Genomic DNA, 56,968 nt, shown 5'->3' with positions numbered 1-56,968 from the left:
CACGGTGAACAGCGCAAACTGCCCGTTTGGTCCCCGGATCGGGATGGAATATCCCTGATTGCCGATCCCGTGGGCCATTGCATCGCTCAGAAACGCGCGGGCGGCTTTGCTTGACCAATCCAGACGTTTCCAGTCCACCGGGTGGAACCGCTGGTAACACCCGCTGACCACCGGGTCGATGCGCAGATAGCCCTTTTCAAGATACCGCGCGACCCATTTGGGATCATACGTCCCACAGCCATATTGAGTGCCATTGCTGGAAACCCAATGATACACCATGTCATCAACGCCATAGTAATCGCGCAGCCATTCGATGACGTTCTGCAATTCCTCAAGATGGTCCGCGCGCTCCAAGCGAGCGATCACATCGTCCAACTGAGGCACTTTCTCCAAGAAGCCCACGGCCCATCCCTTTACCGCGCGAGCCGAGCTCTGCCTGTGCTACCAATTGCGTATCGTCAAGCTTGGCAGCCAGTGCATCCAGATCGTTTGCAACCGCAAACGTCTTGAGGTCGGTCAACACATCAATGATCCAGTCATGTCCCATTTCACCGTCGCCTCCAGATAGTTAACAAAACGTTAACACAACTCTAACATGTGGCAATATTTCGGCAAATTCCCTGATTCCAACTCCCCAGTTTTGGTGAGGATGAAATCACCACCACACTGAAATCGCAGGAAAGCCCGCCAAAACAAAAACCCGCAGGCCAGGTGGCCCACGGGTTTCAAATACACGGCAAAGGTAATCAGAGTGTTACGATCGCGCTGCCAGCGCATCTTCGAATGTGCGCAGCCCGGTCTTGGGCGATTGCACAAGCACAGCCATGTTGCCGGGTTTGTGTTCATTACGCAGCATCTTCGTGTGGGCCTGTGGGATCTCGTTCCACGGGAAAACCTCCGACATGCACGGATCAAGCCGACGCTCGACCATCAGTTGGTTGGCAGACGCCGCCTGCTTTAGATGCGCAAAATGCGACCCCTGAAGGCGCTTCTGGTTCATCCACATATACCGCACGTCAAACGTACAATTGAACCCGGTGGTGCCCGCACAGATCACAACCATGCCGCCCTTTTTGCAGACAAGAGTCGAAACCGGAAAGGTCGATTCGCCCGGATGTTCAAACACCATGTCGACACTCACACCTTTGCCAGTAATCTCCCAGATCGCCTTGCCAAACTTACGCGCTTCTTTGAGCCAGTCATTATATTCGGGCGTGTTCACCGTGGGCATCTGTCCCCAGCAGTTGAAATCCTTACGATTGATGACACCTTTGGCGCCCATCGACATGACAAAGTCACGCTTGTCCTCGTCGGAAATCACCCCAATCGCGTTCGCACCCGCCGTATTCGCCAGCTGGATCGCATAAGACCCCAAGCCGCCCGACGCACCCCAAACCAGAACATTCTGACCGGGCTTAAGCTCATGCGGCGCATGGCCAAACAGCATTCGGTAGGCCGTGGCAAGCGTCAGTGTGTAGCACGCGCTTTCTTCCCATGTCAGGTGCTTGGGACGCGGCATCAACTGTTGCGACTGAACGCGGGTGAATTGCGAAAACGCACCATCATGGGTCTCGTAGCCCCAGATGCGCTGGGACGGAGACATCATCGGGTCGCCGCCATTGCACTCCTCATCATCACCATCGTCTTGGTTGCAATGCACGACAACCTCGTCGCCGACCTTCCAACGTTTGACCTTGTCACCCACCTTCCAAACGATCCCGGCGGCATCGGACCCCACAATGTGATATGGCTGCTTGTGGAAATCGAACACGCTGACTGGTTCACCCAAACAGGCCCAGACACCATTATAGTTCACGCCCGCCGCCATCACGAGGACCAGCACTTCATTGCTGTCAATCTCCCATGTGTCGACAACTTCGACCTCAAACGCCTTTTCAGGCTCACCATGACGTTCCCGGCGGATCGACCAAGCGTACATCTGCTTAGGAACATATCCCATCGGCGGCATTTCACCTATTTCATACAAGTCTTTTTCAGGCGCGTCGTAGTCCGCAATGCCGGTCTGCTGATCCAGAGCCATGAGAGTCTCCTTAGGTCGAATACTATCTGTGCCGCGATGCAGAATCGCCGCGTCCGGGTTTGAGATACGGCTCGTATTGAAATTATGCAACAAGATTTGCGCTAATTTTGTAACTTTATGACCGAGCAATTGCAGAAAAATCCTCGCAGGTGCAGAAAATTCCTACATCAAATGCTTGATCGAATTTGCATAAAACACGGCCAGATCCGCCTTGTGATCCACAATTTCAATCAACCCCGCCTGCTCTGTCGCAATCCCTCGTTCAATCAGGGTGCGCAGGCCATATTCAATCGCGTAATCCGCATCGTTCCGCGGCAGATGGACTTGCGCCGCTGCCAGCTTATTGGTCTCTGACTTGAACGCATCGCAAAGCGCGCCCTGCGTCATGGGTCCATCCCGCAAGAGCACGAACGCCACCAACGGCACAGGTAAAACCGGCACCGCAAGGGCAATTCGGTCCATGATCGTTTCAGAAATCACCTCGACCGAGCCATCCGAGGGGTCCACATCACTCAGCACCAATGGTTCCCCAAAACTGACCGCAGCATAGCCAAACCGATGGAATTTTCCGGTCAAGCGCAACCAAAACTGACGCAGAATAGCCCGAAACACGACGCTGATCTTGGCGCGAAACTTGCGGTTTCCTGCCTTTTGCGCCCGCAAGAGGATCGTATCCTCCAACACCCGGTCATAATTCAGCGCGACAGGCACAAAGACCACATCGCGCTTGGCACTCGCGGCCCCTTCCAGAACGTATTTCAGAATACCGATCTTTGCCCGTCCAAGACTGCCATCAAGGCTCAGCCCACCTTCGGGAAACACCGCTTGTGTAACCCCGGCGCCAGTGGCCTGCTGAACATACTTTGCCAGAACCTTGCGATACAAATCGCTGCGTGACCTGCGCCTGATGAAATACGCCCCCATGGCCCGGATCAGGCGGGACAGCGGCCAAACACGCGCCCATTCGCCCACGGCATATGACAGCGCCGACCGATCCGCAGCGAGATAGGTCACCAGCACATAATCCATGTTGGACTTGTGATTCATCACAAAGACCACTGTCGCCTCGGGGTCAACATCCGCAAGTCCGGCATCCTGATGCACCATCCGCACCCGGTAAAGCGACGTGCTCAACAGTCGTGCGGCCCGGATCGCAAAGCCGAAATAGGCCCAAGCCGAAAACGACGGAACGATTTCACGCGCATAGCGGCGCGCCCGCTCAAACGCCACATCCTCGCGCACGCCCTCTGATTTGGCATGGTCGACAATCGCCTGAGTCACATCGGGATCATAGACAATCCGCTGGATCATGTCCTGACGCCGAAGCAGCTTGAAAGGTTGGATCGGGCGCTCCAGCCGTGCGTTCAACCGCGACACCGCCCGTTCCATACGACGCCGGAAAAACCAGCGCACGGACGGAAATAGGAAATGCGACGCAAAGGTCACACCGGCAAAAAGCAGGATCAGAATAAAAGCCCAAAGCGGAAGCGTCACCTGCGTGGTCATTTAACCACTCTCGCAACGAAGCGCGACCGGGTAAACAACCGATATCGACACCGAGCCAAATTCAAAGAATGTCAGAAATGAGAACTGATTTCGCCGTGAGCAGCAATATTGCAGCAGCACTTTTTCAACCGTCCCTCTGCGCCATCTCTTTGGCTTTTCCTACGCCACACGCATGGAGTAAGATATCATCCGAGAAACCGCGTGACGCCGCAGCGCAGCGAATTGACAGAGACATAAAGTTTCGCCTATCAATATCAAAACGTAACAAGATTACTCGGCGAATCTCGCCATTGACGGAGCCGACATGACCGAGACACAGACACCGACCCGTGACCGCCCTTGGCTGATCCGTACTTACGCAGGTCACTCCACCGCGCAGGCGTCCAATGCGCTTTATAGGTCAAATCTGTCCAAAGGTCAGACCGGCCTTTCGGTCGCCTTCGATCTGCCCACGCAAACGGGCTATGACAGTGATCACATCCTTGCGCGCGGCGAAGTCGGTAAGGTGGGTGTGCCTGTCAGCCATCTGGGCGATATGCGCACCCTGTTCGACCAGATCCCACTGGAACAGATGAACACGTCCATGACGATCAACGCGACCGCCCCGTGGCTGCTGGCACTCTATGTTGCCGTGGCCGAAGAACAGGGTGCAGATGTCAGCAAACTGCAAGGCACAGTGCAGAACGACCTGATCAAGGAATACCTGTCGCGCGGCACCTATATCTGCCCACCGAAACCATCTCTCAAGATGATCGGGGACGTGGCCGAATATTGCTACACCCATATCCCCAAATGGAACCCGATGAACGTGTGTTCCTACCACCTGCAAGAGGCGGGCGCGACACCGGAACAGGAACTGTCCTTTGCGCTAGCCACCGCCATTGCCGTTCTGGACGAATTAAAACCACGCGTCCCAGCCGAGGATTTCCCGGCGCTTTGCGGTCGCATCTCGTTCTTCGTGAACGCAGGCATCCGGTTCGTGACCGAGATGTGCAAGATGCGCGCTTTTGTTGACCTTTGGGACGAAATTCTTGAAACCCGCTATGGCGTCACAGACCCCAAATTCCGCCGTTTCCGCTATGGCGTGCAGGTCAACTCCCTTGGCTTGACAGAACAGCAGCCCGAAAACAACGTCTACCGCATCCTGATCGAGATGCTGGCCGTGACCCTCTCCAAGAATGCCCGCGCCCGTGCGGTGCAATTGCCTGCCTGGAACGAAGCGCTTGGCCTGCCACGCCCCTGGGATCAGCAATGGTCCATGCGGATGCAACAGATCCTGGCCTACGAGACAGACCTTCTGGAATTCGACGACCTGTTCGACGGTAACCCGGCAGTGGATCGCAAGGTTGAGCAGCTCAAGGAAGGCGCGCGCGCCGAATTGGCCAATCTCGACTCAATGGGCGGGGCCATTGGCGCAATCGACTACATGAAGGGCCGTCTGGTTGATTCAAACGCCGACCGCCTGAACAAGATTGAACGCAACGAAACCATCGTGGTTGGCGTCAACAAATGGGTCGAAGGCGAACCGTCACCGCTCCAAACCGAAGACGGCGGCATTATGGTGGTTGATCCAGCGGTAGAACAAGAACAGATCAATCGCCTGAATGCTTGGCGCGCAGAACGCGACGCCGACACAGTGCAAAAGGCGCTTTCTGATCTGCGCGCTGCGGCAAAGGACGGTGCAAACGTCATGCCCGCCTCGATCGCATGCGCCAAGGCGGGTGTCACCACCGGCGAATGGGCTGGCGAAATGCGCACGGCTTTCGGCGAATACCGTGGCCCGACCGGCGTGTCGAAATCAGTGTCTAACAAAACCGAAGGTCTGGACGACATCCGCGAAGCCGTGAACGCGGTCAGCGACAAGCTGGGCCGCCGCCTCAAGTTCCTTGTCGGCAAACCGGGACTCGACGGGCATTCCAACGGGGCCGAACAGATCGCCTTCCGCGCGCGCGATTGCGGCATGGAGATCGACTACGAAGGCATCCGCCTGACCCCCGATCAGATCGTTGCAGCGGCGCAGGAAAACGAAGTCCATGTTGTCGGCCTGTCGATCCTGTCAGGAAGCCACATCCCGCTGGTCGAAGACATGATGACCAAGATGCGCGATGCGGGCCTTGGCCATATCCCGGTGATCGTTGGTGGCATCATCCCGGACGACGACGCAAAACGCCTCAGCGCGATGGGCGTGGCCAAGGTCTATACGCCCAAGGATTTCGAATTGAATGCGATCATGATGGACATCGTCACCCTGGCCGATCCCAAAGCGGTCGCAGCAGAATAGGTCAGAGACCGCCCGCCGAGACCGTCAAAACCAGCGATTGTGCAAACGGGCTTCCCGGTGCGCTGACATCCGTTGCGACAAGCACCGCCTCAGAGGTCAGCGACGCCGCCTCGATGAACGCATCAACGACCAGAGTCACTGATGTGCCATTGTCGCCCTCGACACGCGCCAAAGCGTCAATCGCACCTGTAAGGTCCGCCTTTGCAAACTGCGCCTGCCAAACGGGCACAGTTTGCAAAACGGCCTCGACTGACCTCAGGTCGCCCTCTGCAAAGGACGCGTCTTGGGTCAAAACCATGAGACGCAGGTTGTTGATGCGGCAATTGTATTCCTCAAGCACCATCAACGTGCGCCCAGCACCGAAATCCAGCAAATACCGCCGCATCGGCTCCGCGCCGAACTGCGACGTCCCCATGCTCGAAATCACCTGCGCGTCGGGCACAGCCGTCACAAGCGCATCGTGCAAATCAGTCAGTGGCACGTCACACGCCAAAGCCTGCGACGCCACCAGCGACAACGCCGCTGCAATTCTCAAGCAGGCCATTTGAATTCAAGCGGCACAGCGTAAGGAATGATCTCAAGATGCCAACACTGGTTGGAGATATTCGTTTCGTCGACAAACTTGGCGATATAGCCATCGGCAACCGCCTTTTTGATCGCGTTTGTAATCGCACCGGCATTATACGTCGCCGGTGACGCAGCAGCGGTTGATCCCATACCAATATCAATGATGTTCCGCGCGGCATATTCGGTCGGCGAACAGATGTGCCGCGAAATGCGCCGTCCTTGCAGCGCCAACTCTTCACCACGCGCCTTCATCGCCCGTTTGCACTCTGCCTCGGGCTTTGTGCGGTTCGCTTCAAACACCTTGATGATCTCATCGCCCGTAGACCCATAAAGCTCGTATTGCTCAAGCACGTCCTGATTGTTGGTCCACGACTTGGAGCAATACGTATACATCGTATCAATCTGAATATCGAGAGATCGGATCGTGCTGGTGATCACGCCGGTCTTCACTCCGGCGTTTTGCATCACCATCTCGATGACCGCGAACGAATAGTCATGAACGATGCGCCGCCAGTCTGCCAAATCCGACTTATAGACAACCGTCGACTTTATCGGCGTGCTTGTAGACCCGAAGTCTCCGCCCAGATACGAGAACCCCGTGTCGCCACCCGGTGCGGCGCTATTGGCAGGACCATTCAGCGCCTGCAACGTGCGCCCGTTGGGGTCAACCCGCCCGTCGGGGATGGGCACCCCCAGAACGCGGCGCTGATACGCTGTGATCGCGGCGATCGTGTTGCGCCCGTTCAATCCGTCTTCCACAAGTCTTGGCGTTGGAGTGATCTTGTGCAGATGCGCGTTTATCATCATCTGAACAGTCAGGACATCAGCCTTGCGGTTCGCTCCGCCCTGTCCAACAGAGCCAGAAATCACTTTCATTGATACACTCCTTCAATAATATTTATAAATCAGCTTAAACTATGCCTTTAACTTGGTCGAAAATTTCCACGTCAGTCAACAATTTCATTTCAAAAAGCATCGTCTCGGACTGATGTGACCGAAGATGGAAAAAGGATTTGTAATGCTTCGTTTTGCCCCGCTTCTGCTGATCTGCGCACTCCCAACCGGCGTGTTTGCTCAATCCCAGCTTGACCAATTTGAAACCATTTCCGAAGACATGAATGTGGCCATGTTCGACGCCATGATCCGCATGATCGAAGACATGGGAGGAGATCCAGAACCATTGCGCGCTGCGGTGCCTGACAGCGATTGGGACGACGATTACCGCCAAGCCGGTGCCTGCATGCTCAATAAACTCATTGATGCGTCCAGCGTCCCGGAGGTCCGCGAAATGTTAGACGCGATGGAAGCGTATATCCCGGAAATGGAAGGTAAAAGCGTTGAAGAAATTTCAGAAGACATCGATTTTCTTCCAGAAGGCATTACAGAAAGCTTTTCGATCTCCGTGAATTCCGAATGTGGCATGACTGATTTGTTGCTGGATCGCATGAGTGAAACTGGGTTTACGGCAGCGATGATGCGGGCAATGGAAGGAATGTGACGCATTCCATTTCTCACAACAACTCTGCCTTGCACAATGATCGCTTATAGATTGCGAAATGCATCCGTGTAATTGACTTGCAAGAAAAGAGGAGTATTCCCAATGCCATGCAAATTATGTCTCGGAGGGACTAATGACATTCGATTTAGACAATATGTCCAAAGATGAGCTGAAAAAGCTTATCAAAGATGCTGAAAAATCGTTGAAAACGATCCAGACTCGTCGTCTGACCGAAGCCAAGAAAGCAGCCGAATCGGCGGCAAAGGAATACGGCTTTTCGCTGGACGAACTTCTCAGCGGCCCCCCGAAAAAGGGCTCCAAGAGCGAACCAAAGTTTCGCAACCCGGCCAACCCGGAACAAACCTGGACCGGAAAAGGCCGTAAACCGAATTGGGTCAATGACGCCCTTTCCGCTGGGAAGACCATGGACGACCTGAAGATCTGACATGACAGTCCATATCGGAGCCAAACCAGGCGAGATCGCGGAAACCGTTCTTTTGCCTGGTGATCCCTACCGCGCGAAATGGGCGGCGGAAACCCTTCTTGAAAACCCGCAGCTTGTGAACGATGTGCGCGGAATGCTTGGGTTTACCGGCACTTGGAAAGGGAACCGCGTCACCCTTCAAGGCTCCGGTATGGGCATGCCATCCCTGTCGATCTACGCCAATGAACTGATCCGTGACTATGGGGCAAAAACCCTGATCCGGATTGGATCATGCGGCGGGATGCAACCCAATGTCGGCATTCGGGATGTAATCCTCGCAATGACCGCCTCCACCTTGTCGAGCCCGTCTTCGGGCATTTTCAAGGAATTGAATTTCGCGCCCTGCGCAGATTGGGGACTATTGCGTGCAGCCGCTGACGCCGCCGCGGCGAAAGGCACCAAAACCCATATCGGCGGGATTTATTCGTCAGACGTGTTCTACGATGAACGTCCCGATCTTAACGAACAGATGACACGGCACGGAATTCTTGGCGTCGAAATGGAAGCAGCGGAGCTTTACAATCTTGCGGCCCGCTATTCCGTGCGCGCACTTGCCGTTTTGACGGTGTCAGACCATTTGCAGACCGGCGAAGCGCTTCCCTCAGCAGACCGCGAGCGCAGCTTCGGTGAAATGGTTGAAATCGCGTTAACAGCGGCATTTGCCCCAACGCAAAAATGAATTGCATGGCGCGGAAAAATATTCCGCGCCATGCGCTACATTTCCAAATGCCGCCACATTGTTCTGGCACACATTTGCGTATGCCAGATTGGGTCACCTCCATTTATGTTTTGCTGACAAGCCGGGTGCCCATCCCGCGCATGTTGTTCCTGTTCAGCGTGGTCACCTTGTCGCTCTTCACCCTGACGTCGCATCACTACAGCACGCTCGATCAAGTCGGGTTGGTTCTTCCCGTCATGTGCGCGCTGTTTGGCCATGTGGCCGTGATTGCCGTCAAACTCCCTGACTCGCTTCAGATGTTCGACCGCATTGGAATCACCAATGCAGGCGACAAAATTATTCTGATCAGTCTGGCCACTTATGCTGGGGTGATGTCCCTGCCATCGCTCGACGCCGCACAAACCGCGCTGAGCCTTGGAATAGCCATCTATCTCGGCCTGTTCGTGCTGGTGGTCTATATGCTTCGCGGTGGCGACAAGATCGGATGGTTTGCGCGCGACTGGGATGTGGGCCAACGCAACGCCGCGAATTGGCATATTGCCCGGCTGGTGGCCTTGATCCTGCTGAACGAAACTGCCGCTCGGTACGGCTCCGCCTTCGATTGGGTGCTGGCCATCACACTCGGCCCCATCGCCCTGCACTACCTGATGCATTGGACGATCGTTGTCACGCATCCACACGACAAGGCGACACCCTCGGACTAGGCACTGCGACCGTGGCTGCGGTCATAGCCGTTGACAGACGGCGGCATCCATCCGGCAAGAGAACCCTCAGCTGGGGCCAACACCTCGACCCGCAAAGGATGGCACACCGCAACATCACTGGTGTGCTCTGCCGAACAATCGCCTCCCGGACAGGCCGACAAGGCCCCCAGCAAATCAATTTCGGCAAAGAACGTCAGATGATCGCCCGGCCGCACCGGGCTCGCCTTCATGAAATACTGGCCCGTATCGCGCGTGAACCCGGTGCACATGAACACGTTCAGAACATCATGCACATGCGGTTCCGCCTCGGCCAAGGACAAACCCGTCGCCTCCGCCAATGCCCGCGTCAGGTTGGAATGGCAGCAATGATGATACTGCACACCTGATAGCAAATTGCCCGTATAGGGATCACACCGCGTCCCGATCACGTCATGCATCGACCCGCCATAGGCGTCGATCCCGTACCAGCCCAACGTGTCCTCCACGATGGTCGCCATCGGCCGCAGCGTTGGGAAAGATGACCAAAGCCGCTCGCCTGTCGTCACATGCGTGCCGTGCAGCGCGCGGGTCTTGCCGGAATAGAACCGTTCCGACAAATCCCCAGCGTTCCACAGATTAAGGTCCCCAACCTGCGGCCCGTCAACGCTCATGATCCGAAAGAACGATCCGGCGGGCACCCGAAACGCACAGGCCTCGCGCGGTGCGGCCACCGCCACATCCACCACCAAAGCCCCCGCCAGGGCCTGCGCATAAAGCCCAAGGTCTGGGATCGGCAAACTGTCGTTCGGATAGCAGATCACCGGCGCAACAGCGCGGCGGGCATCGGCATCATCAGGGGCAGGGATCATGGGCAAGGTCCTTTCATCCAGAAGGCCAAAGGACCGCAGAGTGAGCACAGGCGCAAGCCCGTTCCCTCTTCTCTTTTTCGAAAATATGCAAAACCGAACGCGCACCACAAAGCGCGCGCTCGGAGAGGACGTGTCAGATCGCAATCACATCGAGCGGCGGGAAACCGTTAAACCCAACCGACGCATAGGTCGACGTATACGCACCGCAATTGCGGATAATGATCCGGTCGCCGGATTGCAGGCCCAGCGGCAATTGCACAGGCTGCTTTTCATAAAGCACATCCGCACTGTCACAGGACGGCCCCGCAAGGATACACGTCCCGGTCGGCTCGTGGTCACGCTCGGTGATGAACTGGTAACGGATCGCCTCGTCCATGGTTTCGGCCAGACCCGAAAACTTGCCGATATCCAGATACACCCAACGATGCAAATCACTGTCAGACTTGCGCGAGACCAGCAGCACCTCGGCGGCAATGGCACCCGCTTCGGCCACCAGACCGCGACCCGGCTCTGCCATGATCTCGGGGATATCGCCGAATTTATCGTGCAACTGGCGCATCACGGCACTGGCGTAGGTCTGCGGCGCGTCAAGCTCTTGACCGTAGAACGCCGGGAAACCGCCACCGATATTAAGCAGCGTCAGGTCAAACCCATCCGCCTTGAGCCCGTGCCAAACCTCGGCCACCTGATCAAGCGTCTCTGCCCACATCTCGGCGCGGCGTGTCTGCGATCCAACATGGAACGACAGACCCACAGGCTTGAGGCCCAGATCAACCGCCAACCGGAACAGCGACGGCGTCTTGTCCAACGCGCAGCCAAACTTGCGCGACAACGGCCAATCGGCCTGCAATGACCCAACGATCAGGCGGATATACACCTCTGCACCCGGTGCGTGCTGCGCCAGCTTGTGCAACTCTTCCTCGGAATCGGCCGCGAAATGGGTAATTCCAATCCCATGCGCCCAAGCAATGTCCGACGGACGTTTGATGGTGTTGCCAAAGGAAATCCGCGACGCATCCGCACCTGCGTCCAAACACATCTCGATCTCGGGGCGCGAGGCGGCGTCGAAGTTGCTGCCAAGCCCGACCAGCGTGCGCAGGATCTCGGGGGCGGGGTTTGCCTTGACCGCATAGTGGATGCGGGCGCGGCCCAAACCCTGTGCCAGTGCCGCATATTGGCGCGCAACGGCATGGGTGTCGATCACAAGCGTCGGACGCTCAAATCGGTGGCTGAGGATAAAGGACTCAGCACGAGACACAGATGTTTCTTCACAGGCGAAAAGCCCGTTTACGTATGCGTTCATTGGTCATCTCCAACAGACCCGGCCATTCCGATTACTCGGCGCAGACCGCTCAGTTCCAGGGGAGACGTTACCGTCGCTACGTAAACCGCGTGGGTGCATTCTTCTGCTTGCCCACCTCGCCAGAGGCGCGTGCGTTGGCGTCTATATTCGCGCATATGGAGTCGAATTTGAGTCGGCGCAATAGAAATTATTTGTCCGACTCACATTTTTTTCGATCCACCGTTTTCGGGCCGCAGGCAATCCAAAGGTGCCACGCCTGACGCGGTTTGCGCCCCGCAGAATGCACACCGCCATTGCCCCGGCGCAGTCTGCCGCCACCGACACGCGCGCGTCAACGTCGTCGACTTGCGCCGCCAATATGCATAGGCCAGCACACCGATCAAAAGAAGGATCCACAAGATAGGCATGGGCGTGGTGTAGTCAGGGTTTAGTCCGCGATGCAAGCAGACACCAAACGGCGTTCACGCGCACGCCAGCCAACCAGCGCCGCCGCTACGCACCGCGGTCGGACAAATTGGCATCCTCGGCCAGCTGTTCAAAAATCTTGATGTAATCCTCTGAACTTGCCCGATCCAGCGCCCCATCCGCGACTTCGGCGGCTGACCAAATCCGCGATTTCGCCGGATCATGGAACATCGTCCAATCCCCGAACATCCGCGACCGAACAAACCCGGATGCCCGCATCGTTACCTCAAGATGCCGGTCATCCCGTTGGATACGGGCAAAGGTGTTCTGCAACATACCATCAGGCCCTTCGAGCAATTGCAGATACACATCCTGCCGACAGATCAGCGCTCCAGACACACCGTCCCGCGCGTTACAGCGCCGGGCATCCACAAGGACCCCGTTCAGCATGGCATCATCAAAGCCAAAAGGCCGCGAAGAATAGACAATCTGTTGGATGGCGGGAATATCGGTCACTCCTGTGAATACCGCGCCGAACGGCGACACATGATGTGACATTGTCCAACGGCATGGCCGATATCTTAGCGCAAAACGCGCGCCACGTCGCTTATGAAATGAACCCAAGGTCTGGCGCGCGCGGGGACGGCGCGCCAGACGGGTCTGTGGTCGGGTTTAACCCGACATCACACGTGGCGTTCGACCATCATCTTCTTGATCTCTGCAATCGCCTTGGCCGGGTTCAGACCCTTGGGGCAGGTCTTGGCGCAGTTCATGATCGTGTGGCAGCGATAGAGCTTGAACGGATCTTCCAACTCGTCCAACCGTTCACCGGTTGCCTCATCGCGGCTGTCGATGATCCAGCGATACGCATGCAACAACGCGGCTGGTCCAAGGTAACGATCACCGTTCCACCAATAGGATGGGCAGGACGTTGTGCAACACGCGCACATCACACATTCGTACAGACCGTCCAGCTTTTTGCGATCATCGACGGACTGCTTCCACTCCTTGGCGGGGCGGTTCGTCTTGGTCTCAAGCCACGGCATGATCGACGCATGCTGCGCATAGAAATGCGTCAGATCGGGGATCAGGTCTTTGACCACCGGCATGTGCGGCAGCGGATAGATCTTCACATCGCCCTTCACCTCGTCCAGCCCGTAAATGCAGGCCAGCGTGTTGATGCCGTCGATGTTCATCGCACACGACCCGCAGATCCCTTCGCGGCAGGACCGGCGGAAGGTCAGCGTCGGGTCAATATCACTCTTGATCTTGATCAGAGCGTCCAGAACCATCGGGCCGCATTTGTCCATGTCCACGAAATACGTGTCCACTTGCGGGTTCTTTCCGTCATCCGGGTTCCAGCGGTAGATGCTGAACTTACGCACATTGGTGGCACCTTCCGGCTTGGGCCAGGTTTTGCCCGTGCGGATGGTCGAATTCTTGGGGAGCGTCAGTTGAACCATGTCTCTCTCCTTAGCGAAGCAAAGCTGGCAGGCCTTCAGCCGCCAGACAAGTCAGTGTCTCTGGTTGCGAGACGATATCTGTCACGATCTGCACCGTGTTTTGGGTTGGGCCTGTCACACTATCCAAAGCCAGCGCCCGAATTTGCGCAGCGTTCGCAGTGTCGATCACACAATTCAACGCCGGTTCAAGCGGCACACCGGGAAATCTGTCAACCAGCACCGGCGTGATCGCCGACCGCGCCGCATCGCGCGCGATCTGATCCTGTTGCTGAGCCGAACAGCCAGCAAGAACCAGACACGCTGCGATCACGACCCGCATCAGAAGGTCCGTTCTTTCGGTTTGATCTTCTCAAGCGAAATGCCACCCTCGGCCTCGGTGGACAAAGGCGCTGTCACCACGGGACGATAGGTCAGGTCGGTTTTGTTGCCATCAATCCGGGCGATCGTATGGACACGCCATTTGTCATCATCACGCGTCGTGAAATCCTCATGCGCATGCGCGCCGCGGCTTTCCTTGCGGGCTTCGGCCCCGGCAATCGTCGCCAAAGCGTTGGGCATCAGGTTGGTCAGCTCAAGCGTTTCCATAAGGTCGCTGTTCCAGACAAGGCTGCGATCCGTAACCTTGATATCGTCCAGCTTGCCCGCGATGACGGTCATCTTATCCAGACCCTCTTTCATCGTCTTGGCAGTCCGGAACACCGCAGCATCGGCCTGCATCGTCTTTTGCATCTCAAGCCGCAACTCTGCTGTGCCGATTGCGCCGCTCGCATGGCGCAGACCGTCAAAGCGATCGAACGCCTTGTCCACCGACACCGCGTTGGTCGACGGAACCGCGCCGTCGCGGTCCACAACCTTGCCCGCTCGAATGGCAGCGGCGCGGCCAAACACCACGAGGTCAATGAGCGAGTTCGACCCAAGACGGTTCGCGCCATGCACAGATGCACAACCCGCCTCGCCCACAGCCATCAGGCCGGGCACAACGGCGTTGGGATCGTCCTTGGACGGGTTCAGAACCTCACCCCAATAATTCGTCGGGATACCGCCCATGTTGTAATGCACCGTCGGCAGCACCGGGATCGGTTCCTTGGTCACATCAACACCGGCAAAGATCTTGGCCGACTCAGAGATACCCGGCAGACGTTCGGCCAAAGCCTCTTTCGGCAGGTGCGACAGGTTGAGGTGGATGTGATCCCCCTCTTCGCCCACACCGCGCCCTTCGCGGATTTCCATCGTCATCGAACGCGACACATAATCGCGCGGCGCAAGGTCTTTGTAGTTCGGCGCATAGCGCTCCATGAAGCGTTCGCCTTCGGAGTTGGTGAGATACCCCCCCTCCCCGCGCGCGCCTTCGGTGATCAGACAGCCCGAGCCATAGATGCCGGTCGGGTGGAACTGCACGAACTCCATATCCTGAAGCGGCAAACCCGCGCGCGCCACCATACCGCCACCGTCGCCGGTGCAGGTGTGGGCAGACGTTGCGCTGAAATACGCGCGGCCATAACCGCCTGTCGCCAGCACGACCATCTTGGCGTTGAAGATGTGCATCGTGCCGTCGTCCAGCTTCCAGCAGACAACACCGGTGCAAACCCCATCAGTCATGATCAGATCAATGGCGAAATATTCGATATAGAATTCCGCATTGTTCTTGAGCGACTGACCATACAGCGTGTGCAAGATAGCGTGACCAGTCCGGTCCGCCGCCGCACAGGTGCGCTGAACGGGCGGGCCTTCGCCGAACTCTGTTGTGTGACCACCAAAGGGACGCTGATAAATCTTGCCTTCTTCCGTGCGCGAGAACGGTACGCCGTAATGCTCAAGCTCGTAAACCGCCTTGGGCGCTTCACGGGCAAGGTATTCCATCGCATCCGTGTCACCCAGCCAGTCCGACCCTTTGACCGTGTCATACATATGCCACTGCCAATGGTCCGGGCCCATGTTCGACAGCGACGCCGCGATCCCGCCTTGTGCCGCCACGGTGTGCGACCGGGTCGGGAACACCTTGGTCACACATGCGGTGCGCAAGCCTTGTTCCGCCATGCCAAGCGTGGCGCGCAATCCTGCGCCGCCCGCGCCAACGACCACGACGTCATAGTCATGCGTCTCGTATTCGTATGCAGCCATAATCTGTTTAGCTCCGATAACTCAAAGTGCCAGCTTGGCGATTGCGAACACACCAACGGCTGCCGCGCCGTAGCTGATGCAAGTCATGCCAAGGATGAGGATTTTTTCCCAGATACCGTGCACGTAGTCTTCGATCAGCACTTGGAAACCTTCATTGAAGTGCTTGAAGCCCACGATCACCGTCAACGCGGCGATGATCGCCGGGAACGGGCGCGCGTAATAGGCCTGCACCTCTTCGAACGACGATCCCAGAATGCCACCAAAGGTGAACACGAAGAACGGGATCAGGATCAACAACGCGACCGACGATTTTTTCATCGACCAGAAATGCGCTGTTCCGGATTTTGCTGCGCCCCAGCCGATGGCGCGTTTACGATCAGTCAAGAAAGCCATGTTGTGCGCCTCACCAAAGAACAACGACAGAGAAGACAGTGAGAACACCAGAACCGATGACAACCATCCAGCCCAGCATCTCGGCCTTGTCGATTTCAAGCATCTTGGCATTGTCCCAGATCAGGTGACGAATACCCGCGAGCGAATGATACCAAAGCGCCCAAAGCGACAGGAACATCACCAGATCGCCAAACCAGCTTGTCACAAAACCGTTGGCAAATGCGAAATACTCCGGCCCGGACGACGCCGCGAGCAACCACCAGACAATCATCAAAGACGCGACGATCAGGGCATTGCCCGTGATCCGCGTCAGAATTGACGTGATCGACGTAAGCTGGGGTCGATAAACTTGCAGGTGTGGTGACAGGGGACGATTGCCCCGATTGACGTCAGCCATGATCTGAGTCCTTTCCGGTTCCTGCGTGCCTTTCTATTGCTTTTCAAAGCTGTGTCACGTCGACCAAAGGCGACTAGGCGCGGTTTTTTGGCGCAACCAGCCAGAAAATTAGCCTTTGTGATCACACGTTCAAATGCCGTGATCACAAATCACGCCTCGAAAAAACTTATGGTTTTACTAGGTTTTAACAATTAGCTCTGACCGGGCGATTCTGTGTCAAATAGCCGTCGCTTCCCCTGTCCAAACAGGCTCAGTTCCCCAATGCGCGGTACAAAACGCGCAGATGGTCCTCAAATTCTTCGCACATCGTGATTGTCTGATCCGACGGGTCATAAAACGCGTTTGCCTCACCGCAGGGCGCGGCAAACACCTCGATCACACTCGGAAATCCAAAATCCGCATTGAGCGCCGCAACCTCGCCCGAGATGATCTGTGCAGTCATTGTAGACGCGTCTTCTGCTGAAAAGAGCATCGACTCGCCGCCTTCGGCCAATTCGTCGAAAACAGCGCCCCAACTGTCCGCCGCCAGTTCGTATTCCTCAACACAATACTCTGCGCGTTCCTCGGGCAGTTCCATATCTTCGGCAAAATCGTCCCGCGTTTCGGGATCACCGCCATAGAAGATGCAGACCGTGTTATAAAACCGTTGTTCGTCCGGCCCATGCACACCCCAATAGGCGACAGGCTCTCCCGCGTTGACAACCGCTTCGGCCCAGAACCCATTGGCCACGTCATAGGCCATTTCAAGGGCCGACTCAGGCTCGAACAAATGGTCAATCAACAGGATCGACGCGACATCCGCCGCATCCTCTTCCTGCCCAAACACCGGCATCTGCATCACGTCGATCAGGGCGTGCCCCAACTCGTGATAGAAAATCCCAAGGATATTCGCTTCGACAAAGGCGTTCTCTGCCTCGTCGGCACAAACGCCACCGGACAAACCCGTGGCAAACAGGGCAAGCGCGTATCTCACACAGGCATCAAAGCCCAGTAATCAAGATCAAGCAAGACGTGGGGCAGGTACTTTCCATCCTCACCCTTCAACTCAAACGACCCGCCGTCTTTCACCGCAACCAACCGCAACCGCACGGCCCCTACGCCGGGCGCACCGGTTTCGGCTTTGTCCAGAACTTCTGACCACGCGCGAACGGTATCACCGCTGAAACACGGGTTCGCATGCGCCCCGCCGTTCAGTCCGACGATCATCTGCGCGTTGGCAAGCCCGTTGAACGACAGCGCCCGCGCCATGCTGATGACATGCCCACCATAGATCAGCCGTTGTCCATCAGGGCGGAATGTGGCGTCGAAATGCACCTTGGCGGTGTTCTGCCACAGCCGCGTGGCCATCATGTGTTCGGCTTCCTCGATCGTCACACCATCCACATGGTCAATGACTTCACCGATGGCGTAGTCACCCCAGCGATGTGGCTCACCGGCGAGATCGAAATCATAGGTGCTGAAATCCAAACCCTTTGGAATCACAAGTGCCCCCGCGGGGACAACCGACTTTAGCTCGGGCACAACCGTGTCTTGCGCAGGCGCATCAATGTCCCGTTTGCGCACCATGACCCAGCGCACATATTCCATGACCAATTCGTCATGCTGGTTAAGTCCGCGTGTTCGTACCCAGACCACACCGGTCTTGCCATTTGAGTTCTGCTTGAGCCCGATCACCTCGGATTCCGACCGCAACGTGTCCCCCGGCCAAACGGGTGTCACCCAACGCCCCTCGGCATAGCCCAGATTGGCCACCGCGTTCAGCGACACGTCAGGCACGGTTTTGCCAAAAATCACATGAAAGGCGATCATGTCGTCCAGCGGGCTGAACGGCAGACCACAGGCCTGCGCGAACTGATCCGATGAATACAACGCGTGCCGCGCCGGATAGAGCGCATGATACAGCGCCCGTTCGCCCATCTTGACCGTACGAGGCACGGCGTGGCGGATCACCTGACCAACAGAGTAATCTTCGAAAAAGCGGCCTGCATTGGTTTTCGTCATGGATCGTCCTGTCCGTAGGGTGGGCGTCGGGTGGGCAATACTGCCCACCACTCTGTTTGTTATTGCTTATTGCTCGCCCAGTTTCATGTCCGGGCTGTAAGGCGCGTCGATGTCCTTGGTCACCGCCTGCCCGCACCGCATCACACCATTGGCATGGTCAAACGCGTAAGTCGGATCGCCATAAAGCTCCCAGCCCTTGCTCAAGGCCAACGACACTTTGTGGCAAAAGGCCGATGTGTCGTCTTCGGTCAAAAGTCGATAAATCTTCATCGCTTACCCCCCGAACGGCGAAACACCGAGCCATGCATGGATGCCCGTCATGACGGCATAAGCCACAAGCGTGATCACAACGAGCACGACATCCTTCTTGGCCTCACCCGGTTGCGGACGGTCCCAAACCGGCACCGCGCGGTTGATCAAGATCACCTCAAGCACCGCCCAGCCAAGCATCCCGCCAAACAAAATGATCGACGCCACATCGCCATTCACCAACAGGTGCGCGACAGCCCAGATCTTGACTGCCGCAAGCTGCGGATGCCGCATCTTGCCGCGCAGTCGGCCCGTTGTGGCGCTCATGCCAAAGACAAAAACCGCCACCAGCATCAACAAATTGTTGATATGCGTCAGGAAGCTGGGCGGATACCAGACGCCAATAAACGCCGCCCCGCGATAGCCCCATATCATGAGGCCAAGGCTGACAACCAACGCGACGGTGACAACAATCTTCCCGGTGTCCCCCATCGCGGCACGTTGTTCGGGCGCGACACGTTTAAAGACATGGGCGCCCACCCAAATCAACACTCCGACAACAAGAAGACCCATCATGGCTTACCCCGCTTGAATGGTTTCGATTGCCTCTGCTTTTGCCAGTATTTCACGCGCCGTGGCAACGTGAAGGTTTTCAACGATCTTGCCATCAACCACGGCAACCCCCTGACCGCCTGCTTCCGCCTCTTCAAACGCGGCGATCTGGCGGCGGGCCAGGTCGATCTCTTCGGGGGCGGGCGCAAAAGCAGTGTTGGCGATATCCACCTGCGCGGGATGGATCAACGTCTTGCCGTCAAAGCCCATATCCCGGCCCTGCACACATTCTGCGCGCAGCCCCTCGTCGTCCTTGAACGCGTTATACACGCCGTCCACGATCACCAGCCCCTCGGCCTTGGCCGCCAAAAGACAGATCGACAGCGATGTCAGCATCGGCAAACGATCCGCACGGAACCGGGTCTGCAAGTCCTTGGCAAGGTCATTGGTGCCCATCACCATGCCAGCCAGCTTGGGATGTGCCGCAATTTCAGCCGCGTTCAGCATGGCGCGCGGGGTTTCCATCATCGCCCAGATCGGCAGATCGCCAGTGATCGCCCCAAGCGCATCCAGTTGCGCGGCGCTTTCGACCTTGGGCAACAGCACCGCATCGCAGTCCATCTGCGCGACCGCCTCGGCATCCGCACGGCCCCATTCAGTGTCCAGCCCGTTGATCCGCACAATCCGCACCCGCGCGCCATAGCCCCCCGTGGCCAAAGCCCCTGTCAGGGTCGCCCGCGCGGCTGGCTTTTCATCCACCGCCACCGCATCTTCAAGATCAAAGATGATCGCATCAACAGGCAGCGTGCGGGCCTTCTCCAACGCCCGGTCTTTCGACCCGGGGATGTAAAGAACCGAACGATAAGGGCGGCTGCGCATGTCCATAGCGGTCTCCTGAGCGAGTCTGTCTGGCTTGACGTAATAATGTTGCGCCAGAGAGCTACATTCTTTTGCGAAAACTGCAAGCTTGTTCTGCCGCAGCGCAGAAAAAAGCTGTCCATGCCCTGCATCGCACGCCGCGTTAACCAAATCTAAGGGCACAGGCCGGACGCTTTGCCAATCTCACAGCCTAAAAGGGGTAAGGCGATGAAACAGCATTTCTGGACAATGACGGCTCTGGCCATAGGCGCGCTCATGGCATCAGCCACCCTGTCACAGGCGCAACAAAACTGCGCGCCGCGTGATCTGGTGATGGAACGTCTGGCCAGCGCCTATGGCGAAACCCGGCAATCCATCGGCCTTGGCCAGAACAACACGATGGTCGAAGTTTTCGCCTCCACCGACACCGGCACCTGGACCATCACAGTCACCACAGCCGCAGGTGTGACCTGCCTTGTCGCCAGCGGTCAGGCGTTCGAGGTTCTGGCCGAAACCCTGCCTATCCCAGCCGAAGACGCCTAGGTCAGGGCGTCCCAGATCAGCTTGGTTCCGGTCACCATGAGCAACACATAGGTCAGGCCAAAGAAATACCGTTCGGGCACGACATGATGCGCCCGAACGCCAAGATACGTCCCCAAAATCGCAAACGGCGCCAGCGCAAGGTTCAAGGTCAGGGTCTCAAGCGTGAAAAAGCCCATCGCGGCATAGATCCCCGCCTTGAGCACATTCATCGCCCAGAACACGATCACTGTTGTGGCCTGAAACGCGGTCTTGCTTAACTTCCGACCCAGCAAATACACCGCAGCGACCGGCCCCCCGGCATGGCTGACAAAGCTGGTGAACCCCAGCGCGACACCAGCAGAGACCCCGGCAGTTGGCGACATCGGGCGTTCCCCGATCCGCACCCATCCAGCCGCCTGCACCAATTGCCACACCACAAACCCGACCGAGATCCCGCCGATCAATAGACGGATCACGTCGTCATCCGCCCAGCCAAAGAACAACGCACCCAGAATCGTGCCGGGCACCCCGCCCCACAGCAAAAGCCGCGTCTCGGGCCAGCTCCACTTTTTCCAATAGGCCGGAAGACTCGCCGCATCGATCAACATCAGCAGCGGCAACATGATGCCCAATGCGATGGCCGGTTCGACCACAAGCGCCAGAATCGACGCGCTCGCAAAGGCAGCACCGGACCCAAACCCACCCTTTGACACCCCCGCAAACAGCACGGCAGGCACGCCAATCGCAAAAACTGTCCAGCTCAGAGCGTCCATAAAAGACTCACTTTCCCACGGGATTTCATTGACATATCCGGCAACCGCACGGTCCGCCACCCGCGACGTGCGTCTCAGCCGCACTTGCGAAAACGCATCAGGCGGACTAGCACAGCGCAAATTCAAAACGGACCGGAGACAAATTCCATGGCCAGACCCAAGATTGCCCTTATCGGCGCGGGACAGATCGGTGGCACACTTGCCCACCTCGTGGCACTCAAAGAACTGGGTGACGTTGTGCTTTTCGACATCGCCGAAGGCACCCCCGAAGGCAAGGCGCTCGACATCGCTGAATCCGGCCCATCCGAAGGCTTTGATGCGCGTCTCAAGGGCACGCAGGATTATGCCGACATCGCAGGGGCAGACGTCTGCATCGTCACCGCCGGTGTGCCGCGCAAGCCGGGCATGAGCCGCGATGACCTGCTGGGCATCAACCTCAAAGTGATGAAATCCGTGGGCGAAGGCATCGCCGCCAACGCACCGGACGCGTTTGTGATCTGCATCACCAACCCGCTTGACGCGATGGTGTGGGCGCTTCAGCAATTCTCCGGCCTGCCGACACACAAGGTCTGTGGCATGGCCGGTGTTCTGGACAGTGCGCGCTTCCGCCACTTCCTGAGCCTGGAATTCGACGTATCCATGAAAGACGTCACCGCCTTCGTTCTGGGCGGTCACGGCGACACGATGGTGCCGCTCACACGCTATTCCACCGTTGCCGGTATCCCACTGCCCGATCTGGTCAAGATGGGCTGGACCACGCAGGACAAACTGGACGCTATCGTTCAGCGCACCCGTGACGGCGGTGCCGAAATCGTTGGCCTGCTGAAAACCGGCTCGGCCTTCTACGCGCCCGCAACGTCGGCGATCGAGATGGCCGAAGCATACCTCAAAGACCAAAAGCGCCTGCTGCCCTGCGCGGCCTATTGCGACGGCGAATTTGGCCTCAACGGCTTTTACGTCGGGGTGCCGACCATCATCGGTGCAGGTGGCATCGAAAAGGTTGTGAACATCGACTTGCACAAAGACGAACAAGTCATGTTCGACAATTCGGTCAATGCCGTCAAAGGCCTTGTTGAGGCCTGCAAAGGCATCGACGACAGCCTGACCTAAGACCGGGTCTAGAACTACAGTTTAGAAAGGGCGGCCCATGGGCCGCCTTTTTGCATTACAGCGTGTCCAGAAATTCCAGTGGATCGACCAGATTGAAATTCTGGAAATATCCCCCGATCCCGCCATCGAAATCCGACAGCTCTTCGTCCATGAACTCTTTGACCAGCGCGTCGTACTTCTTGGACAAAACGGTGCTGCGCGGGTTCAGGTTGCGGATCAGAACCAACCCCGTCGGGGCGGCTGACAACACGTCGATCTGAAGATCGGGGCGATATTGCTGCAAGATCAGCAGCGTCTTCCACACATCACCCGTCCACTGACCATCATGGAACTCGCGTTCGGCCATGTAATCCGTCGTCGGGCAGCAATCATGCAGCGCGATCACCCCGTCTGGTGACATCAGCTTTTCCGCCTCGATGAAATCACGCAGCAGAAATTCAAACAGATGCATGCCGTCCAGAAACGCAAAATCAATCTTGATCTTGTTTTGTTTGACAAACCCCTCGGCAAAGAAATCATCGCTGGTTTGCTGGAAGAAATGCATCTTGCGACCCGTCGCATTCACCACCGGAAAGCTGATCTGAAACTTCGGATCCACCGCAATCGTGTTGCATTTGGCCAAGGACAGGCTCTTGCCGGTGAAGGTGCCGACCTCAAGATACCAATCGGGTTGCAGCTTTTCATGCAATCGGTTGAGAACCCGGAAATACCGCAACCCGTCAATGACAGGGATCGGAAGCGCGTCTGCAACATCTTTCATGGCTTTTTTCTCCAGTTTGCTGCGCCGCAAGTCTCTCAGAAATTGCGGTCGTTCAGAGTCCGTCATGAACCCCTGATGTTTCGGTCGGCCCAAGGCCCGTGAGGCGTCAAAGTCTTTCTGGTCGGGACAGCGCCACGCCTCAGTTGCGCGCAGCACACCGTGCCCGATGAACAGGTCTTGAAGTTTCTTGAAATCCAGCGCAACAAGCGCGGTGTTGTCCGCCCGGTCCTGCGGCCAGATCACATCGTCAATCGCATCAATCCGGTGGATGGCTGCGTTGGTAAAACTGCTCAGATGGTTGGCGATCAGCGGTGGAAACTCGGTCCGGCGCTGCAACACATAAACGGACGCCGTATCACGGATCGAAAATGGCAGAATATGAAGCGCCGACCCATCCGCCGCTATGACCGTATCCGCATGGCGGTACATCGCAAGCTGCTGCGCAAGCGTCAGGGTTTCCGGCGCGACAATATCAAACCCCGCCCGCGCCAAATTATCCTCAAGGATGTCTTCGCACAGATGCCGCCCCGCCGTACCTGACAGCCTGTCACGGGTGATGTAGATCTTGCGCCCGAACTCGGACGCGCCCGGCGTCGGCATCCGCCCCTTGATCCAGTCCACATAAACCTGCGGAGCGGCGCACCAGATCACTTCGCTGAACAGGTCCGGCGCGGTATAAAGCGTCTCGACATGCGCCGGTCTGCGCAGGATTTTGTAGTCGTTCTCGATTCCTAGTGTCGCCAGCAGGGTTTCCAGAAACCGGTGTTCGCCCGAATCATACATCATCGACACGAACAACAGCTTTACCGATTTCGGCACATGCTCGATCGCCCAAAGCATCCCGAGGCTGCGGGTGATGATATGCCCAAACTGCGCTGACAAAATTCCGCAGAACAACCATTCGCCGTGCAGCGTTCCGGCATCCGCCAGCGCCGCGTCTCGAACCTCTTTGGTCGCAAGGCTGGCACGGTGGATGGTGCGCATCTCGGTATTGCAAAGCGGGGCGCCCGCCGCATCAAACGCACCCGCATGAAACCGCGGACCTGTGCGCACGCCACGACGAAAGGGCACGACAAACGCGTCCCTATGCCCTTCGATATGCTCGAAAGGCAGGCTTGCCATGCCAACCGGAGACCCAGTCTCCGGGCACGCCTCAAAAGCGCGGGGTCTGGTGTTCATTCTACTGCGTCGTCCTCATGTGCCACGATTTGGGTGCGTCAGGCGCGTGTGGCATCGCTGTAACGGTACGCGGTTCCGTGATTCCGCGTCAACTCAGATGCAAATCAAAAGAATCGGGTGTGTCTGACCTGCACGACAAATCCAACGCGCTCCTGCGATTCACTTTTGTGATCACAGCTAAAAAACGTGTGATCACAAATGTCGCTTTTTCGCCGATTTGCCCGCCCTGCGTCAAAAAAGCCTTTATTCCGCGACGGTATACCACCGTATATCGCCAGCAATCGCAGCAAAAGACGGGACAGTTGACCGATGAACATCCACGAGTATCAGGCGAAAGCCCTGCTACGCAGCTACGGCGCCCCGGTGTCGGACGGCCGCGTGGTTCTCAAGGCCGAAGAGGCCAAGACCAAGGCAGGCGAAATGGACGGACCTCTTTGGGTGGTCAAGGCACAGATCCACGCAGGTGGCCGGGGCAAGGGCAAGTTCAAAGAAGACAGCGCTGGCGAAGCCGGTGGTGTGCGTCTTGCCAAATCGGTTGAAGAAGCCGCGGAAGAAGCCAAGAAGATGCTGGGCCGCACCCTTGTGACCAAGCAGACGGGCGACGCCGGCAAGCAGGTCAACCGCATCTATATCGAAGACGGCTCGGGCATCCAGACCGAGATGTATCTTGCCCTTCTCGTGGATCGCCAGACATCCCGTGTGTCCTTCGTGGCCTCCACCGAAGGCGGCATGGACATCGAGGAAGTCGCAGAATCCACGCCCGAGAAGATCCTCAGCTTCTCAGTCGATCCCGCCACCGGCTACCAAGCTTTCCATGGCCGCCGCATCGCGTTCAATCTGGGACTCGAAGGCAAGCAGATCAAACAATGCGTCGCGCTCATGGGCACGCTCTACAAGCTTTTCGTCGACAAAGACATGGAGATGCTGGAAATCAACCCGCTGATCGTGTCCGACGAAGGCGATCTGAAATGCCTCGATGCCAAGATGAGCTTTGACGGCAACGCCATGTACCGCCACCCCGAACTTGCGGAGCTGCGCGACGAGACCGAAGAAGACCCCAAAGAGCTTGAGGCGTCCAAGTACGACCTCAACTACATCGCTCTGGACGGTGAGATCGGCTGCATGGTCAACGGCGCGGGCCTTGCCATGGCGACGATGGACATCATCAAGCTCTACGGTGCCGAGCCTGCCAACTTCCTCGACGTGGGCGGCGGCGCGACCAAGGAAAAGGTGACCGAAGCATTCAAGATCATCACGTCTGACCCGCAGGTCAAAGGCATCCTCGTCAACATCTTCGGCGGCATCATGCGCTGCGATGTGATCGCCGAGGGCGTGATCGCGGCCGTCAAAGAGGTCGGCCTCAAGGTGCCGCTGGTTGTGCGTCTCGAAGGCACAAACGTCGAACAGGGCAAGGAGATCATCAAAAACTCCGGCCTCGACGTGATCGCCGCCGACGACCTCAAGGATGGTGCCGAAAAGATCGTGAAAGCCGTCAAAGGATAATTCGTAGGGTGCGTGATCTCACGCACCTTCCCGGAAAGATCGGTGTGTGAAATCACGCACCCTACATAGGAGAACGCCACATGGCCGTCCTCATCGACGAAAACACCAAAGTGATCTGCCAGGGCCTCACCGGCTCGCAAGGCACATTCCACACCGAACAGGCCATCGCCTATGGCACCAAGATGGTCGGCGGTGTGACACCGGGCAAGGGCGGGATGACCCATCTCGACCTTCCGGTCTTCAACTCGGTCCACGAGGCCCGGCACGTCACCGGCGCGAACGCCTCGGTGATCTACGTCCCGCCACCCTTCGCTGCCGACTCGATCCTCGAGGCGATTGACGCCGAGATGGAAGTCATCGTCTGCATCACCGAAGGCATCCCGGTGCTCGACATGATGAAGGTCAAGCGCGCGCTAGAGGATTCCAAGTCCCGCCTCATCGGCCCGAACTGCCCCGGTGTCATCACGCCCGACGCCTGCAAGATCGGCATCATGCCCGGCCACATCCACCGTCGCGGCTCTGTCGGGGTTGTGTCCCGCTCCGGCACGCTTACCTATGAGGCCGTGAAACAGACAACAGACGTAGGCCTTGGTCAGTCCACCTGTGTGGGCATCGGCGGAGACCCCATCAAAGGGACCGAGCATATCGACGTGCTCGAATGGTTCCTTGCGGATGACGAAACGCAAAGCATCATCATGATCGGTGAAATCGGTGGTTCCGCCGAGGAAGAAGCCGCGCAGTTCCTAGCCGATGAAAAGAAGCGTGGCCGCTGGAAACCCACCGCAGGTTTCATCGCAGGCCGCACAGCCCCTCCGGGCCGCCGGATGGGCCACGCAGGCGCCATTGTCGCCGGTGGCAAAGGCGGTGCCGAGGACAAGATCGAAGCGATGAAATCCGCAGGCATCGTCGTGGCCGAAAGCCCCGCCAGCCTTGGCGAAGCGGTTCTTGCCGCGATTGGCTAACTGCGTAGCGGGCCGATGCCCGGCCTACGCCAAACACCATGTAAGCCGGGCACATGCCCGGCTTGCCCACACACAAAGCCGCACGATAGCGGATCGCGTGACCCGCTTTCCTGCTGCTTGATCAGACCGGTCGGGAGGACCACAACACATGACGGATCAAAGCCCCAACGATCAATTCCATGCCTCCAGCTTCATGCAGGGGCACAACGCGGCCTATCTGGAACAGATGTACGCGCGGTATGCCAACGATCCCAATGCGGTCGATGAGGCGTGGCAGGCGTTTTTCAAGCAACTGGGCGACGACGATATCAGCGTCAAACGCGAAGCATCGGGCCCCAGCTGGGCGCGCGCCGATTGGCCGCCGCAGCCCAATGACGATCTGACAGCCGCGCTGGACGGACAGTGGCCGGCCCCACCGGTCGAGGCAAAAGCCGCTGGCGACAAGATCAAGGCCAAGGCGCAGGAAAAAGGCGTCGAGGTCACAGACGACGCCATCCAACGCGCCGTGCTGGACTCTATCCGCGCGCTCATGATCATCCGCGCCTACCGCATCCGGGGGCACCTTGCCGCTGATCTTGACCCGCTGGGCATGCGCGAAAAGACCGCGCACCCGGAACTGGACCCCAAATCCTACGGCTTTACCGAAGCCGACATGGACCGGCCGATCTTTATCGACAACGTTCTGGGCCTCCAGATCGCCTCCATGCGCGAAATCCTTGATATCGTGCGCCGCACCTATTGCGGCACTTTTGCCCTGCAATACATGCACATCTCGGACCCCGAACAATCCGCGTGGCTCAAGGAACGGATCGAAGGCTACGGCAAAGAGGTCGCGTTCACGCGCGAGGGCCGCAAGGCGATCCTGAACAAGATGGTCGAAGCCGAAGGCTTTGAGAAATTCCTGCACGTCAAATACATGGGCACCAAGCGGTTTGGCCTTGATGGCGGCGAAAGCCTGATCCCGGCGATGGAGCAGATCATCAAGCGCGGCGGCAACCTTGGCGTCAAAGAGATCGTTGTGGGCATGCCCCACCGGGGCCGTTTGTCGGTTCTGGCCAACGTGATGCAGAAACCCTACCGCGCGATCTTCAACGAGTTTCAGGGCGGCAGCTTCAAACCCGAGGATGTCGATGGCTCGGGCGACGTGAAATATCACCTCGGGGCTTCCAGCGACCGTGAATTTGACGGCAATTCCGTGCACCTGTCACTGACCGCCAACCCGTCGCACCTCGAAGCGGTGAACCCGGTTGTGCTGGGCAAGGTTCGCGCCAAGCAAGACCACCATGGTGACACATCGCGCCGGTCGGTCATGCCGATCCTGCTGCACGGTGATGCGGCGTTTGCCGGTCAGGGTGTTGTGGCCGAATGTTTTGCGCTGTCGGGTCTGCGCGGTCACCGGACCGGCGGCACCATCCATATCGTTGTGAACAACCAGATCGGCTTTACCACCGCCCCGCACTTTTCGCGCTCCTCGCCCTATCCGACGGACAACGCGCTGGTCGTCGAAGCACCGATCTTCCACGTCAACGGCGACGACCCCGAAGCGGTTGTGCACGCCGCAAAGGTCGCCACCGAGTTCCGCCAGAAATTCGGCAAGGACGTGGTTCTGGACATCTTCTGTTATCGCCGCTTCGGCCATAACGAAGGCGATGAACCGATGTTCACCAACCCTGTGATGTATAAAAAGATCAAAGGCCACAAGACCACGCTGTCGCTCTATACCGAACGGCTGGTCAAGGACGGCCTGATCCCCGAAGGCGAAATCGAAGACATGAAGGCCGCCTTTCAGGCGCGCCTGAACGAAGAATTCGAAGCCGGCAAGGAATACCGCCCCAACAAGGCCGACTGGCTGGATGGGCGCTGGTCGCATCTCGATCGGCAGAAACAGGGCAAGTACCAGCGCGGCAAAACCTCGGTTCAGCCGGACACGCTGTCCGAGGTCGGTACCGCGCTCACCCGCGCGCCTGATGGGTTCCCGCTCCACAAGACCGTTGGCCGCCTGTTGGAAACCCGCGCAGCCATGCTCGAAACCGGCGAAGGCTTCGACTGGGCAACAGCCGAGGCACTGGCCTTTGGATCGCTCTTGACCGAAGGCTACGGCGTCCGCCTTTCGGGTCAGGACAGCACCCGTGGCACGTTCAGCCAGCGCCATTCCGGCCTGATCAACCAAGACACCGAGGAACGCTACTACCCGCTCAACAACATCCGCGACGGGCAAGCCCGGTTCGAGGTGATCGATTCCGCCCTGTCGGAATACGCGGTGCTTGGGTTTGAATACGGCTACTCCTTGGCCGAACCAAACGCGCTCACCCTGTGGGAAGCGCAGTTCGGCGATTTCGCCAATGGCGCACAGATCATGTTCGACCAGTTCGTCAGCTCGGGCGAAAGCAAATGGTTGCGCATGTCAGGCCTTGTCTGCCTGCTGCCGCACGGGTTTGAAGGTCAGGGGCCGGAACATTCATCCGCACGTCTGGAACGCTTCTTGCAGCAATGTGGTCAGGACAACTGGATCGTGGCCAATTGCACGACGCCCGCCAACTATTTCCATATCCTGCGCCGCCAGCTGCACCGGTCCTTCCGCAAGCCGCTGATCCTGATGACCCCGAAATCCCTGCTCCGCCACAAGCTGGCTGTGTCCAAGGCCGAGGAATTCACCACCGGGTCCAGCTTCCACCGGGTTCTGTGGGACGATGCGCAATATGGCAACTCGGACACCAAACTGGTCAGCGACGACAAGATCAAGCGCGTCGTGATGTGTTCCGGCAAGGTTTATTATGACCTGCTTGAAGAACGCGATGCCCGCGGAATCGACGACATCTACATCCTGCGTTTTGAGCAGTTCTACCCGTTCCCGGCGATCTCTGCCGTCAAGGAACTCGAACGCTTCCCGCAGGCCGACATGATCTGGTGTCAGGAAGAACCCAAGAACCAAGGGGCCTGGACGTTCATGGAACCGAACCTTGAATGGGTTCTGGGCCGTATCAAAGCCCAGCACCCGCGCCCGCGCTATGTCGGTCGCGCCACATCGGCCTCGCCTGCAACAGGTCTGGCCAGCCAACACAAAGCACAGCAAGCAGCACTCGTTGACGAAGCGCTGACGATCGAAGGGAAGTAAGACATGACAACCGAAGTGCGTGTGCCCACTCTGGGCGAATCCGTGACCGAGGCCACGGTCGCCACATGGTTCAAAAAGCCGGGTGACACCGTTGCCGTGGACGAAATGCTGTGCGAGCTTGAAACCGACAAGGTTACCGTCGAAGTGCCGTCACCCGTCGCAGGCACGCTTGCCGATATCGTCGCAGGTGAAGGCGAAACCGTGGGCGTGGATGCGCTTCTGGCCAATATCACCGAAGGCGGTGCAGCTGCCACAAGCCCGGCCAAAGCCGCGTCCGAGCCGACCGCGACAGCCCCCGCCAAGCAAGAGGGCGGCGCGTCTGTTGATGTCATGGTGCCCACGCTTGGTGAATCCGTGTCCGAGGCCACCGTGTCCACATGGTTCAAAAAGGTCGGTGACACCGTCGCGCAGGACGAAATGCTCTGCGAACTTGAGACCGACAAAGTGTCCGTCGAAGTCCCTGCACCCAGCGCGGGCGTACTGTCGGAAATCGTCGCCGCCGAAGGCAGCACCGTGGCCGCCGGTGGCAAGCTTGGTGTGATCGGGGGCAGCGCCGCTTCCGCCGATACAGCGCCCAGCGCCGTGGCCGGTGAGACGCAATACACCACGCCCCCCGCAGGCAATGCAGGCCCCGGCAAGGATGTGGAAAACGCGCCCTCCGCCAATAAGGCAATGGCCGAAGCGGGCCTGTCTGCCGCGCAGGTCCAGGGCTCTGGCCGCGACGGGCGCATCATGAAAGACGATGTCGCCAAAGCGGTCGCCGCAGCCTCCTCTGCCCCGGCACCAGCGGCCACACCCGCCGCCCCGCGCGGCCCGGTCAGCGCCGATGACGCCGCCCGCGAAGAACGGGTCAAGATGACCCGCCTGCGCCAGACAATCGCCCGCCGCCTCAAGGACGCCCAGAACGCCGCTGCGATCCTGACCACCTATAACGAGGTGGACATGACCGAAACGATGGCTCTGCGGTCGGAATACAAGGACCTGTTCGAAAAGAAACACGGCGTGCGCCTTGGCTTCATGTCCTTCTTCACCAAGGCCTGCTGCCATGCGTTGAAAGAAGTGCCGGAAGTGAACGCCGAGATCGACGGCACCGACATCGTCTACAAGAACTTCGTCCATATGGGCGTCGCTGCGGGCACGCCGCAGGGTCTTGTGGTTCCGGTGATCCGCGACGCCGACAAGATGAGCTTTGCCGAGATCGAGAAAGCGATTGCCGAAAAAGGCCGCCGCGCCCGGGATGGCAAGCTGTCCATGGCCGAAATGCAGGGCGGCACCTTCACCATCTCGAACGGCGGCGTCTACGGCTCGCTCATGTCCTCACCTATTTTGAATCCGCCACAATCGGGCATCCTCGGCATGCACAAAATCCAGGACCGCCCTATGGCCATCAACGGCCAGGTCGTGATCCGCCCGATGATGTACCTCGCGCTCAGCTACGACCACCGCATCGTCGACGGCAAAGGCGCTGTGACCTTCCTCGTGCGCGTCAAAGAGGCGCTCGAAGATCCGCGTCGGTTGTTGATGGATTTGTAAAAAGGACGGTGCGTGTGAACACACACCCTACCATCTTGTAGGGTGCGTGATTTCACGCACCACTTTGGAGTGAGCATGACCCCCGAACTCACCGCCCTCACCCTCGCGGCCTTGCTGCAAGTCCTGCAATTCGTGGCCTACTCCGTCGCCGCCAACCGACAGGTCGGCACGAAAACCGCGATGGGGCCGCGTGACGAGCAGATCCACCTCACCGGCACTGCGGGCCGCCTGCAACGGGCCATGAACAACCATTTCGAGGGGCTGATCCTCTTCTCCATTGCCATCATGGTGATCACCTATTCCGGCCAGAACGACGACAAGACGGCCCTCGCCTGCGCCGCATATCTGATCGCACGCACCCTCTACGTGCCCGCCTATGTCTTCGGCTGGGTGCCGTGGCGGTCCCTGATCTGGGCGGTTGGTTTCATCGCCACGCTCTACCTGCTACTCACTGCTCTGATGTAGCTTCATCTTGCCCATAAACTCCGGGGGAGTCGCCGAACGGCGACGGGGGCAGCGCCCCCTCTCCCCACCCAATACAAAGGACACCGCAAAATGGCACAATACGACGTCATCATCATCGGTTCCGGCCCCGGCGGCTATGTCGCCGCGATCCGCTGCGCGCAGCTGGGCCTGAAAACCGCCTGCGTCGAAGGCCGCGACACGTTGGGGGGCACCTGCCTGAACGTTGGCTGCATCCCCTCCAAGGCGCTGCTGCATGCCACCCATATGCTGCACGAGGCCGAGCACAACTTTGCCAGCATGGGCCTGAAGGGCAAAAGCCCGTCGGTCGACTGGAAACAGATGCTGACCTACAAGGACGACGTGATCGGCCAGAACACCAAGGGCATCGAATTCCTGTTCAAAAAGAACAAGATCGACTGGCTCAAGGGCTGGGGGTCAATCCCCGAGGCCGGCAAGGTCAAGGTCGGTGACGACGTGCACGAGGCCAAGAACATCATCGTCGCCTCAGGCTCCGAAGCCAGCAGCCTGCCGGGCATCGAGATCGACGAAAAAGTCGTGGTCACCTCGACCGGCGCGCTTGAATTGGGAAAAATCCCGAAAAAGATGGTTGTGATCGGCGCTGGCGTGATCGGGCTTGAGCTGGGGTCGGTCTATTCCCGTCTGGGCACCGAAGTGCATGTTGTCGAATTCCTCGATACGATCACACCGGGCATGGACGGCGAAGTGCAAAAGACCTTCCAGAAACTGTTGCAGAAACAGGGCCTGACCTTCACCATGGGGGCCGCCGTGCAGGGCGTTGAGGCGACCAAGAGCAAAGCCAAGGTCACCTACAAACTGCGCAAGGATGACAGCGAACACAGTATGGACGCGGATGTGGTTCTGGTCGCCACCGGGCGTCGCCCCTATACTGACGGTCTGGGCCTTGATGCACTGGGGATCGAGATGTCGCAGCGCGGCCAGATCAAGACCAACGATCACTGGCAGACCAATGTCAAAGGCATCTACGCCATCGGCGATTGCATCGACGGACCGATGTTGGCCCACAAGGCCGAAGACGAAGGCATGGCCTGCGCCGAGGTTATCGCGGGCAAACATGGCCATGTGAATTACGGTGTCATTCCGGGCGTGATCTACACCCACCCGGAAGTCGCCAATGTCGGCCAGACCGAAGAACAGCTCAAGGATGCGGGGCGCACCTACAAAGTGGGCAAGTTCAGCTTTATGGGCAATGGCCGCGCCAAGGCGAATTTCGCCGCTGACGGGTTCGTCAAAATCCTTGCCGACAAGGACACGGATCGCATTTTGGGCGCACATATCATTGGCCCCATGGCCGGTGACCTGATCCACGAGATCTGCGTTGCGATGGAGTTCGGCGCCTCTGCCGAAGATCTGGCGCTTACCTGCCACGCCCACCCGACCTATTCCGAGGCGGTGCGCGAAGCGGCCCTCGCCTGTGGCGACGGCGCTATTCACATGTGATCAGGCCCGACAACGGGGGGAGCCTTTTCAAAAGGCTTCCCTGATGCGGAAACACACCCGCGTCTCAAGGCTCTTGCAAGAGCCTTTTTTCTTGTCTGAAGAAAGCGGCGCCGCCCCTTGGGCGTGACGTTTCTTTTGGGCATCGGGGGTGTCCGCCCGGACCTGTGCCCCGTTTGGGGCCTTGTGAAACCGGTCTCTCATAGTCGGGTGCGCACAGGCACCATCCAAAAGAAAACTCTGTCAGAACGCGGTGTGGGAGTGACCCTCTCCGCTCGTTGCGCAACGTTCGGGCACATTGGTCCAGCGGCGTTAAGGTTTCCCAAACGCACCGCGCGCAGATTACCAAAGCTTGGGGATCGCGCGCGCTTCGTAATGGGTGTCATAATCCGCCCCGCCCATCTGCCCGTCTGTCATGTCGGCCAGAATCTCGCCCACGGTTGGCAGGCCCTCAGGCACAGGCGCACCCTCCCAAAGCCCGGACCGCATCAGCGCCTTGGCGCATTGGGTGTAGGCTTCGGTCACGTGGGTCACGATTACGGTCGCGGGATGCATGGATTTGCGTTCGAACGACGCGCGCAGGTCCGCATCATCGGTCACAAAAGCACGCCCGTTGACCCGCACCGTGGTTTTCGTGCCCGGGATCATGAACAGAAACGCAATGCGCGGGTCACCGATCAGGTCGCGCAGCGCATCCAGCCGGTTGTTGCCCTGCCAGTCGGGCAACAAGATCGTCTGCGGATCGGCCACCCGGACCACAGGGTCGATATCTCCGCGCGGCGTGCCATGGGTGCCGTTTGGCCCAGCCGTTGAGATCACGCAAAAGCGCGCGGCTTCGATCCAGCGGCGATAGGCCGGTGTCAGATGATCCGCGACCTTGCTCAGAGAGGCCGGAACCGGCGCGTCATAGAGGGCCTCAAGCGCGTCAATCGTCTCAATCCGGCGCATGGAACCCCGCCTCTTGGTTCAATCGGGCGGATGCGGTTTCGATCCGCGTTTCCAGCAGTTTGAGGAATTGGTCGCGCGGCAGTCCCGGCTGAATCGGCTCAAGAAATTCGACCACGGCCGTGCCCGGCTTGCGGTAAATGCCACGCTTGGGCCAGAAAAGACCAACATTCGCAGCCACCGGCACACAGGGCTGGCCCAATTGTTCATACAGGACCGCAGTGCCCACTTTGTAGGGCGCTTTGACACCAGGCGCGATGCGGGTGCCTTGCGGGTAGATGATCAACTGACCGGGCGTTGCAGTGCCTTTGTGCACCGCCTCGACCATCTGTTTGATCGCCGCGCCGCGCTTGCCGCGATCCACCGGGATACAGCCGATGCGCAGCCCGTATTGCCCGACGACGGGTGCGTACATCAGGATACGTTTCATGATAAACTTGCCCGCCGGCAGCGCCGAGAACACAAGAAACACGTCCAGAAAACTTTGATGCTTGGAGGCAACCAGACATTCCGTTGTGGGTGGCGTGCCCCGGATTTCGGTCTTGAGCCCAATCATCCAGGGCGCGGCCCAGCGGACGAAATGGCACACGCTCATGCAGCCCGCGCGCGCACCTTTTGGCGACACCAGCGCCCACGGGAAAAAGACCAGCCCGACGATGGCAATACACAGATAGACTGCGATGACGAACAGCAGCGACCGGACCCACTGAATTGCGTATGCCATCAGGCCAATTCCTCCAACACGCGGCCAGCAGCAAAGCGCGTGGCGACAAAAGCAACCAAGCCCGACAGCGGCGGGATCAGCGCAACCCAAAGCCACCCCCAACCCTGAATGCTGAAATCGGTCAGGAACCCGGCAGTGTCCCCACCACTGGGCACCAGAAACAGCGCAACAATGCCCGCGCCGGTGCCAAAGGCCGACCCGATCAGCGCGCGCAGGGCAAAACGGCGAACAAAGGCGCTGGCGATATAGGTGTCCTTGGCCCCGACAAGACGCAGCACGGCGATCACCTGTGCATTGGCCGCCAACGCCGCATTGGCCGCTAGCGTGACCATTGCCGCCGTCGCGGTGGCAATCAGCAGGATCGACGCCCAGCCCAGCAATCGCAGGCGGGACGCCGCGTCAATCAACGGCCGCCGCCAGCGCGCGTGATCGTCCAGAACCGCAGCCGGGGCTTCGGCAGCAAGGCGCAGGCGCAAACCCGACGCATCATAGCCGTCTTCGGTTTCGACGATGTCGATCAACTGCGGCAGCGGCAGATCTTCGATCGGCAGGTCAGAGCCGAACCACGGCGCCAAGAGCGCGCGTTGTTCCTCGATCGTAAGGGCGCGGGCATCGACGATGCCGGGCGTGGTGCGCAGCACACGCAATGCCGCTTCGGTCTGGGTCGCCACTTCGCCCGCCGGGGCCGAAATGCGCAGCGTTGACGATTGTGCCAATTCGGTTCCCCAGCGGTCCGCCACCCGTCCCGCCGCCAGCGACAGCGCCAGCGCAAACACCGCCAGAAACGCCATGGCAAAGGCGCTGAACAGCGTCAGGCGCGCTGTGAACCCGGTCGGCGGCACCACGCGGTCGGCTTTTTCGTCAAATTGCAGCATCTTGGCGGTCGAACGCAGGTCGAAGATCACAAATCCGCCCCCGCCATTTGCAAGCGCCGGTTCGAGATCCGCAAAACCCGCGTCTGCACCTGCGCCTTGGCGGCACGGATCAGGCCGAGATCATGGGTCGCAATCAGGATCGTTTTGCCCATCCGGTTCAATTCCACCAACAGGGTCAGCAACCGCTGCGACATTTCCCAGTCGATATTCCCGGTGGGTTCATCGGCCAGGATCACATCCGGCGACATGATCACCGCACGGGCCAACGCGGCGCGCTGGCGTTCGCCGCCGGACAGTTCGGGCGGCAAGGCATCGGCCCGCGCCGTCAGCCCCACCCAGCCCAAAAGCTCTCTGAGGTTGGCATCGGCCGCCGACGCATCCTGCCCCGACACGGCAAGCGGCAGCGCCACGTTTTCCGTCACCGGAAGATGATCAAGAAACTGGCAATCCTGATGCACAACACCGATCTTTCGGCGCAGCACCGCAACGTCATCACGCCCCAGCCCGCGCACATCGCGGTCAAACAATCGCACATGCCCCGCCGTCGCCTGAAGCGCGCCGTAGCAGAGTTTGAGGAACGTGGTTTTGCCTGACCCGGACGGTCCGGTGAGAAAGTGAAATGACCCCGGAGCCACTTTGAGCGTCATGTCCGTGAGCAATTCGCCACCGCCATAACTGTAGGCCACATTTTCCAACTCGATCACAGCGGTCTTGTCCCTACCCATGGTTCGGGGTTGTTGTGCCTGAGCATCGTGGTGGTTTCAATGCAAGCGACGCCTCAGAATAGGGTTTAACAAGCGGAAACGCGCGCTTATGGTGCAATTAAACGAGGAACACCGGGATTGGCCGCAAAATCAAGGTCATCCGAACAGGGGCTACAGGCAATATGCGGCTGTCATGTCCAAGCTGCGGGGCACAATACGAAGTCCCCGATGATGTCATTCCCGAAGACGGTCGGGATGTGCAGTGCTCCAATTGCGGGGTCACTTGGTTTCAGGCGCGCGACCCTGACCTGAGCCCAGACGCCTTGGCGGCCGAGGCCGCTGCCCCTAAAGATGCAGTCTGGCATCCCGAGGTCGAAAGCGATGTGGACACCCGTCCATCGGTCAATCAAGACGCTGATCCCGGAAACACGCCACCGCCTGCCCCACCGAAACGGCGTGGGTTAGACCCATCCGTCGCCGACATTCTGCGCGAAGAAGCCGAGCTTGAAAAGCGCGCGCGCGGCTCCGAGGCAGGCCTGCTGGAAGAACAACCCGATCTGGGCTTGCAGGAACCCGAGGACGAGGCCGCTAAGCGCGCGCGCCAGGCACAGGACCGCATGCGCAAACTGCGGGGCGAAGACCCCGAGGCAGCCGCCGCCGTCGCAGCGGCATCCGCTGTCACGGACCGCCCGAAATCGCGCCGTGACATGCTGCCCGACGTGGAAGAGATCAACCAGACGCTGCGCGCCTCAACCGAACGGCGCGAGATCCGCTCTGCGCAGGCCGATCTGGAAGATGACGAAGACACGCCCGGGGGCTTTGGGCGCGGATTCATCTTTGCGCTGCTGATCTTTGCGATTGCCGCCGCGCTCTATGTCTTTGCGCCGCAGCTTTCAGACAGCATTCCACAGCTCACCGCACCGCTGGACGGCTATGTTGCACTTGTGGACCAAGCCCGCGTTTGGCTGGACACACAGATCGCAGCAGTCATGGGCCTGATCAACGGCACCCCGGCGGATGCGCCTGCGCCGGACGGCTCCTGACTGATCTGACGCCTCCGCGTGCCACCTGATGTGGACCTATCTGTGAAAGGCGTCTGGCCCTAACGCCAACCCTGTGATCTGATCAAGATATAGCAGCCCGCGCGCCGCGTGCGCCGGTCCTTATTGATTCTCAGATGGAGGTGACGACCATGGACGGTAGATTGTCCCAAAACGATATCAGCCACGTGGTCGAAGCCGACCGCGCCCATGTGTGGCACCACCTGATCCAGCACAAGCCGTTCGAGACCAATGATCCCCGGATCATCGTCGAAGGCAAGGGCATGCGCGTCTGGGACCAGAAGGGCAAGGAACACCTTGATGCCGTGTCCGGCGGTGTCTGGACAGTGAACGTGGGCTACGGGCGCGAAAGCATCGCCAAGGCGGTTTATGACCAGTTGCTCAAGCTTAACTATTTTGCGGGCTCTGCCGGGTCGATCCCCGGTGCGCTGTTCTCGGAAAAGCTGATCTCGAAGATGCCGGGTATGACCCGCGTGTATTATTGCAATTCCGGGTCCGAGGCGAACGAGAAAGCCTTCAAGATGGTCCGCCAGATCGCGCACAAGCGTTACGGCGGCAACAAGCACAAGATCCTCTACCGCGACCGCGATTACCACGGCACGACAATCGCTTGCCTGTCAGCTGGTGGTCAGGACGAACGCAATGCACAATACGGACCGTTCACACCGGGTTTCGTACGTGTGCCGCATTGCCTTGAATACCGCGCTGCCGATCAGGGGGCCCCGACCGAGAACTACGGTGAATGGGCCGCTGACCAGATCGAACAGGTGATCCTGCGCGAAGGCCCCGACACCGTGGGTGCGCTGTGTCTTGAGCCGGTGACGGCTGGTGGCGGCGTCATCACACCGCCGCAGGGATACTGGGACCGCGTGCAGGAAATCTGCCGCAAATACGATATCCTGCTGCATATCGACGAAGTCGTCTGCGGCGTGGGCCGCACCGGAACGTGGTTCGGCTATCAGCACTACGGCGTGCAGCCCGACATGGTGACCATGGCCAAGGGTGTGGCCTCGGGTTATGCCGCGATTGCCTGTCTGGTGACGACAGAAGACGTCTTCTCGATGTTCAAGGACAACGCGGATGATCCGATGAACTATTTCCGCGACATCTCGACCTTTGGAGGCTGTACGGCGGGTCCGGCGGCAGCGCTTGAAAACATGCGGATCATCGAAGACGAGGATCTGCTGGGCAACACCAACGCCATGGGCGCATACATGCTGGATCAGCTTCACGCGCTGGCCGACAAGCATGTCGTGATCGGTGATGTGCGCGGCAAGGGTTTGTTCCTTGGGGCCGAACTGGTTGAAGACCGCGAGACCCGCGCGCCCATGGCGGAAAAGCGGGTGCAAAAAGTTGTCGGCGACTGCATGCAGCAAGGCATCATCATCGGGGCCACGAACCGGTCCCTGCCCGGCCTGAACAACACGCTGTGTTTCAGCCCCGCGCTGATCGCCACCAAGGACGACATCGACCAGATCATCGCATCGGTGGACGACGCCTTGGCACGCGAATTTGGGTGAATGACCCTTTGACTACAGGCCAGCGCATCACTGCGCTGGACCAACCTGTCGGCCTTGTGCTGGACGACACCGCACCGCGCTTTCGATGACTTGGGCCGCCGCCGCTACGGATGGACATGCGATGCGCTGCACGCGCAAGGCGATAGAGCGGCGAAACGGCTTGGTGGTGTTCCCCAACACCTCGACGCCGCGGGACAGCAGAAAACGTTCCTGCCCAAGATGTGACAGCTTTCGCTGTGGCATGCAGGAAAACCCGTGGGTTGTGCATTTTTTCGCCACAAAAGATACATAGGGTGCCGCAAGCTAAAAGAGGTGCCCGCATGACGATCCTGACCCAGAGCTGCACGCCCTTCGACGGGCAGAAACCAGGCACATCGGGCCTGCGCAAGAAAACCCGCGTGTTCATGCAGCCGGGCTATCTTGAGTGTTTCGTACAGGCGACCTTCAACGCGATTGACGGAGTGATGGGTAAGACCCTCGTGATCGGGGGCGACGGGCGGTATTTCAACGCCGAGGCGATCCAGACGATCCTGCGCATGGCCGCCGCCAACGGGGCCGCGCATGCGATTGTCGGTCAGGGGGGCCTGTTGTCCACCCCTGCCGCGTCAAACCTGATCCGGCAACGCGGCGCGGATGGCGGTCTGATCCTGTCGGCCAGCCACAACCCCGGTGGCATCGACGAAGATTTCGGGCTCAAGTACAACATCTCAAACGGCGGCCCCGCCCCCGAGGCAATCACCGATGCAATCTTTGCCCAGACCAAGACGCTGAGCAGCTACACCACACTCGACACCGCCGATATCGACCTTGAACGCATCGGCACAACCGTGCTTGGCGACATGAATGTGGACGTGGTTGACCCGGTTTCAGACTATGCCGCGCTGATGCAAGAGCTGTTCGATTTCGACGCCCTGCGCGCACTTTTTGCCAGCGGCTTTCGCGTCAAGTTCGACGCGATGCACGCGGTCACGGGGCCTTATGCCAAGACCATCCTTGAGGACATGCTGGGTGCCCCCAAGGGCACAGTTCTGAACGGCGTGCCGTCGGTCGATTTCGGCAAAGGTCACCCCGATCCCAACCCGATCTGGGCCAAGCCGCTGGTCGATCTGGTGATGTCCGAAGACGGCCCAGACTTTGCCGCTGCCTCGGACGGGGACGGGGATCGCAATATGATCCTTGGCAAAGGCGTCTATGTGACCCCATCTGACAGCCTTGCCGTTCTGGCCGCCAATGCGCATCTGGCCCCGGCCTACACGCGCGGCATCGCGGGGGTGGCACGCTCCATGCCCACCAGCCGCGCAGCTGACCGCGTGGCCGAGGCATTGGCCGTTGAATGTTTTGAAACCCCCACGGGCTGGAAATTCTTTGGCGCCTTGCTCGATGCGGGGCGCGTCACCTTGTGCGGGGAAGAAAGCGCCGGCACGGGCAGCGATCATGTCCGCGAAAAAGACGGGCTGTGGGCGGTGCTGCTCTGGCTCAATATTCTGGCCATGCGCAAAATGTCGGTAAAGGACATTCTTCAGGACCATTGGCAAACCTTTGGCCGCGATTACTATTCGCGCCATGACTTTGAGGCGCTGGACAGTGACGCGGCACATGCGTTGATGGCGGATCTGACGGCACAGCTTGACCGCCTTGCCGGGCAAAGCTTTGGCGCATGTACGGTCGCGGCGGCGGATTCGTTTTCCTATCACGATCCGGTGGACGGATCGGTAAGCCACAATCAGGGGCTGCGGCTGCATTTCACCTGCGGCGCACGCGCGGTTTTGCGTCTTTCGGGCACCGGGACCGAAGGCGCAACCTTGCGGGTTTACCTTGAACGCCACACGCCAAAAGACGGTGACCTGAACATCGAAACGCAAGCCGCGCTGCGCGACATTGCAGAGGCCACGGCGCTGATCAGCGGTTTGGCGGAACGCACCGGCAGGTCAGCCCCGGACGTGATGACGTAGGCGGCAAAGCCGCCACCCGCCTAACCGCGCTGGACGCGCAGCTGCGATGCCCGTCGGGTCAAAATCTGACGGCGGACAAAGGCGAAGATGAACACGCTGGTCTGGATCAGGATGATCGTGGGCGCAGGCGCACTGTCTAGGAAAAAGCTCAGATAGGTGCCCAGCAGCATGGTCACCACGTTGAGCAGAACCGCCACCCACAGCATCGTGCGGAACTGCCGCACCAGCAGAAACGCGATGGCCCCCGGCGCGATCAGCAACCCGATGGCAAGGATCAGCCCTGCCGCCGAAAGGGTTGCCACGATGGTCAGCGACAGCGCGGTCAACAGCCCGTAATGCAGCAGGGTGACCGGCAGGCCCGAGGCTTGCGCTTGCGCCGGATCAAAGCTGTGCAACAGCAGGTCTTTCCACTTCAGAACAAGACCCGCAGCAACAAGCGCCGAGATGATGCCAGCGGTCCAAAGCTCGTGCGGCTCAACCCCGAGCATGTTGCCAAACAGGATGTGATCCAGATGGGCGTTGGTCTCGACCGAGACGTAAAGGACGATGCCCAGACCAAACATCCCCGAAAACACCACGCCCATCACCGTGTCTTGTTTGACCCGGCTGTTGGACGCCAGATACCCCGTGAGCACCGCACAGGACATGCCCGCAACAAATGCGCCAATAATCAGCGGAATGCCAAGGATATAGGCCAGCACGATACCGGGCAGCACCGCGTGGCTGACCGCGTCGCCCATCAGCGCCCAGCCCTTGAGCACCAGAAAACACGACAACAGCGCCGTGGGCACCGCGACGATCAGCGAAATCAGAAATGCGTTTTGCATAAATGCAAAGCGGAAGGGCAGTATCAGGGTCTCAACGTCCATCACACACCCTCTTGTGCAGGATGGGCGGCGGGTGCGCTGGGTTTGGCCGTTTTGCGCAGGGCGGCTTTGGCCTGACGCCGCGCGGCCAGCAACCCGTGGCGCGGGGCCATCACGAAGACCAACAAGAAAATCAGCGTTTGCAGGCAGACGATGATCCCACCCGTCGCACCGTCCAGAAAGTAGCTGATATACGCGCCGACAAAGCTGGTTCCGGCCCCGATCGCCACCGAGGTCGCAATGAGGCGCGGAAAGCGGTCACACAGCAGATAGGCCGTCGCCCCCGGTGTCACGACCATCGCAATCACCAGAAACGCCCCCACCGTCTGCATCGCCGCCACCACCGATGCCGAAAGCAGGACAAAGAACACCGCCTTGAGCAAGTATGGCCGCAACCCGATGGTGCGGGCGTGGTTTTCGTCAAAGAACGTGACCATCAGATCTTTCCACTTGGCCAGAAGCACCGCGAGCGACACAAAACCGATGATCGCCAGTTGCAGCGTGTCCTCTGGCGTGATCGCAAGGATATTGCCCATGGTGATGGTCTGGATCGACACCGACATGGGATTGATCGACACCATGAACAGGCCAAGCCCAAAGAACGACGTGAAGATCAGCCCGATGATCACGTCCGGTTTCAGACCGGACCTGTCAGACAAAAACAGCATCGCGCCTGCCGCCAAGCCCCCGGCAACAAACGCGCCCAGCGCAAAGGGCAGACCCAGGATATACGCACCCGCCACCCCCGGCACGACCGAATGGGCCAACGCGTCGCCGATCAGCGACCAGCCCTTGAGCATGAGATAGGCGGACAGGAACGCACAGACAGAGCCGACAAGCGCCGACACCCACATGGCGTTCACCATGTAGGAATAGCCGAAAGGTTCCAGCAGGTAGGCGATCATCCGTTGGACTCCGTCCGCTGGGTTTTGTCGCCGTATTGCACAAACGGGCGCTCGTCATCGGTAAAGATCGTGACCTCGCGCGCGTCTTCGTCGTCGTGCAGCGTGTCGCCCCCAATCGTGAAATGGCGCAACACACCGCCAAACGCCATTTCAAGGTTCTCTCGGGTAAAGGTCGTTTCGGTAGGGCCATAGCTGAGCACCGTGCCCTTCACCAATACGGTCCGGTCGCAGAACTCGGTGACCGACCCAAGGTTATGGGTCGAGACAAGCATCACCCGCCCTTCATCGCGCAGCTCGCGCAGGAGGGTGACAATCTGATCCTCGGTCTTGACGTCGACACCGGTGAACGGCTCGTCCAGCAGGATCACCTGCCCGTCCTGGGCAATGGCGCGGGCCAGGAACACGCGTTTGCGTTGGCCGCCTGACAGCTCTCCGATCTGGCGGTGGCGAAACTCCTGCATATTAACACGGCGCAGCGCCTGATCGACTGCCGCATGATCGGCGGCTTTGGGGCGGCGCAGAAACCCCATATGCCCGTAGCGGCCCATCATCACCACATCCTCGACCAGCACAGGAAAGGCCCAATCCACATCTTCGGATTGCGGCACATAAGCCACGAGGTTGCGGGCCAGCGCCTCTTTCACGGGCAGGCCAAGGATACGGATGGTGCCCTTGGCTGCGGGCACAAACCCCATAATCGCCTTGAACAGGGTTGATTTCCCGGCGCCGTTGATCCCGACAAGCGCCGTCACCGTGCCGCGCGGAATGTCAAAGCTGGCATCCCACAAGGCCGTGTGGCCGTTGCGGTACGTAACGGTGACATCTTCAGCGCGCAGACCTTCGCCGCGCGGGGCGGTCTGGGGCGGGGGTGTTGGCTGGCTCTGCTCATCGAGCATGGCATGTCCTTATGTGGTTCGCCTGTTCAGGCTTGTACGTCCACCCGCTTCAAAGCTGCGGAAGGACGCGCGGTTAAGTCGTCGGCTCAATTGCCGACAGAGGTCAGACCCTCGGCCACCGTGCGCGTGGTCACGGTCAGAAGGTCAAGATAGGTCGGGACGGGCCCATCGTCCGCACTTAGGGAATCGACATAGAGCACGCCGCCATAGGTGACACCTGTTTCGCGCGCGACCTGTTCCGCCGGAGCGGTGTTGACGGTGCTTTCGCAGAACACGACCTGAATGTCATTCTCGCGCACACCGTCGATCACCGCGCGCACCTGCTGGGGCGTTCCGACCTGATCGGCGTTCATCGGCCAAAGATACAGCTCTTTCAGGCCCATGTCGCGCGCCAGATAGCTGAACGCACCTTCACAGGTGACTAGCCAACGCTGATCTTCGGGAATGGTTGCAATCGCCTCGCGCAGGGGGGCGATGGTGGCGCGCAATTCGTCTTTGTAGCGCGCGGCGTTCTCGGCATAGATCGCGGCGTTCTCAGGGTCATGCTCGGAAAAGGCGGCAACGATATTGTCGATATAGACCAATGCGTTATCAAGCCCCATCCACGCGTGCGGGTTGGGTTTCCCTTCGTAGCTGCCCGCCGAAATAGAGATCGGTTCGATCCCATCGCTAAGCGTGGCCGAGGGTACATCCCCCAGGTTCGAGACGAATTGTTCGAACCACAGTTCAAGGTTCAGACCGTTCCACAGGATCAAATCCGCATCGGACGCGCGCACGATGTCTTGCGGCGTCGGTTCATAGCCGTGGATTTCCGCACCGGGCTTGGTGATGGAAACCACCTCCGCGGCATCGCCCGCAACATTGGCCGCGATATCCGCCAGAACGGTAAAGGTCGTAACCACCTTCATGCGGTCTTCCGCCCAAGCGCCCCCGGCGATTGAAGCCAAAAGCCCCGCAGTGGCCAGTGTTTTAAGGGTCGTCGTCATCCGTCAAACCTCCTGTTTTTGTTTAGCAGCGCCTACATGAAAATGCAAATCACTCGCAATTACTTATAAGGGGCAAAGCTGCTTGCAAGGCTGGCCTGCTATATTTCTCATCATCTTCGCCACCATCGACACCAAAGACGTGCCAAGGATCGGGCATTTGGGCCTGCCGCCTGAATCAGCCGGGATCGAATTGGATGGCATTGCCCCCGCGAATGACCGAAGGTTTGGCACGCACCCCACTGCCGCAGGGCCGAAATCGACATGACCAAACCATCCTCTCGCAAAGGGCTGAGCCTGAAATGGCTGGAACTGTTCCAGGTCTGCGCGCGCAACGGTTCGCTGCGGGAGACAGCCAAGGAAAGCGGGCTGTCGATCAGTACCGTATCACATCACCTGCGCAGCCTTGAGGACCACCTTGGGGTTGAGCTGTTCAATCACACCCGCAGGCCGATGGTCCTGACGCCCAAGGGTCACGTTTTCTTGCGCAATATCGACATTGCCCTGCACGCGATCCGCAAAGCCACGGCAGAAGCCTCGACCGGGGATCTGGCCGAAGCGCGCTACCTGCGGCTGGGCACCATCGAAGACCTCGACAGCGATGTCACACCGGAGCTGGCGGTCTACCTGTCGCAAAAGATGCCGGATTGCGATTTTCTGTATCACACCTCCTCCAGCCACGAATTGATTGAAATGCTGCGTGACCGGGAACTGGACCTTGGCATTTCGACCACCCCGCCTGAACGGTTGCGCGACCTTCAGGATCAACCCTTGCTGCGTGATCCGTTTGTCGTGGTTCTGCCTGCGTCCGTTGACCCGTCAGTGCCCGATATCGTTGCGGGCAAAACCAAACTGCCGTTCCTGCAATTCTCAAGCGACCTGATCATCGCATGCCAGATCGAAGCCCAGTTGCGCCGCATGGGCGTGGCCCTGCCGCATAAATTCGCCTGTGGCAGCAACCAGACAATGATGGCGATGGTCGCAGCGGGCGCGGGCTGGACGATCTCAACGCCCTTGCTGTTTTCGCGGGCCAAACGGTTCCAGTCGAAACTGCGCATGCACCCGTTTCCGGGCAAGCGGTTTTCCCGAACCCTGTCATTGGTGACAACACCGGATTGTTCACGATCGGTGCTGGATATCGTGAACCGCAAAGTCCGCGAGTCGCTGGAGAGTCAGGTGATCCGCCCCTTTGTGGAAACGACACCATGGCTCAAGGACCGGTTCACGCTGATTGATTAGGGTAACAAGAAGCGCGAATGTACGCGAATTATAAATTGGCTCAATGACGTGCAAATGGTGACGCTTGAACATGTCCCGCCTTCTGTGATGTAATACGGCAGTGGCGGTCGATGAGCAGAACAGCCGTTTTAACCAAACATGTGTTTCGAAGAACAAAACGTTGCACATTGACCTTTTCACTGCGTCTATGACCGAGCAGCACGCGCCGAACTGAGCGCGACCATGGCTTGCACATCATTGTTTTGATATATTTCTTCACAGCACTGAGACCTAAATAAGCGCCATTTTAAAAATGCCGCACGATCAAGATGAAAGCAGAATACATGCCCTACACCAAACCTGCGTTTGAAGCTGATTTCCAAAAAGTGAACAGTTCCAGCGGTCAAAACACCTCGTCAGACGTCGCGTGGGCGGTGTATGTCGGCGCTCTGAACACGCCACTGAAAATGCAAGTTTTCGGAAGGCACATCAGGGGCAGAGATGGAGAGATCATTGCCAAGAGCCAACAAGGTCAGGCGGGGATCACTCAGGACGAAATGAAGAATTTCAAGCATCCCGAATCGGAGTCAGCTGACTCGCTTACGGGTGGGTCAATTCTGAATGTACCGGAATGGAGCCCAACGATTAATGACAGTTGGATTTGTGGCGGCGTGCACAGCCGCCAGCCTTTTCATGCCGCGTCCCCGTTGATCAATGACAATATTTTTGAACGCACATTTGTGCTGACTGTCACGGGCCGGGAATTGGTGGGCCTTGCTCTAGCAGGATATCGAAAAACGGGCGGTGACCCAAAACTGGGCGTGGTGTTTCAGTCGACACAGACGGCAAAAGCCGAAGATCTGACCCTGATCAGCTACAACACCAAGATTGCCGAGTTGAACACAGAGGAAAAAGCCCGTGCGTTCCTCAAGAAAAATGGGATGATCTAAGGTAGACCGCTCGAACGGCCCCAAGTCATCATGCAATGTCATGTGTGATACCTTTGGAGTCTGCACTTATTGACGGTCGCCTGCTCTCGCAGCGCGCCGTCATGTATTGGCCACGGCCCCCAAACCCTCGGCCCGGCCGCTACCCAAACAGAATGTTGAACCGCTCTTTGATGGCGCGGTCCTGTTCAGGTGTCAGGTATTCGGGCACGTGTGTTTCCAGAATTTCGCGGGCGCGGGCGTTGGCCACGGTCCACGCGTCTTGTGCGCCGTTCTGCGCCCAGGTGCGCGGCTCGTCTCGGTTGGCAAGGGACGGGTAATAGTAATCCCGCTCCATCGCCGCAAACGTGTGTTGCCCACCAAGGAAATGCCCGTCCCCCAGAACCGCGTTGAAGATCGCGTCATAGCCAAGGTTTTCTTCGGTCACCTCGATTCCCCGCAACGCGCGGTAGGTGTGGGAATGCATCTCGTTGTCGAGGACAAACGCCTCAAAGCTGGCCCCGAGAAGAGACGCCGTCATACCCGAACTTTCGTAGATCAGGTTGCCGCCCGCCAAGGCCGCCGCCAAAGAGGTCAGCCCTTTCTCCATCCCGTATTGCGCATCAATGGCCTTGGCGTCGGTCATCGAACAGGCAACCCCGGACGGCAGGCCAAGCCAGTTGGACAATTGCGCAGAAGCGGCGTTCAATACGGCGGTTTCCCCGCTGCCACCCGCAAAGGCCCCGGTACGCAGGTCAATCACCAGCGGCCAGTTTGAAAACACCATGGGAAATCCGGGTTGGATGGCGTGCACCATCACAAGGCTCGCCAATGTTTCCGCCAAGGATTGCGCCAAAAACCCCGCGAGCGTTGCTGGTGCCGTGGCCCCGGCTTGCGCAGCAGTGATGCAGGACATGGGGATATTGTGCCGGATACATTCATAGACCACATCAACCGCATCTTCGCCAAAGCGCAGCGGCGAAATGATCGGGCTGATATGCGCCTTCATGAACGGGCGTTCCGCAAAGGCCCCCGGCCCACCGGCGGCAATATCCAGCATCTCGACAATCGGCGCAACATGCTCGGCCACGGTAAAGGCGGTCGCGGTCGGCTTGGTCGTGTTGCGCAAAAGCGCGTAGACCGTGTTCACATCCAGATCAAAAATGTCCGGCACATCCGTGGCAATGCAACACCGCGTGTACCAGCTTACATTCGGCAACGTGTCTTGCAGCCGGGTGAAATTGTGCAAATCCTCAAGCGTTGAGGGCCGGTACAGGCGACTGTCCAGATCAAGCGTTTGCACAGCCGCCCCACCGGTTCCAAAATGCACTCGGTTGCCGCCCACTTCGATGGACCGCGCTGCATCGCGCCCGTGCAGGACGAATGTCTTGGCGGCCTGATCAATCGCCTCTTGGACCAAAGGTTGCGGAAACAGGATGCGCCCGGCCCCGTTGTCTTTTGCTCCGATGGCCAACAAATCGGCATGTAGCCGCGCGGGCACTTCGCCAAGGCCAAGGTTTTCCAGCAGCAGCAAAGCAGTGTCATAAATGCTGTTCAGCTCGGCTTCGGTCAGCGGTTTGTACGACCCGCCGATCTGGCCAGGGGGGCAGGGATCAAGCACCGGCTTAGCAAGCCGTTTGGCCATCCGCTCTGCACGGCCCGCGCGTTTCGATCGTTCAGCCATGAGACACCACTTTCAGCTTTGAAATTCTGGGGGGATCAGGGCGCTATTTCAAAAATTGGGCAACTGCTGACTAAGTATTCCGAAATAGTAGGATTTAAGTTTCGATAAATTAGAACCTATGACATTTCGATTGTCACAGAGGCCAAAACGCGCCCCTTGTCTCGGTCATATATCTGCGGAGACAGACCATGAAATCGCGCACCAAAGTTGTCGTCATCGGCGGGGGAATCGCCGGCTGCTCAACGCTCTATCATTTGACCCAAGAAGGCTGGAGCGATGTGGTCCTGATCGAACGGGACGAACTGACATCGGGCACCACTTGGCATTCGGCGGCGCAGGTGACCAATTTCGGCATGAATCAGACGATGGTTGGTCTGAAATCCCATTCCATCCAGCTATATAAAAAGCTGCGGGACGACCCCGAATACCCTGTCGGCTATCACCACGGCGATGGGGGTATCCGGCTCGCCAACACCGAAGCCCAGATGCAGGGCTACCGACATTTCGCGTCCATGGCGCGCGGCATGGGCGTTGAATTCGAAGTCATCGACGCCAATGAATGTGCCCGCCGTCATCCACTGATCTCGACCGAGAACCTGCTGGGCGGTCTGTGGGACGGCGAAGATGGCGATATCGACCCCGCACAACTGTGTCAGGCGCTGGCATTTCACGCCCGCAAAGCCGGGGCCGAAGTGTACCGCCAAACCGCTGTCACCGGCCTCAGGCAACATGGCGATCACACCTGGACCGTCGAAACCGACAAAGGCACCATCGACGCCGATATCGTGGTCAATGCGTGTGGCTACCGCGTCAATGAAGTGGCCAGCATGATGGGTGTGCACCACCCTGTTGCGTCGATGGAACACCAGTATTTCGTGACCGAGGACATTCCCGCCATCGTTGAGGCCGGTCATCGTATGCCACTGCTGCGGTGCCCGATCTCGGACTATTATTCGCGGCAGGAAAAGAACGGGCTTCTGGTCGGGTTCTACGAACAAGACTGCAAGACATGGGGCATGGACGGCATCAGCCCGTCCTTCACCAATGATCTTTGCCCCGACGATCTGGACCGCGTGATGGACGTGCTCGAAGGGGCGTTTGAACGGATGCCCGCCCTCACCGAGGTTGGGATCAAACGCGTGGTCAATGGCCCGATCACCTATACCATCGACGGCGCGCCTTTGGTTGGCCCGATCCCCGGCAAGCGCAACGCGTTCTGCATCATCGGCCTGCGCGCCGGAATCGGCGAAGGCGGCGGTCATGGCTGGCTTTTGGCGCAGCAGATCGTGCACGGTGAGGCGTGTTACGACACATGGTGCGTCGACCCACGCCGCTTTGCAGGTCACACCAATGTAGAGCTGACCGCGCTCAAGGCGATCGAGGATTACCAGAACGAATTCCGCTTCCATTTTCCACACGAACACCGCCCCGCAGGCCGCCCGGCCAAGACAACACCGCTGACGCCGATCCTGGCTGCGGAAGGTGCGGAATTCACCGTTGTGAACGGCTGGGAACGGGTCGAATACATCAAGCCAAACCCAGAGTTCCACCCAACGCTCAGCTTTCATTTCGACGAAGCGTTCGATGTGATCGCCGCCGAAGTGAAGACCGTGCAGAACAACGTGGGCCTTGCCGAGGTGAACGGCTTCAACCGGATCGAAATCACCGGGGCCGACCGCCACGCGTTTCTGGACCGGATGATCTGTGGCACCGTCACCAAACGCGACGGGCGTGTCGGGCTGGGTTATTTGCTGAACCATCACGGCATGGTCAAAGGCGAAGCCACCGTCACCAACCTGCCCGCATCCGATCGCGGCCCTGCCCGTGTCTGGTACGGGTCTGCCGCGGCCTCCGAAGCGCACGATATGGATTGGCTCAAGGCGCATGTTCAGGACGGTGAGGACGTGCAGCTCAAAAGCCTGACCAACGATCAGACGATCCTTGTGCTCGCAGGCCCCAACGCCCGCGACGTGATGCACGCGGTCAGCCGGGCCGATTGGTCCAAGGACGGCTTTTCGTGGCTGTCGGCGCGCGAATGCTTCATCGGCTTTGCCCCTGCCACCGTCATGGGCGTCAGCTTTTCGGGCGAACTGGCTTACGAAATCCACGTCCCCAACGCATCGCTCTACGCGGCCTATCTGGCCCTGCGCGAGGCGGGCAAGGCGCACGGAATGAAGCTTTTTGGGGCGCGCGCGGTCGACTCTATGCGGATGGAAAAAGGCTTCCTGCACTGGAAGGCAGACCTGATCACCGAATTTACGCCGTTTGAGACGTCGCTGGACCGTTTTGTCAAATTGGACAAGGGCGATTTTGTCGGCAAAGACGCCCTGCTGCGCCAGCACGGCGCTGGTTTGCGCAAGAAACTGGTGACCCTGAGCGTCGATGCCACGCATGCCCCCGCCCACGGCGGCGCGTCGGTGATGAAAGACGGTCAGGTTGTCGGCACCGTCACCTCCGGCGATTGGGGCCACCGCGTTGGCATGAACCTGGCATATGCGTTTGTCGACACAGACGTGATGGCAGTTGGCACCACGATGGTGATCGACCTTTGCGGCGAGATGGTGCCCGTCGCGGTGATCGCGCCGTCGCCCTACGACCCCTCCTACGCCCGCATGCGCGCCTGACCCACACCGCCTGACCCACACCGCCCGATCTCTGCGCCGGACCTTTGCGGCGCAGAGGCACACGCCAACATGCATACCGACCGCCATGGGCGGGATTTCTTTAACGATTTGAGAGTGTCAGTGGTGAGCCGTGCAGGACTGTGCGGGGTGAGGGAGATCAACAGCTTGCGCTGGCGAACCGGAAAACCCCACCCCTTGATTTGATTGGGCTTTTCGGGCCTCTGGCGAACCGTTTCAGGGGGCCTAGAAACCGAAAGGCCGCTGACTGGGCTGGCACCCGCGTCAACGGCCAAATCGAAAAGTTTGCGAGAGATGAATACCAGATCGCGCCCGTGATCGCAATCGCGGGAGGGGCCGATGTCTGAGCTTCTGCCCTTCTGCAAGATCAAGCTGCAATACCTGCTCGAGATGGTCACGGACCACGATCTGGACGACAACGCCTTGCGAGTCGCCCTCTACCTGGCGCTGGCCCATGCCGACCACGAAACTGGCGAGAGCCGCCCGTCTTTCGAGACCATAGGTGCCGCCATCGGCAAACACGCCAAGTCGGTGAAACGGGCGCTGAACAAGGTCGAGGCGGCGGGCTACTTGACCGTGGAGCGCGGGACCAACAAGGGGAAATCCTCGCGCTATCGTCCGACCGAAGCGGCCCTGCAACGAGCCACCGAACGCCGCCGAGAGGGGGACAAGGTTGTCCCGCTCAAACTCGCCAAAGGAGGACAATCCTGTCCGCAAAGCGGGACAGACCTGTCCAACAAAGGGGGACAGGATCGCCCCCCGAACAGAGAACAAGAACTTAGAAAAGAACACGGGCGCGCGTCCGCGCCGGATTTGCCCGATGAAGGGCAATCCGGCGGAACGCGCCCGGACCTGGTGTTTGTCCCGAGGGGCATCTGCTTTGTCCGGGAGTGGGATGCACGGCTGGCCCGGGAAGGCATGACCACGCTGGAACGCAGCCTGCCCCTGTCGCCGCATGAGCATCACCTGGGCTTCTGGCTTCCGGCCCGGACACCGGCCCCGGTGGACAGCGCGGAATGGCAGGCGCAATTGTGTCTTCTTCGGGATGTCATCCGTCAGGCGCAGGATAGCGAATGCACCTTGCCTTCTGCAGCACGCATCTCGCCCTTTGCGCCGCGTCAGATGCAGTGCGCATCACGTTTTCCGCAGGATGTTGCCCCGACCGTAGGGGAGAACCGCCATGCGGTCTGAGGAAACAGCAAGGCGACCCATGTCATACGCTGGCGCTTCTGACACGGGACCTTGCGAGGGGCGGCAAGCCTCCCCTTCGAACCCCACCGGCGCGGGAAAAGCCCGCGCAAAGGAGCCGCTGACGGAGACCTTCGTCTTCCGGTGCACGGCGGCTGAGAAAGCCGAGCTGCGCGCCAAAGCCGAGGCCGCTGGCCTGCCCGCCGCAACGCTCCTGCGTGAGGCGCTTGGCCTGACCGAGGCCCGACGGCGCAAGCCCGTGCCGCGTGTCGATCCGGCGCTGGTGCTGGCGGTCGGGCGCATCGGCGGCAACCTCAACCAGATCGCGCGCTGGCTGAACCGGGCGATGCTGGTGGGCCGCACCGACCTCGACAGCCTGACCGTTGCCCGCCGCCTGTTGGTGATTGAACGCCAGCTTGCCCAGCTCCTCGAAGAGGTGCGGCAGTGCTGATCAAGTTCTTCCCCAACGGCAAAGGCGCGGGCGCGGGACCGGTCGGCTATCTCGTTGCCGAGCGCGTGCTGGCTTATGACAACAACCGCGACCTGATCCGCGATGCCGACGGCAAGCCCTTGACCGTGACGCGCGAGCCCTTGCCCGAGGTGCTGCGCGGCGATCCCAGCCGCACCGAGGCGCTGATAGACGCCAGCCGTCACCAATGGACCTACCGCGCGGGCGTGATCAGCTTTGCGGCCCAGGACGCGCCCAGCGGGGCGCAACAGGCTGAGGTGATGGACGCCTTCGAGAAGCTGGCCTTCGCCGGGCTGGACGGCGAGCAATACGACATGCTCTGGGTCCGTCACAGCCACGAGGATCGCGTCGAGCTACACTTCTGCACCCCGCGCCTTGAGCTGACCACGGGCCGCAGCCTGAACATCGCGCCGCCCGGCTATCAGGATGCCTTTGACAGCCTGCGCGACCTGATGAACCAGCGACACGGCTGGGCCGATCCGATGGAGCTGGAGCGCGCCCAGGAGGTGCGCGACACCATCGAGGCCCCGACCCGCGCCCAGGGCCGCGACGAGCTGCATGCGTGGATCCTCGATCAGGTCAGCGTCGGCCTGATCACCGACCGCGCCAGCATGATAGACGCCCTTGCCGATGCGGGCTTCGACCTGCCCCGCGTCGGCAAAGCCTACCTGACCGCGCAGGACCCCGAAACCGGCGAACGCTGGCGCCTGAAAGGAGAGATTTTCCATGAAGACTGGCAAGCCGACCCGGCTGAGCGAGAAACTGAACGCCGAGCTGGACATGATACGCCAGGACTACGCCGCCTCGATGGCATCCCAGCTGGAGAGCTTCAGGATCGATTTGACGGCCATTGCGAACGACGCGCGGCGTACCATCGAGAACGATACGCGCCGCTTCCTGAACGAGAACAGGAGCTTGTTCGAGACGCGGACCGAACAGATCAGGCGATGGCTCACGATCTCGCCTTGGGTGATCTCGGGGCTGATCGTGACGGGGATCGCCTCGATGATGGCCGCGAGCTGGTTCTGGACGTCCATGCTGACACGCTCGGAGCTGACGGAACTGGGCCTGACACGGATCGACCAGGGGGAGCAGACCTGGCTGACGCTGGACCCCGACAGGACAGAGCTGAAAACCTGCACACTGGCCGGGACGCCGGTCATCTGCATCAAGATCGAGGAGAAATGAATGACGGCACCCCTGACAGCCTTGGAGCGCGACTTGCTCGCCTGCGTCGAGCGGTTGGTGACGGCCTGCGAAACCTCAGCGCAGGAATTGAGCGGCTTGGAAGCGCGCTCGACGAAGAGGCTGCAAGTCCAGTTGGATGGTATCGCGGCCTGCGCGACGTTGCTCATACGCTCGCAGATCGCGTCAATGCAGGCGTTGCGTGGCTTGCTGAGCGAAGAGGCCACATACAACGCGCTGGACGCGAAGTTGAACGAGAGCTTGAGCTTAGCGAGGGACGCCGAAGAGAGGCTGAGACAGAGCTAGAAGTGCAGGATCGGGACATGGACCGGGGACTGACGCATTGAATGTGTTGCCAAGCTACAGATTGGCAAGTCCACGCCATTTGCCATGCTTCAGATTGGCTGATCGCGCGTTCAGGGCGCGTGCGGCATAGACGATCAAGAAGTGATCAAAGGCGAAAAGAACGAGATTTAGTGTTTTCCCAGCTTGCATATCTCAAAACTTAGTACCGAGCGTTGCCCGTAAGTTGTATTCTGCGCCATAGTAGACATCGGCATCAAGAGTGGATCAAGAAACTCCCTTCGCCGCCGAACTTGCCGCCAAGGCACGAATCTGATATCTGATCCCCCTCAGGGAGCGATGTACAACTTGACTGCACGGGAACGTTGGACTAGATAAACGATGAGAATCATTGCCCGACCGAAGTTGATTGCCTTTTCCAAACGCTTCCCAGACTCGAAGTCGCAGCTGGATGCTTGGTGGGCAGAAGCGCATCGCGCGAACTGGAAAACGCCAGCCGAGGTCAAAGCGCAGTATCGCAACGCAAGCATTTTGAAGGGCGGACGAGTGGTCTTCAATATTTGTGGCAACAAATATCGACTGATTGTCAGGTTCGACTACGAGAAGGGTATTGGCTTTGTTCGGTTCCTCGGAACTCACGAGGAATATGATCAAATCGACGCGGAGGAAGTATGACTATGAACGAGCATCATATTCGGCCAATTCATTCCGAGCAGGATTACACCGCTGCACTTGCCCGTGTTGAAGCGCTGATGGACCTTGATCGCTCCGTAGCAGAAGATGATGAGCTCGATGTGCTGGCGACACTGATCGAGGTCTACGAAGATCGTCACTTTCCAATGGACGCTCCAGATCCAATCGAAGCAATCAAGTTCCGCATGCAGCAGCTCGACATGAATCAGAGCGACCTGGCCCCAATCTTTGGAAGCCGCGCAAAGGCATCGGAAGTTCTGAGTGGAAAACGAAGCCTGACTCTCAAGATGATCCGGGCTTTGAATGAACATTTGGGCATTCCGGCCGATGTGCTGATACGAGATGGTGGCGCTCTGCCGACCGCTCCGGCGGGGATTGATTTCGAGCGTTTTCCTGTGATGCAAATGGCCAAACTAGGCTGGATCAAGAAAACAGCAGACATCAAGGATCGCACCGAAGAAATCGTGCAGAAGATGGTGGCGTGCGTCGGGGGACAGCAAGCGCTGCCACAGGCTTTGTTCCGCCAAGGCGGAGGCTCACGAGCCAACGCCAAAACGGATGTTCATGCTTTACAAGCTTGGTGCCTGCACATTCTTTGCAAAGCACGGCAAGCGGGGCTGGAAGGTGTCTATGAACAAGGAACTATCGACCAAGATTTTCTCCGTGACTTGGCCCGCTTGAGTGAATTTGACGAGGGTCCAAAGCTCGCCAAGGAAAGACTGGCCAAGCATGGCATCGCGCTTGTTGTCGCTTCGCACCTGCCAAAGACCTATTTGGACGGAGCAGCACTTTGGACAGCGGATAGTGTTCCGGTTGTGGGCATGACGATCCGATATGATCGTCTGGATAATTTCTGGTTCTGCCTACTTCATGAACTGGCCCACTTGGGACGGCACTTCAACAATGGAGACGGCGAGGTCTTCATTGACGATCTGCAACTTCGGGAGCGGAACCATGAACGAGATGATATCCGCGAACAGGAGGCTGACGAGTGGGCGCAAGAAGCCCTTATTCCCTCGGAGCTGTGGGACGACCACCCAGTGCGCTCTAGCCCCAGTGTGCAGAACGTTATCTCCCTTTCGCGGCAAGCAAAGGTTCATCCTGCCATCGTCGCAGGCCGCATACGCCACGAGAAGCAGAACTACAGGCTACTTTCGCAGTTCGTTGGCGCGAAACAGGTTCGTCCATTGCTGATGGAGGATTCAATCTGCTGAGTTTAGCGGGGGCGCCCGGCAAGGCGTCCCCGCTTTCACAACACGTCGAAAGGATACAGGCGCACCCTCTTCGTCGTGGCTCCGGAGACCGAAGCGCTCTTGTGGTGGTAAGCAAGGGATAGACGGTTCGGGACTCCAGGGCAAATGTTTTAACAAGCGCCAAGGAGTACGCCGTATGGCTACTATCAAAATGGACCTGTCGCGGTTTGGTGCCGCTCCTTTGATAGCATAATGTGCAGCAAAGGAGACGAACTATGGGCACGGGAA

Annotated in this window: 55 protein-coding genes (1 of these 55 cut by a window edge); 24 read left to right on the top strand and 31 right to left on the bottom strand. The window is 59.0% G+C overall.

Features of this window, described 5'->3' with window-relative positions; translation table 11 throughout:
• The 4 genes from ACSHXH_RS10115 to ACSHXH_RS10100 form a co-directional block, all read right to left on the bottom strand.
• Nucleotides 1-366 carry the 5' portion of a helix-turn-helix transcriptional regulator gene (locus ACSHXH_RS10115; RefSeq protein WP_435671668.1) on the bottom strand. Its footprint begins 327 nt before the window's first position, so only the first 366 of its 693 coding nucleotides appear in the window; the start codon lies at nt 364-366; its stop codon lies beyond the left edge, outside the window.
• Nucleotides 332-547, bottom strand: coding sequence for a hypothetical protein (locus tag ACSHXH_RS10110; protein ID WP_435671667.1), 216 nt, complete (start codon nt 545-547; stop codon nt 332-334). Before ACSHXH_RS10110 ends, ACSHXH_RS10115 begins: the two co-directional genes overlap by 35 nt.
• 207 nt (nt 548-754) lie before the next feature.
• Nucleotides 755-2,041 (bottom strand): crotonyl-CoA carboxylase/reductase, encoded by a 1,287-nt coding sequence (ccrA, locus tag ACSHXH_RS10105; RefSeq protein ID WP_435671666.1) that lies wholly within the window; start codon nt 2,039-2,041, stop codon nt 755-757.
• A gap of 162 nt (nt 2,042-2,203) precedes the next feature.
• Nucleotides 2,204-3,547 carry a 1-acyl-sn-glycerol-3-phosphate acyltransferase gene (locus ACSHXH_RS10100; RefSeq protein WP_435671665.1) on the bottom strand — a complete coding sequence of 448 codons (1,344 nt, stop codon included), beginning with the start codon at nt 3,545-3,547 and terminating at the stop codon, nt 2,204-2,206.
• 304 nt (nt 3,548-3,851) lie between these two features.
• Between ACSHXH_RS10100 and ACSHXH_RS10095 the strand changes: the two genes are divergently transcribed.
• Nucleotides 3,852-5,828 carry a methylmalonyl-CoA mutase family protein gene (locus ACSHXH_RS10095; protein WP_435671664.1) on the top strand — a complete coding sequence of 659 codons (1,977 nt, stop codon included), beginning with the start codon at nt 3,852-3,854 and terminating at the stop codon, nt 5,826-5,828.
• Nucleotide 5,829: 1 nt separating this feature from the next.
• Here the strand turns inward: ACSHXH_RS10095 and ACSHXH_RS10090 are convergent, their stop codons facing one another.
• Both ACSHXH_RS10090 and ACSHXH_RS10085 read right to left on the bottom strand, forming a co-directional pair.
• A complete protein-coding gene (locus tag ACSHXH_RS10090) occupies nt 5,830-6,372 on the bottom strand; it encodes a hypothetical protein (protein WP_435671663.1) in 543 nt (180 codons plus the stop codon).
• On the bottom strand, nt 6,360-7,271 hold the full coding sequence (locus ACSHXH_RS10085) for a peptidoglycan-binding domain-containing protein (protein WP_435671662.1): 912 nt from the start codon (nt 7,269-7,271) through the stop codon (nt 6,360-6,362). Before ACSHXH_RS10085 ends, ACSHXH_RS10090 begins: the two co-directional genes overlap by 13 nt.
• Before the next feature lie 124 nt (nt 7,272-7,395).
• On the opposite strand from ACSHXH_RS10085, the gene ACSHXH_RS10080 reads away from it, so the two are divergent.
• The 4 genes from ACSHXH_RS10080 to ACSHXH_RS10065 all read left to right on the top strand — a co-directional run bounded on the left by ACSHXH_RS10080 (nt 7,396) and on the right by ACSHXH_RS10065 (nt 9,760).
• Complete coding sequence (locus ACSHXH_RS10080) at nt 7,396-7,893, top strand: hypothetical protein (protein ID WP_435671661.1); 498 nt, start codon at nt 7,396-7,398, stop codon at nt 7,891-7,893.
• Nucleotides 7,894-8,026: 133 nt separating this feature from the next.
• Nucleotides 8,027-8,338, top strand: coding sequence for an H-NS histone family protein (locus ACSHXH_RS10075; protein WP_435671660.1), 312 nt, complete (start codon nt 8,027-8,029; stop codon nt 8,336-8,338).
• A 1-nt stretch (nt 8,339) separates the two neighbouring features.
• The gene (deoD, locus tag ACSHXH_RS10070; protein ID WP_435671659.1) at nt 8,340-9,056 is read left to right on the top strand and encodes a purine-nucleoside phosphorylase; all 717 of its coding nucleotides are present in this window, start codon (nt 8,340-8,342) and stop codon (nt 9,054-9,056) included.
• Between the two features lie 80 nt (nt 9,057-9,136).
• Nucleotides 9,137-9,760 carry a hypothetical protein gene (locus ACSHXH_RS10065; protein ID WP_435671658.1) on the top strand — a complete coding sequence of 208 codons (624 nt, stop codon included), beginning with the start codon at nt 9,137-9,139 and terminating at the stop codon, nt 9,758-9,760.
• Here ACSHXH_RS10065 and ACSHXH_RS10060 read toward each other — a convergent pair.
• The 13 genes from ACSHXH_RS10060 to ACSHXH_RS10000 form a co-directional block, all read right to left on the bottom strand.
• Nucleotides 9,757-10,608 (bottom strand): urea carboxylase-associated family protein, encoded by an 852-nt coding sequence (locus ACSHXH_RS10060; protein ID WP_435671657.1) that lies wholly within the window; start codon nt 10,606-10,608, stop codon nt 9,757-9,759. The two genes, ACSHXH_RS10065 and ACSHXH_RS10060, sit on opposite strands and share 4 nt — an antisense overlap.
• 133 nt (nt 10,609-10,741) lie before the next feature.
• Nucleotides 10,742-11,911: a type III PLP-dependent enzyme gene (locus tag ACSHXH_RS10055; protein WP_435671656.1), complete on the bottom strand. Its 1,170-nt coding sequence runs from the start codon at nt 11,909-11,911 to the stop codon at nt 10,742-10,744.
• Nucleotides 11,912-12,403: 492 nt separating this feature from the next.
• Complete coding sequence (locus tag ACSHXH_RS10050) at nt 12,404-12,874, bottom strand: BLUF domain-containing protein (protein WP_435671655.1); 471 nt, start codon at nt 12,872-12,874, stop codon at nt 12,404-12,406.
• A 125-nt stretch (nt 12,875-12,999) separates the two neighbouring features.
• Entirely contained in the window at nt 13,000-13,779 is a 780-nt protein-coding gene (locus ACSHXH_RS10045; RefSeq protein WP_435671654.1) for a succinate dehydrogenase iron-sulfur subunit, read from the bottom strand.
• Between the two features lie 10 nt (nt 13,780-13,789).
• Nucleotides 13,790-14,098 (bottom strand): hypothetical protein, encoded by a 309-nt coding sequence (locus tag ACSHXH_RS10040; protein WP_435671653.1) that lies wholly within the window; start codon nt 14,096-14,098, stop codon nt 13,790-13,792.
• The gene (sdhA, locus tag ACSHXH_RS10035; RefSeq protein WP_435671652.1) at nt 14,098-15,900 is read right to left on the bottom strand and encodes a succinate dehydrogenase flavoprotein subunit; all 1,803 of its coding nucleotides are present in this window, start codon (nt 15,898-15,900) and stop codon (nt 14,098-14,100) included. The genes ACSHXH_RS10040 and sdhA overlap by 1 nt, the downstream gene beginning before the upstream one ends.
• 21 nt (nt 15,901-15,921) lie before the next feature.
• Entirely contained in the window at nt 15,922-16,293 is a 372-nt protein-coding gene (sdhD, locus tag ACSHXH_RS10030) for a succinate dehydrogenase, hydrophobic membrane anchor protein (RefSeq protein WP_435671651.1), read from the bottom strand.
• A 10-nt stretch (nt 16,294-16,303) separates the two neighbouring features.
• Complete coding sequence (sdhC, locus tag ACSHXH_RS10025) at nt 16,304-16,690, bottom strand: succinate dehydrogenase, cytochrome b556 subunit (protein ID WP_435671650.1); 387 nt, start codon at nt 16,688-16,690, stop codon at nt 16,304-16,306.
• A gap of 250 nt (nt 16,691-16,940) precedes the next feature.
• Nucleotides 16,941-17,663 carry a DUF4344 domain-containing metallopeptidase gene (locus tag ACSHXH_RS10020; RefSeq protein ID WP_435671649.1) on the bottom strand — a complete coding sequence of 241 codons (723 nt, stop codon included), beginning with the start codon at nt 17,661-17,663 and terminating at the stop codon, nt 16,941-16,943.
• Nucleotides 17,660-18,691 carry a MaoC family dehydratase gene (locus tag ACSHXH_RS10015; RefSeq protein ID WP_435671648.1) on the bottom strand — a complete coding sequence of 344 codons (1,032 nt, stop codon included), beginning with the start codon at nt 18,689-18,691 and terminating at the stop codon, nt 17,660-17,662. Before ACSHXH_RS10015 ends, ACSHXH_RS10020 begins: the two co-directional genes overlap by 4 nt.
• A 66-nt stretch (nt 18,692-18,757) precedes the next feature.
• Nucleotides 18,758-18,961, bottom strand: coding sequence for a DUF1737 domain-containing protein (locus ACSHXH_RS10010; protein ID WP_435671647.1), 204 nt, complete (start codon nt 18,959-18,961; stop codon nt 18,758-18,760).
• Nucleotides 18,962-18,964: 3 nt separating this feature from the next.
• Nucleotides 18,965-19,513, bottom strand: a complete 549-nt coding sequence (locus tag ACSHXH_RS10005) for an NnrU family protein (RefSeq protein WP_435671841.1) — start codon at nt 19,511-19,513, stop codon at nt 18,965-18,967.
• A 6-nt stretch (nt 19,514-19,519) separates the two neighbouring features.
• Nucleotides 19,520-20,377, bottom strand: coding sequence for an HpcH/HpaI aldolase/citrate lyase family protein (locus tag ACSHXH_RS10000; RefSeq protein ID WP_435671646.1), 858 nt, complete (start codon nt 20,375-20,377; stop codon nt 19,520-19,522).
• Between the two features lie 201 nt (nt 20,378-20,578).
• Here ACSHXH_RS10000 and ACSHXH_RS09995 point away from each other — a divergent pair, with 201 nt between their 5' ends.
• Nucleotides 20,579-20,893 (top strand): hypothetical protein, encoded by a 315-nt coding sequence (locus ACSHXH_RS09995; protein ID WP_435671645.1) that lies wholly within the window; start codon nt 20,579-20,581, stop codon nt 20,891-20,893.
• On the opposite strand, the gene ACSHXH_RS09990 is transcribed toward ACSHXH_RS09995, so the two are convergent.
• Nucleotides 20,890-21,645, bottom strand: a complete 756-nt coding sequence (locus tag ACSHXH_RS09990) for a sulfite exporter TauE/SafE family protein (protein WP_435671644.1) — start codon at nt 21,643-21,645, stop codon at nt 20,890-20,892. The two genes, ACSHXH_RS09995 and ACSHXH_RS09990, sit on opposite strands and share 4 nt — an antisense overlap.
• A gap of 147 nt (nt 21,646-21,792) precedes the next feature.
• Between ACSHXH_RS09990 and mdh the strand changes: the two genes are divergently transcribed.
• Nucleotides 21,793-22,755, top strand: a complete 963-nt coding sequence (gene mdh / locus ACSHXH_RS09985; protein ID WP_435671643.1) for a malate dehydrogenase — start codon at nt 21,793-21,795, stop codon at nt 22,753-22,755.
• Between the two features lie 55 nt (nt 22,756-22,810).
• Here the strand turns inward: mdh and ACSHXH_RS09980 are convergent, their stop codons facing one another.
• Nucleotides 22,811-24,694 carry a glycosyltransferase 61 family protein gene (locus ACSHXH_RS09980; protein WP_435671642.1) on the bottom strand — a complete coding sequence of 628 codons (1,884 nt, stop codon included), beginning with the start codon at nt 24,692-24,694 and terminating at the stop codon, nt 22,811-22,813.
• A gap of 309 nt (nt 24,695-25,003) precedes the next feature.
• On the opposite strand from ACSHXH_RS09980, the gene sucC reads away from it, so the two are divergent.
• The 6 genes from sucC to lpdA all read left to right on the top strand — a co-directional run bounded on the left by sucC (nt 25,004) and on the right by lpdA (nt 33,751).
• Nucleotides 25,004-26,197 carry an ADP-forming succinate--CoA ligase subunit beta gene (gene sucC / locus ACSHXH_RS09975; protein WP_435671641.1) on the top strand — a complete coding sequence of 398 codons (1,194 nt, stop codon included), beginning with the start codon at nt 25,004-25,006 and terminating at the stop codon, nt 26,195-26,197.
• Nucleotides 26,198-26,277: 80 nt separating this feature from the next.
• A complete protein-coding gene (sucD, locus tag ACSHXH_RS09970) occupies nt 26,278-27,159 on the top strand; it encodes a succinate--CoA ligase subunit alpha (RefSeq protein WP_435671640.1) in 882 nt (293 codons plus the stop codon).
• A 148-nt stretch (nt 27,160-27,307) separates the two neighbouring features.
• Nucleotides 27,308-30,274 (top strand): 2-oxoglutarate dehydrogenase E1 component, encoded by a 2,967-nt coding sequence (locus ACSHXH_RS09965; protein WP_435671639.1) that lies wholly within the window; start codon nt 27,308-27,310, stop codon nt 30,272-30,274.
• 3 nt (nt 30,275-30,277) lie between these two features.
• Nucleotides 30,278-31,807: a 2-oxoglutarate dehydrogenase complex dihydrolipoyllysine-residue succinyltransferase gene (gene odhB / locus ACSHXH_RS09960; protein WP_435671638.1), complete on the top strand. Its 1,530-nt coding sequence runs from the start codon at nt 30,278-30,280 to the stop codon at nt 31,805-31,807.
• Nucleotides 31,808-31,882: 75 nt separating this feature from the next.
• Complete coding sequence (locus tag ACSHXH_RS09955; RefSeq protein WP_435671637.1) at nt 31,883-32,272, top strand: MAPEG family protein; 390 nt, start codon at nt 31,883-31,885, stop codon at nt 32,270-32,272.
• A 90-nt stretch (nt 32,273-32,362) separates the two neighbouring features.
• Nucleotides 32,363-33,751: a dihydrolipoyl dehydrogenase gene (gene lpdA / locus ACSHXH_RS09950; RefSeq protein WP_435671636.1), complete on the top strand. Its 1,389-nt coding sequence runs from the start codon at nt 32,363-32,365 to the stop codon at nt 33,749-33,751.
• A 339-nt stretch (nt 33,752-34,090) separates the two neighbouring features.
• Here the strand turns inward: lpdA and ACSHXH_RS09945 are convergent, their stop codons facing one another.
• From ACSHXH_RS09945 to ACSHXH_RS09930, 4 genes are read right to left on the bottom strand one after another with little or no spacing between them, the layout of a single operon-like run.
• A complete protein-coding gene (locus ACSHXH_RS09945) occupies nt 34,091-34,696 on the bottom strand; it encodes an MSMEG_1061 family FMN-dependent PPOX-type flavoprotein (protein ID WP_435671635.1) in 606 nt (201 codons plus the stop codon).
• Entirely contained in the window at nt 34,683-35,417 is a 735-nt protein-coding gene (locus tag ACSHXH_RS09940; RefSeq protein WP_435671634.1) for a lysophospholipid acyltransferase family protein, read from the bottom strand. The genes ACSHXH_RS09945 and ACSHXH_RS09940 overlap by 14 nt, the downstream gene beginning before the upstream one ends.
• The gene (locus ACSHXH_RS09935) at nt 35,417-36,292 is read right to left on the bottom strand and encodes a cell division protein FtsX (protein WP_435671840.1); all 876 of its coding nucleotides are present in this window, start codon (nt 36,290-36,292) and stop codon (nt 35,417-35,419) included. The genes ACSHXH_RS09940 and ACSHXH_RS09935 overlap by 1 nt, the downstream gene beginning before the upstream one ends.
• Nucleotides 36,293-36,318: 26 nt before the next feature.
• Complete coding sequence (locus ACSHXH_RS09930) at nt 36,319-36,996, bottom strand: cell division ATP-binding protein FtsE (RefSeq protein ID WP_435671633.1); 678 nt, start codon at nt 36,994-36,996, stop codon at nt 36,319-36,321.
• Nucleotides 36,997-37,178: 182 nt separating this feature from the next.
• Between ACSHXH_RS09930 and ACSHXH_RS09925 the strand changes: the two genes are divergently transcribed.
• Both ACSHXH_RS09925 and ACSHXH_RS09920 read left to right on the top strand, forming a co-directional pair.
• The gene (locus ACSHXH_RS09925) at nt 37,179-38,039 is read left to right on the top strand and encodes a zinc-ribbon domain-containing protein (protein WP_435671632.1); all 861 of its coding nucleotides are present in this window, start codon (nt 37,179-37,181) and stop codon (nt 38,037-38,039) included.
• Between the two features lie 149 nt (nt 38,040-38,188).
• Entirely contained in the window at nt 38,189-39,577 is a 1,389-nt protein-coding gene (locus ACSHXH_RS09920) for an aspartate aminotransferase family protein (RefSeq protein WP_435671631.1), read from the top strand.
• Between the two features lie 27 nt (nt 39,578-39,604).
• Here ACSHXH_RS09920 and ACSHXH_RS09915 read toward each other — a convergent pair whose 3' ends face one another.
• Entirely contained in the window at nt 39,605-39,820 is a 216-nt protein-coding gene (locus ACSHXH_RS09915) for a hypothetical protein (protein ID WP_435671630.1), read from the bottom strand.
• A 77-nt stretch (nt 39,821-39,897) separates the two neighbouring features.
• Here ACSHXH_RS09915 and ACSHXH_RS09910 point away from each other — a divergent pair, with 77 nt between their 5' ends.
• On the top strand, nt 39,898-41,529 hold the full coding sequence (locus ACSHXH_RS09910) for an alpha-D-glucose phosphate-specific phosphoglucomutase (protein WP_435671629.1): 1,632 nt from the start codon (nt 39,898-39,900) through the stop codon (nt 41,527-41,529).
• Nucleotides 41,530-41,549: 20 nt separating this feature from the next.
• Here ACSHXH_RS09910 and ACSHXH_RS09905 read toward each other — a convergent pair whose 3' ends face one another.
• From ACSHXH_RS09905 to ACSHXH_RS09890, 4 genes are all read right to left on the bottom strand, one after another.
• The gene (locus ACSHXH_RS09905; RefSeq protein WP_435671628.1) at nt 41,550-42,398 is read right to left on the bottom strand and encodes a metal ABC transporter permease; all 849 of its coding nucleotides are present in this window, start codon (nt 42,396-42,398) and stop codon (nt 41,550-41,552) included.
• A complete protein-coding gene (locus ACSHXH_RS09900; RefSeq protein ID WP_435671839.1) occupies nt 42,398-43,297 on the bottom strand; it encodes a metal ABC transporter permease in 900 nt (299 codons plus the stop codon). Before ACSHXH_RS09900 ends, ACSHXH_RS09905 begins: the two co-directional genes overlap by 1 nt.
• On the bottom strand, nt 43,297-44,196 hold the full coding sequence (locus tag ACSHXH_RS09895) for a manganese/iron ABC transporter ATP-binding protein (RefSeq protein WP_435671627.1): 900 nt from the start codon (nt 44,194-44,196) through the stop codon (nt 43,297-43,299). Before ACSHXH_RS09895 ends, ACSHXH_RS09900 begins: the two co-directional genes overlap by 1 nt.
• 86 nt (nt 44,197-44,282) lie before the next feature.
• Nucleotides 44,283-45,182 carry a metal ABC transporter substrate-binding protein gene (locus ACSHXH_RS09890; RefSeq protein ID WP_435671626.1) on the bottom strand — a complete coding sequence of 300 codons (900 nt, stop codon included), beginning with the start codon at nt 45,180-45,182 and terminating at the stop codon, nt 44,283-44,285.
• Between the two features lie 261 nt (nt 45,183-45,443).
• On the opposite strand from ACSHXH_RS09890, the gene ACSHXH_RS09885 reads away from it, so the two are divergent.
• A complete protein-coding gene (locus tag ACSHXH_RS09885) occupies nt 45,444-46,418 on the top strand; it encodes a LysR family transcriptional regulator (protein WP_435671625.1) in 975 nt (324 codons plus the stop codon).
• Between the two features lie 308 nt (nt 46,419-46,726).
• Nucleotides 46,727-47,347: a hypothetical protein gene (locus ACSHXH_RS09880; RefSeq protein ID WP_435671624.1), complete on the top strand. Its 621-nt coding sequence runs from the start codon at nt 46,727-46,729 to the stop codon at nt 47,345-47,347.
• Nucleotides 47,348-47,486: 139 nt separating this feature from the next.
• Here the strand turns inward: ACSHXH_RS09880 and ACSHXH_RS09875 are convergent, their stop codons facing one another.
• Nucleotides 47,487-49,007, bottom strand: coding sequence for a trimethylamine methyltransferase family protein (locus tag ACSHXH_RS09875; RefSeq protein WP_435671623.1), 1,521 nt, complete (start codon nt 49,005-49,007; stop codon nt 47,487-47,489).
• 188 nt (nt 49,008-49,195) lie between these two features.
• Here ACSHXH_RS09875 and ACSHXH_RS09870 point away from each other — a divergent pair, with 188 nt between their 5' ends.
• From ACSHXH_RS09870 to ACSHXH_RS09845, 6 genes are all read left to right on the top strand, one after another.
• Nucleotides 49,196-51,631 (top strand): GcvT family protein, encoded by a 2,436-nt coding sequence (locus ACSHXH_RS09870; protein WP_435671622.1) that lies wholly within the window; start codon nt 49,196-49,198, stop codon nt 51,629-51,631.
• Nucleotides 51,632-51,988: 357 nt separating this feature from the next.
• A complete protein-coding gene (locus ACSHXH_RS09865) occupies nt 51,989-52,840 on the top strand; it encodes a helix-turn-helix domain-containing protein (protein ID WP_435671621.1) in 852 nt (283 codons plus the stop codon).
• Nucleotides 52,830-53,288 (top strand): plasmid mobilization protein, encoded by a 459-nt coding sequence (locus tag ACSHXH_RS09860; protein ID WP_435671620.1) that lies wholly within the window; start codon nt 52,830-52,832, stop codon nt 53,286-53,288. The genes ACSHXH_RS09865 and ACSHXH_RS09860 overlap by 11 nt, the downstream gene beginning before the upstream one ends.
• Nucleotides 53,282-54,838, top strand: a complete 1,557-nt coding sequence (locus ACSHXH_RS09855) for a relaxase/mobilization nuclease domain-containing protein (RefSeq protein WP_435671619.1) — start codon at nt 53,282-53,284, stop codon at nt 54,836-54,838. Before ACSHXH_RS09860 ends, ACSHXH_RS09855 begins: the two co-directional genes overlap by 7 nt.
• A gap of 337 nt (nt 54,839-55,175) precedes the next feature.
• Entirely contained in the window at nt 55,176-55,469 is a 294-nt protein-coding gene (locus tag ACSHXH_RS09850; RefSeq protein ID WP_435671618.1) for a type II toxin-antitoxin system HigB family toxin, read from the top strand.
• 2 nt (nt 55,470-55,471) lie between these two features.
• Nucleotides 55,472-56,701 carry an ImmA/IrrE family metallo-endopeptidase gene (locus tag ACSHXH_RS09845; protein ID WP_435671617.1) on the top strand — a complete coding sequence of 410 codons (1,230 nt, stop codon included), beginning with the start codon at nt 55,472-55,474 and terminating at the stop codon, nt 56,699-56,701.
• Nucleotides 56,702-56,968 lie beyond the last annotated feature (267 nt).

Source organism: Marivita sp., assembly GCF_051251565.1.
Taxonomy (GTDB): Bacteria; Pseudomonadota; Alphaproteobacteria; order Rhodobacterales; family Rhodobacteraceae; genus Marivita.
This window is presented reverse-complemented; position numbering and strand designations above follow the sequence as displayed.

Coding starts and splice junctions, on each gene's coding strand:
- sdhD (WP_435671651.1), bottom strand. CDS start 16,293: ATGGCTTTCTTGACTGATCGTAAACGCGCCATCGGCTGGGGCGCAGCA.
- sdhC (WP_435671650.1), bottom strand. CDS start 16,690: ATGGCTGACGTCAATCGGGGCAATCGTCCCCTGTCACCACACCTGCAA.
- ACSHXH_RS10050 (WP_435671655.1), bottom strand. CDS start 12,874: ATGTCACATCATGTGTCGCCGTTCGGCGCGGTATTCACAGGAGTGACC.
- mdh (WP_435671643.1), top strand. CDS start 21,793: ATGGCCAGACCCAAGATTGCCCTTATCGGCGCGGGACAGATCGGTGGC.
- ACSHXH_RS09915 (WP_435671630.1), bottom strand. CDS start 39,820: ATGCCACAGCGAAAGCTGTCACATCTTGGGCAGGAACGTTTTCTGCTG.
- ACSHXH_RS09895 (WP_435671627.1), bottom strand. CDS start 44,196: ATGCTCGATGAGCAGAGCCAGCCAACACCCCCGCCCCAGACCGCCCCG.
- ACSHXH_RS09845 (WP_435671617.1), top strand. CDS start 55,472: ATGAACGAGCATCATATTCGGCCAATTCATTCCGAGCAGGATTACACC.
- ACSHXH_RS09905 (WP_435671628.1), bottom strand. CDS start 42,398: ATGGACGTTGAGACCCTGATACTGCCCTTCCGCTTTGCATTTATGCAA.
- ccrA (WP_435671666.1), bottom strand. CDS start 2,041: ATGGCTCTGGATCAGCAGACCGGCATTGCGGACTACGACGCGCCTGAA.
- ACSHXH_RS09935 (WP_435671840.1), bottom strand. CDS start 36,292: ATGCTGCAATTTGACGAAAAAGCCGACCGCGTGGTGCCGCCGACCGGG.
- ACSHXH_RS09955 (WP_435671637.1), top strand. CDS start 31,883: ATGACCCCCGAACTCACCGCCCTCACCCTCGCGGCCTTGCTGCAAGTC.
- ACSHXH_RS10090 (WP_435671663.1), bottom strand. CDS start 6,372: ATGGCCTGCTTGAGAATTGCAGCGGCGTTGTCGCTGGTGGCGTCGCAG.
- sucC (WP_435671641.1), top strand. CDS start 25,004: ATGAACATCCACGAGTATCAGGCGAAAGCCCTGCTACGCAGCTACGGC.
- ACSHXH_RS09870 (WP_435671622.1), top strand. CDS start 49,196: ATGAAATCGCGCACCAAAGTTGTCGTCATCGGCGGGGGAATCGCCGGC.
- ACSHXH_RS10085 (WP_435671662.1), bottom strand. CDS start 7,271: ATGAAAGTGATTTCTGGCTCTGTTGGACAGGGCGGAGCGAACCGCAAG.
- ACSHXH_RS10110 (WP_435671667.1), bottom strand. CDS start 547: ATGGGACATGACTGGATCATTGATGTGTTGACCGACCTCAAGACGTTT.
- ACSHXH_RS09910 (WP_435671629.1), top strand. CDS start 39,898: ATGACGATCCTGACCCAGAGCTGCACGCCCTTCGACGGGCAGAAACCA.
- ACSHXH_RS09925 (WP_435671632.1), top strand. CDS start 37,179: ATGCGGCTGTCATGTCCAAGCTGCGGGGCACAATACGAAGTCCCCGAT.
- ACSHXH_RS10015 (WP_435671648.1), bottom strand. CDS start 18,691: ATGACGAAAACCAATGCAGGCCGCTTTTTCGAAGATTACTCTGTTGGT.
- ACSHXH_RS10060 (WP_435671657.1), bottom strand. CDS start 10,608: ATGATCCCTGCCCCTGATGATGCCGATGCCCGCCGCGCTGTTGCGCCG.
- odhB (WP_435671638.1), top strand. CDS start 30,278: ATGACAACCGAAGTGCGTGTGCCCACTCTGGGCGAATCCGTGACCGAG.
- ACSHXH_RS09875 (WP_435671623.1), bottom strand. CDS start 49,007: ATGGCTGAACGATCGAAACGCGCGGGCCGTGCAGAGCGGATGGCCAAA.
- ACSHXH_RS10095 (WP_435671664.1), top strand. CDS start 3,852: ATGACCGAGACACAGACACCGACCCGTGACCGCCCTTGGCTGATCCGT.
- ACSHXH_RS10075 (WP_435671660.1), top strand. CDS start 8,027: ATGACATTCGATTTAGACAATATGTCCAAAGATGAGCTGAAAAAGCTT.
- deoD (WP_435671659.1), top strand. CDS start 8,340: ATGACAGTCCATATCGGAGCCAAACCAGGCGAGATCGCGGAAACCGTT.
- ACSHXH_RS10040 (WP_435671653.1), bottom strand. CDS start 14,098: ATGCGGGTCGTGATCGCAGCGTGTCTGGTTCTTGCTGGCTGTTCGGCT.
- ACSHXH_RS10080 (WP_435671661.1), top strand. CDS start 7,396: ATGGAAAAAGGATTTGTAATGCTTCGTTTTGCCCCGCTTCTGCTGATC.
- ACSHXH_RS10100 (WP_435671665.1), bottom strand. CDS start 3,547: ATGACCACGCAGGTGACGCTTCCGCTTTGGGCTTTTATTCTGATCCTG.
- ACSHXH_RS09980 (WP_435671642.1), bottom strand. CDS start 24,694: ATGAACACCAGACCCCGCGCTTTTGAGGCGTGCCCGGAGACTGGGTCT.
- ACSHXH_RS09945 (WP_435671635.1), bottom strand. CDS start 34,696: ATGCGCCGGATTGAGACGATTGACGCGCTTGAGGCCCTCTATGACGCG.
- ACSHXH_RS09920 (WP_435671631.1), top strand. CDS start 38,189: ATGGACGGTAGATTGTCCCAAAACGATATCAGCCACGTGGTCGAAGCC.
- sucD (WP_435671640.1), top strand. CDS start 26,278: ATGGCCGTCCTCATCGACGAAAACACCAAAGTGATCTGCCAGGGCCTC.
- ACSHXH_RS10000 (WP_435671646.1), bottom strand. CDS start 20,377: ATGGACATGCGCAGCCGCCCTTATCGTTCGGTTCTTTACATCCCCGGG.
- lpdA (WP_435671636.1), top strand. CDS start 32,363: ATGGCACAATACGACGTCATCATCATCGGTTCCGGCCCCGGCGGCTAT.
- ACSHXH_RS10010 (WP_435671647.1), bottom strand. CDS start 18,961: ATGAAGATTTATCGACTTTTGACCGAAGACGACACATCGGCCTTTTGC.
- ACSHXH_RS09940 (WP_435671634.1), bottom strand. CDS start 35,417: ATGGCATACGCAATTCAGTGGGTCCGGTCGCTGCTGTTCGTCATCGCA.
- ACSHXH_RS10045 (WP_435671654.1), bottom strand. CDS start 13,779: ATGGTTCAACTGACGCTCCCCAAGAATTCGACCATCCGCACGGGCAAA.
- ACSHXH_RS09890 (WP_435671626.1), bottom strand. CDS start 45,182: ATGACGACGACCCTTAAAACACTGGCCACTGCGGGGCTTTTGGCTTCA.
- ACSHXH_RS09965 (WP_435671639.1), top strand. CDS start 27,308: ATGACGGATCAAAGCCCCAACGATCAATTCCATGCCTCCAGCTTCATG.
- ACSHXH_RS09885 (WP_435671625.1), top strand. CDS start 45,444: ATGACCAAACCATCCTCTCGCAAAGGGCTGAGCCTGAAATGGCTGGAA.
- sdhA (WP_435671652.1), bottom strand. CDS start 15,900: ATGGCTGCATACGAATACGAGACGCATGACTATGACGTCGTGGTCGTT.
- ACSHXH_RS09880 (WP_435671624.1), top strand. CDS start 46,727: ATGAAAGCAGAATACATGCCCTACACCAAACCTGCGTTTGAAGCTGAT.
- ACSHXH_RS09850 (WP_435671618.1), top strand. CDS start 55,176: ATGAGAATCATTGCCCGACCGAAGTTGATTGCCTTTTCCAAACGCTTC.
- ACSHXH_RS09995 (WP_435671645.1), top strand. CDS start 20,579: ATGAAACAGCATTTCTGGACAATGACGGCTCTGGCCATAGGCGCGCTC.
- ACSHXH_RS09990 (WP_435671644.1), bottom strand. CDS start 21,645: ATGGACGCTCTGAGCTGGACAGTTTTTGCGATTGGCGTGCCTGCCGTG.
- ACSHXH_RS10055 (WP_435671656.1), bottom strand. CDS start 11,911: ATGAACGCATACGTAAACGGGCTTTTCGCCTGTGAAGAAACATCTGTG.
- ACSHXH_RS09860 (WP_435671620.1), top strand. CDS start 52,830: ATGCGGTCTGAGGAAACAGCAAGGCGACCCATGTCATACGCTGGCGCT.
- ACSHXH_RS09865 (WP_435671621.1), top strand. CDS start 51,989: ATGTCTGAGCTTCTGCCCTTCTGCAAGATCAAGCTGCAATACCTGCTC.
- ACSHXH_RS10005 (WP_435671841.1), bottom strand. CDS start 19,513: ATGGGTCTTCTTGTTGTCGGAGTGTTGATTTGGGTGGGCGCCCATGTC.
- ACSHXH_RS10065 (WP_435671658.1), top strand. CDS start 9,137: ATGCCAGATTGGGTCACCTCCATTTATGTTTTGCTGACAAGCCGGGTG.